The 57,671-nt window shown below is 43.7% G+C and carries 51 protein-coding genes and 1 other RNA gene (2 of these 52 only partly in view); 6 read left to right on the top strand and 46 right to left on the bottom strand.

What is annotated here, in order from left to right:
* The 10 genes from KP625_RS06050 to KP625_RS06095 form a co-directional block, all read right to left on the bottom strand.
* Positions 1 to 245, bottom strand: partial view of a sugar transferase gene (locus KP625_RS06050; RefSeq protein WP_238299774.1) — the 5' end (the start) only. 439 nt of this gene lie to the left of the window's left edge; 245 of the gene's 684 nt are visible here — the first part of the coding sequence; its start codon is at positions 243 to 245; its stop codon lies beyond the left edge, outside the window.
* A gap of 13 nt (positions 246 to 258) precedes the next feature.
* Complete coding sequence (locus KP625_RS06055; RefSeq protein ID WP_238299775.1) at positions 259 to 1,464, bottom strand: pyridoxal-dependent decarboxylase; 1,206 nt, start codon at positions 1,462 to 1,464, stop codon at positions 259 to 261.
* Positions 1,461 to 2,294 carry an aldolase/citrate lyase family protein gene (locus KP625_RS06060; RefSeq protein WP_238299776.1) on the bottom strand — a complete coding sequence of 278 codons (834 nt, stop codon included), beginning with the start codon at positions 2,292 to 2,294 and terminating at the stop codon, positions 1,461 to 1,463. The genes KP625_RS06055 and KP625_RS06060 overlap by 4 nt, the downstream gene beginning before the upstream one ends.
* Positions 2,295 to 2,310: 16 nt before the next feature.
* Positions 2,311 to 2,820: an antiterminator LoaP gene (loaP, locus tag KP625_RS06065; RefSeq protein ID WP_238299777.1), complete on the bottom strand. Its 510-nt coding sequence runs from the start codon at positions 2,818 to 2,820 to the stop codon at positions 2,311 to 2,313.
* Positions 2,821 to 3,100: 280 nt separating this feature from the next.
* A complete protein-coding gene (locus KP625_RS06070) occupies positions 3,101 to 3,256 on the bottom strand; it encodes a hypothetical protein (protein WP_238299778.1) in 156 nt (51 codons plus the stop codon).
* A 176-nt stretch (positions 3,257 to 3,432) separates the two neighbouring features.
* Positions 3,433 to 4,323, bottom strand: a complete 891-nt coding sequence (locus tag KP625_RS06075; RefSeq protein WP_238299779.1) for a tyrosine-type recombinase/integrase — start codon at positions 4,321 to 4,323, stop codon at positions 3,433 to 3,435.
* Positions 4,324 to 4,515: 192 nt separating this feature from the next.
* A complete protein-coding gene (gene holA / locus KP625_RS06080; protein ID WP_238299780.1) occupies positions 4,516 to 5,541 on the bottom strand; it encodes a DNA polymerase III subunit delta in 1,026 nt (341 codons plus the stop codon).
* Between the two features lie 210 nt (positions 5,542 to 5,751).
* Entirely contained in the window at positions 5,752 to 8,307 is a 2,556-nt protein-coding gene (locus KP625_RS06085) for a DNA internalization-related competence protein ComEC/Rec2 (protein WP_238299781.1), read from the bottom strand.
* Positions 8,308 to 8,319: 12 nt separating this feature from the next.
* Positions 8,320 to 9,198 (bottom strand): GerMN domain-containing protein, encoded by an 879-nt coding sequence (locus KP625_RS06090; protein WP_238299782.1) that lies wholly within the window; start codon positions 9,196 to 9,198, stop codon positions 8,320 to 8,322.
* Complete coding sequence (locus tag KP625_RS06095; RefSeq protein WP_238299783.1) at positions 9,195 to 10,730, bottom strand: sensor histidine kinase; 1,536 nt, start codon at positions 10,728 to 10,730, stop codon at positions 9,195 to 9,197. Before KP625_RS06095 ends, KP625_RS06090 begins: the two co-directional genes overlap by 4 nt.
* A 140-nt stretch (positions 10,731 to 10,870) precedes the next feature.
* Between KP625_RS06095 and add the strand changes: the two genes are divergently transcribed.
* The gene (gene add, locus KP625_RS06100) at positions 10,871 to 11,842 is read left to right on the top strand and encodes an adenosine deaminase (RefSeq protein ID WP_238299784.1); all 972 of its coding nucleotides are present in this window, start codon (positions 10,871 to 10,873) and stop codon (positions 11,840 to 11,842) included.
* 21 nt (positions 11,843 to 11,863) lie between these two features.
* Here add and KP625_RS06105 read toward each other — a convergent pair whose 3' ends face one another.
* The 6 genes from KP625_RS06105 to argC all read right to left on the bottom strand — a co-directional run bounded on the left by KP625_RS06105 (position 11,864) and on the right by argC (position 17,422).
* Positions 11,864 to 12,550: a response regulator transcription factor gene (locus tag KP625_RS06105; RefSeq protein ID WP_177969578.1), complete on the bottom strand. Its 687-nt coding sequence runs from the start codon at positions 12,548 to 12,550 to the stop codon at positions 11,864 to 11,866.
* A 10-nt stretch (positions 12,551 to 12,560) separates the two neighbouring features.
* The gene (locus KP625_RS06110; protein WP_238299785.1) at positions 12,561 to 13,241 is read right to left on the bottom strand and encodes a helix-hairpin-helix domain-containing protein; all 681 of its coding nucleotides are present in this window, start codon (positions 13,239 to 13,241) and stop codon (positions 12,561 to 12,563) included.
* A 112-nt stretch (positions 13,242 to 13,353) separates the two neighbouring features.
* The gene (locus KP625_RS06115; protein WP_238299786.1) at positions 13,354 to 13,794 is read right to left on the bottom strand and encodes a DMT family transporter; all 441 of its coding nucleotides are present in this window, start codon (positions 13,792 to 13,794) and stop codon (positions 13,354 to 13,356) included.
* A gap of 73 nt (positions 13,795 to 13,867) precedes the next feature.
* On the bottom strand, positions 13,868 to 14,758 hold the full coding sequence (gene argB / locus KP625_RS06120) for an acetylglutamate kinase (protein WP_021985683.1): 891 nt from the start codon (positions 14,756 to 14,758) through the stop codon (positions 13,868 to 13,870).
* A 25-nt stretch (positions 14,759 to 14,783) separates the two neighbouring features.
* The gene (gene argJ, locus KP625_RS06125) at positions 14,784 to 16,007 is read right to left on the bottom strand and encodes a bifunctional ornithine acetyltransferase/N-acetylglutamate synthase (protein ID WP_238299787.1); all 1,224 of its coding nucleotides are present in this window, start codon (positions 16,005 to 16,007) and stop codon (positions 14,784 to 14,786) included.
* A 371-nt stretch (positions 16,008 to 16,378) separates the two neighbouring features.
* Positions 16,379 to 17,422, bottom strand: coding sequence for an N-acetyl-gamma-glutamyl-phosphate reductase (gene argC, locus KP625_RS06130; RefSeq protein WP_118545890.1), 1,044 nt, complete (start codon positions 17,420 to 17,422; stop codon positions 16,379 to 16,381).
* A 258-nt stretch (positions 17,423 to 17,680) separates the two neighbouring features.
* Here argC and KP625_RS06135 point away from each other — a divergent pair, with 258 nt between their 5' ends.
* Entirely contained in the window at positions 17,681 to 18,919 is a 1,239-nt protein-coding gene (locus tag KP625_RS06135; RefSeq protein WP_021985686.1) for an argininosuccinate synthase, read from the top strand.
* A 51-nt stretch (positions 18,920 to 18,970) separates the two neighbouring features.
* Here KP625_RS06135 and KP625_RS06140 read toward each other — a convergent pair whose 3' ends face one another.
* The 9 genes from KP625_RS06140 to KP625_RS06180 all read right to left on the bottom strand — a co-directional run bounded on the left by KP625_RS06140 (position 18,971) and on the right by KP625_RS06180 (position 29,034).
* Complete coding sequence (locus tag KP625_RS06140) at positions 18,971 to 19,906, bottom strand: glycosyltransferase family 2 protein (RefSeq protein ID WP_238299788.1); 936 nt, start codon at positions 19,904 to 19,906, stop codon at positions 18,971 to 18,973.
* 27 nt (positions 19,907 to 19,933) lie between these two features.
* Positions 19,934 to 20,857 carry a glycosyltransferase family 2 protein gene (locus KP625_RS06145; RefSeq protein ID WP_238299789.1) on the bottom strand — a complete coding sequence of 308 codons (924 nt, stop codon included), beginning with the start codon at positions 20,855 to 20,857 and terminating at the stop codon, positions 19,934 to 19,936.
* Positions 20,854 to 21,759, bottom strand: a complete 906-nt coding sequence (locus KP625_RS06150) for a glycosyltransferase family 2 protein (protein WP_177971241.1) — start codon at positions 21,757 to 21,759, stop codon at positions 20,854 to 20,856. The genes KP625_RS06145 and KP625_RS06150 overlap by 4 nt, the downstream gene beginning before the upstream one ends.
* 3 nt (positions 21,760 to 21,762) lie before the next feature.
* Positions 21,763 to 22,932 carry a glycosyltransferase family 4 protein gene (locus KP625_RS06155; protein WP_238299790.1) on the bottom strand — a complete coding sequence of 390 codons (1,170 nt, stop codon included), beginning with the start codon at positions 22,930 to 22,932 and terminating at the stop codon, positions 21,763 to 21,765.
* 143 nt (positions 22,933 to 23,075) lie between these two features.
* Positions 23,076 to 24,499, bottom strand: a protein-coding gene (locus tag KP625_RS06160) for an IS3 family transposase (RefSeq protein ID WP_238297613.1) whose coding sequence is annotated in 2 segments (ribosomal slippage) — positions 23,076 to 24,010 and positions 24,010 to 24,499 — 1,425 coding nt in all. Because the reading frame shifts where the segments join, the coding sequence is not laid out codon by codon here.
* Positions 24,500 to 24,600: 101 nt separating this feature from the next.
* Positions 24,601 to 25,941 (bottom strand): cell wall hydrolase, encoded by a 1,341-nt coding sequence (locus KP625_RS06165; RefSeq protein WP_177970622.1) that lies wholly within the window; start codon positions 25,939 to 25,941, stop codon positions 24,601 to 24,603.
* A gap of 103 nt (positions 25,942 to 26,044) precedes the next feature.
* Positions 26,045 to 26,917, bottom strand: a complete 873-nt coding sequence (locus KP625_RS06170; RefSeq protein ID WP_177970623.1) for a DegV family protein — start codon at positions 26,915 to 26,917, stop codon at positions 26,045 to 26,047.
* 17 nt (positions 26,918 to 26,934) lie between these two features.
* Positions 26,935 to 28,014, bottom strand: a complete 1,080-nt coding sequence (locus tag KP625_RS06175) for an N-acetylmuramoyl-L-alanine amidase (RefSeq protein ID WP_238299791.1) — start codon at positions 28,012 to 28,014, stop codon at positions 26,935 to 26,937.
* 189 nt (positions 28,015 to 28,203) lie between these two features.
* Positions 28,204 to 29,034, bottom strand: a complete 831-nt coding sequence (locus tag KP625_RS06180) for a DegV family protein (protein ID WP_177970626.1) — start codon at positions 29,032 to 29,034, stop codon at positions 28,204 to 28,206.
* Positions 29,035 to 29,269: 235 nt separating this feature from the next.
* On the opposite strand from KP625_RS06180, the gene KP625_RS06185 reads away from it, so the two are divergent.
* A complete protein-coding gene (locus KP625_RS06185) occupies positions 29,270 to 30,184 on the top strand; it encodes a DUF368 domain-containing protein (RefSeq protein ID WP_238299792.1) in 915 nt (304 codons plus the stop codon).
* On the opposite strand, the gene KP625_RS06190 is transcribed toward KP625_RS06185, so the two are convergent.
* On the bottom strand, positions 30,165 to 31,064 hold the full coding sequence (locus tag KP625_RS06190) for a DUF2156 domain-containing protein (RefSeq protein ID WP_238299793.1): 900 nt from the start codon (positions 31,062 to 31,064) through the stop codon (positions 30,165 to 30,167). The two genes, KP625_RS06185 and KP625_RS06190, sit on opposite strands and share 20 nt — an antisense overlap.
* Positions 31,065 to 31,069: 5 nt before the next feature.
* Positions 31,070 to 32,614 (bottom strand): hypothetical protein, encoded by a 1,545-nt coding sequence (locus tag KP625_RS06195; protein ID WP_177970631.1) that lies wholly within the window; start codon positions 32,612 to 32,614, stop codon positions 31,070 to 31,072.
* A gap of 168 nt (positions 32,615 to 32,782) precedes the next feature.
* On the opposite strand from KP625_RS06195, the gene gltX reads away from it, so the two are divergent.
* Positions 32,783 to 34,237, top strand: coding sequence for a glutamate--tRNA ligase (gene gltX, locus KP625_RS06200; RefSeq protein WP_238299794.1), 1,455 nt, complete (start codon positions 32,783 to 32,785; stop codon positions 34,235 to 34,237).
* 169 nt (positions 34,238 to 34,406) lie between these two features.
* Here gltX and yfbR read toward each other — a convergent pair whose 3' ends face one another.
* From yfbR to KP625_RS06295, 19 genes are all read right to left on the bottom strand, one after another.
* On the bottom strand, positions 34,407 to 35,006 hold the full coding sequence (gene yfbR, locus KP625_RS06205; protein ID WP_238299795.1) for a 5'-deoxynucleotidase: 600 nt from the start codon (positions 35,004 to 35,006) through the stop codon (positions 34,407 to 34,409).
* Positions 35,007 to 35,326: 320 nt separating this feature from the next.
* A complete protein-coding gene (ftsH, locus tag KP625_RS06210; RefSeq protein ID WP_238299796.1) occupies positions 35,327 to 37,228 on the bottom strand; it encodes an ATP-dependent zinc metalloprotease FtsH in 1,902 nt (633 codons plus the stop codon).
* Between the two features lie 176 nt (positions 37,229 to 37,404).
* Entirely contained in the window at positions 37,405 to 38,640 is a 1,236-nt protein-coding gene (gene glyA, locus KP625_RS06215; RefSeq protein ID WP_118373735.1) for a serine hydroxymethyltransferase, read from the bottom strand.
* Positions 38,641 to 38,715: 75 nt separating this feature from the next.
* A complete protein-coding gene (locus KP625_RS06220; protein WP_177970856.1) occupies positions 38,716 to 39,636 on the bottom strand; it encodes a YihY/virulence factor BrkB family protein in 921 nt (306 codons plus the stop codon).
* Between the two features lie 39 nt (positions 39,637 to 39,675).
* Positions 39,676 to 39,857, bottom strand: a non-coding RNA gene (ssrS, locus tag KP625_RS06225) — 6S RNA.
* Positions 39,858 to 39,993: 136 nt separating this feature from the next.
* Positions 39,994 to 42,057 (bottom strand): FtsX-like permease family protein, encoded by a 2,064-nt coding sequence (locus tag KP625_RS06230; protein ID WP_238299797.1) that lies wholly within the window; start codon positions 42,055 to 42,057, stop codon positions 39,994 to 39,996.
* The gene (locus KP625_RS06235) at positions 42,044 to 42,811 is read right to left on the bottom strand and encodes an ABC transporter ATP-binding protein (RefSeq protein WP_177969449.1); all 768 of its coding nucleotides are present in this window, start codon (positions 42,809 to 42,811) and stop codon (positions 42,044 to 42,046) included. The genes KP625_RS06230 and KP625_RS06235 overlap by 14 nt, the downstream gene beginning before the upstream one ends.
* A gap of 622 nt (positions 42,812 to 43,433) precedes the next feature.
* Positions 43,434 to 44,414, bottom strand: a complete 981-nt coding sequence (locus tag KP625_RS06240; RefSeq protein WP_238299798.1) for a hypothetical protein — start codon at positions 44,412 to 44,414, stop codon at positions 43,434 to 43,436.
* A gap of 70 nt (positions 44,415 to 44,484) precedes the next feature.
* Complete coding sequence (locus KP625_RS06245; protein ID WP_238299799.1) at positions 44,485 to 45,978, bottom strand: MBOAT family O-acyltransferase; 1,494 nt, start codon at positions 45,976 to 45,978, stop codon at positions 44,485 to 44,487.
* A gap of 230 nt (positions 45,979 to 46,208) precedes the next feature.
* Complete coding sequence (locus KP625_RS06250; protein WP_177969446.1) at positions 46,209 to 46,436, bottom strand: acyl carrier protein; 228 nt, start codon at positions 46,434 to 46,436, stop codon at positions 46,209 to 46,211.
* A 165-nt stretch (positions 46,437 to 46,601) separates the two neighbouring features.
* The gene (locus KP625_RS06255) at positions 46,602 to 47,876 is read right to left on the bottom strand and encodes an alanine racemase (RefSeq protein WP_238299800.1); all 1,275 of its coding nucleotides are present in this window, start codon (positions 47,874 to 47,876) and stop codon (positions 46,602 to 46,604) included.
* Positions 47,873 to 49,558, bottom strand: coding sequence for an amino acid adenylation domain-containing protein (locus tag KP625_RS06260; protein WP_238299801.1), 1,686 nt, complete (start codon positions 49,556 to 49,558; stop codon positions 47,873 to 47,875). Before KP625_RS06260 ends, KP625_RS06255 begins: the two co-directional genes overlap by 4 nt.
* Before the next feature lie 171 nt (positions 49,559 to 49,729).
* Complete coding sequence (locus KP625_RS06265; RefSeq protein WP_238299802.1) at positions 49,730 to 50,761, bottom strand: SGNH/GDSL hydrolase family protein; 1,032 nt, start codon at positions 50,759 to 50,761, stop codon at positions 49,730 to 49,732.
* Positions 50,748 to 52,271: an MBOAT family O-acyltransferase gene (locus KP625_RS06270; protein WP_238299803.1), complete on the bottom strand. Its 1,524-nt coding sequence runs from the start codon at positions 52,269 to 52,271 to the stop codon at positions 50,748 to 50,750. Before KP625_RS06270 ends, KP625_RS06265 begins: the two co-directional genes overlap by 14 nt.
* A 147-nt stretch (positions 52,272 to 52,418) precedes the next feature.
* Positions 52,419 to 53,432, bottom strand: coding sequence for a sensor histidine kinase (locus KP625_RS06275; protein ID WP_238299804.1), 1,014 nt, complete (start codon positions 53,430 to 53,432; stop codon positions 52,419 to 52,421).
* Positions 53,429 to 54,097, bottom strand: coding sequence for a response regulator transcription factor (locus tag KP625_RS06280; RefSeq protein ID WP_238299805.1), 669 nt, complete (start codon positions 54,095 to 54,097; stop codon positions 53,429 to 53,431). The genes KP625_RS06275 and KP625_RS06280 overlap by 4 nt, the downstream gene beginning before the upstream one ends.
* 90 nt (positions 54,098 to 54,187) lie before the next feature.
* Positions 54,188 to 55,099: a quinolinate synthase NadA gene (nadA, locus tag KP625_RS06285; RefSeq protein ID WP_238299806.1), complete on the bottom strand. Its 912-nt coding sequence runs from the start codon at positions 55,097 to 55,099 to the stop codon at positions 54,188 to 54,190.
* Between the two features lie 89 nt (positions 55,100 to 55,188).
* The gene (locus tag KP625_RS06290) at positions 55,189 to 55,716 is read right to left on the bottom strand and encodes a DUF3877 family protein (protein ID WP_238299807.1); all 528 of its coding nucleotides are present in this window, start codon (positions 55,714 to 55,716) and stop codon (positions 55,189 to 55,191) included.
* Positions 55,717 to 55,798: 82 nt separating this feature from the next.
* On the bottom strand, positions 55,799 to 56,578 hold the full coding sequence (locus tag KP625_RS06295) for a tRNA threonylcarbamoyladenosine dehydratase (RefSeq protein ID WP_238299808.1): 780 nt from the start codon (positions 56,576 to 56,578) through the stop codon (positions 55,799 to 55,801).
* Between the two features lie 331 nt (positions 56,579 to 56,909).
* On the opposite strand from KP625_RS06295, the gene KP625_RS06300 reads away from it, so the two are divergent.
* Positions 56,910 to 57,368, top strand: a complete 459-nt coding sequence (locus tag KP625_RS06300) for a MarR family winged helix-turn-helix transcriptional regulator (RefSeq protein WP_177969896.1) — start codon at positions 56,910 to 56,912, stop codon at positions 57,366 to 57,368.
* 21 nt (positions 57,369 to 57,389) lie between these two features.
* Positions 57,390 to 57,671, top strand: the 5' portion of a protein-coding gene (locus KP625_RS06305; protein WP_238299809.1) for an MATE family efflux transporter. 1,050 nt of this gene lie beyond the right edge of the window; 282 of the gene's 1,332 nt are visible here — the first part of the coding sequence; the start codon lies at positions 57,390 to 57,392; the stop codon falls past the right edge of the window.

Below are 57,671 nucleotides of genomic sequence, written 5' to 3' on the forward strand. Positions count from 1 at the left end.
TCATTCTTATAATTAAAAAGTCCGGTTCCCATCTTCTCTGCATCTACCACCATGGAACGAAACTTCAACATCCGGAACACTTTACCATCCTTCGTTCGTCTTTCCTGTTTGAAGAAAACAGGTCCTTTGGAATCCTTTTTTATTGCAAGCGCCGTTCCTATCCAGACGGGAATCAATAAAATGATTGCCACTCCGGATGATACGACATCGAATATTCTTTTTATTGCTCCATTTACCTTCTGCATAGCTACCTCTGTTTTATATGTTAAAAGTGTTAAATATATCCTCAAATGTTTCAGCACGTTTAATCACTTCTGTTTGTGCTCCACATATGTCTAACACAGGGAAATTCGGAAGGATGAACGGCGGCTTCATCACAAGGGAATAAGAGCCACAATTGCTAATCACTATTGCATCCCCTTTTGCAAGATGCCCATTATAATTTTTATATAGAACATCCCCTTCTATGCAGGTAAATCCAACCATGTCCAGCTCTCTATAGTCTTTTCCTTCACTCATGTGTAAGACCTCTATTGGTGGATTCACGCCTGTCATACTGATATTTTTCTGGCTTCCAAGCACGGATGCTATATATTTACCCCGGATATTTTTAATCGTTTTCACTGTACCTACAAATTTCATGCAGTCACCAACCAGCGCAGACCCAGGTTCTATCACAAGTTCCGGCATGGAACTGCGATCTTTAAAATAGTCAGCAAATACACACGCCGCCACTGTAGCGTACGCAGAATAATTCGGAATCTCATCAGAAAACTGTTCCCGCAGGCTGTCAGCCATTTTCCCATACAAGCCACCACCAATATCTACGCGTTCAGGAACGATTCCGGTTTTTTCTATTAAATCAATCATTCCTTTTGCACGAGCAGGCCAAAACTCTATCTGACGTTTTGCAAAATGACATTGGTAATTAATAAGATGAATTTTCGGATTATGAGTGACCATTTCCAAAACCGATTGAAAGTCCTCTCCGAAAACATCTAACCCAAACCGCGACAGCACGCCATCCTGAACATCAAAATTACAGCGTATCCCAACATTCAATACGCATTCTGTTTTTTGTGCCAGACTTTCTATATATTCTGCTTCATCGATGGAATCTATGTTCACAGTTCCACCGGACAACAGAAAATTTTCCAGCTTGTCCGGGTTCTTGATTGGTCCATTCCAAATGATGTTTTGTGGTTTTACTCCACATCGATACGCCAATTCCAGTTCCATCTCTGAAACAACCTCTGCATAACCTCCAAGCTCATTTACGATTCTACATAATTTCGGTATATAGTTTGTCTTGTAGGAATATGCAATGTTGAAATTTGGGTATATCTTCGCAAACTCAGCCTTTAATTCCCAAAAATTGTGTGTAAACTGTTCCGAATCAAGCAAGTAAAACGAATCACCGTAGACCTCTCTTAATTCATTAATCTTTTCTGACGTTATCCTCATGCTATCCCCTTCCGGCGATTCAAAATATTAGCAACGCAATCTTGAACCTCGTCTCGATTGCTTTCATAATCTTTTTTCGTCGCAGTTTGAATTATCTCCTTCTCATACTCTCGAAGTTTCTCCATATTTTCACGGAATATATCTTCCACTTCCTGTAAATCTGTTGTCAGCTCCATATTACAAAAGCTTCTTGATAAAATTGCTCTTGTTGAGCCCAACCTGTAATGCTCCATAATAATTTTTTCCGCCGGGAGATCTCCAAATCCAAGTCGTGCTATACCGCCAAACCCATATGGTATGCCAAACGCCTCTATTTTTTTGCAGATAGACTCCACAATTCCATTTGCCAAAAGCTCAAACATGAAAGAATATCCATAAGACAAATGCAAATCATTTAGGCCAATATGAATTTCATCAAAACGTCCGTATTGCAATACAGCTTCCAGACAAGCTTCTGCTTCTTTTGTTTCCAATAATAAGACAGTCTTACACCTTCCCTTTACAGCCCTAACAAATTTTTCAACTTCTGATAGTGTTTTCCACATCGGAAGCATAATTATATCTGCACCTGCAGCTATTACTTTCTCAATTTCCCGTACAGATTCCTCATCCCAAGGATTGATTCGCACTAATAATTCTGATTTTGATAACAAGGGTTTTATTTTTTGGATATCTTCGATGGTATGATGTGATTTGACTGTGTTCATACCCTTTTGTCTTTTCTCTTTCCCCTTTGTTTCCAAATCAATCCATATTCGCTGTACGCCATATTTTTCTGCTATCAAAGCCACAGACGGTTTATTTGTAATGTACATCAATGTTAAAGGCATTCCCCATATCTCCCATTCAATTCTTACTCGTCACTTCCAGCCCAACACGGATTCTCCGCACAACCTGCCACAGCAGGATTTCAAGTTCAGCAACGCGCTTGTGACGATCGATCTTCTTCACCCACGCAGTTTTGCCATCGAGTGGTCCCTGATCAATCAACAGATTTCCTTCCACGATATGTCCGGTAGACAGACAGATACATCCCTTTTCATCCATCAAAGATCGCAGGAACAATTCCTCATCCTCGCGAATCGGATAGAATCCGCCACCGATCTGAACCGGCATGACAACACTCGGAATATGTGCCAATTCATCCAGCAGGCTATCAGCAGAAGCATCACTTTCGATGAACACATATCCGCGAAATAAAACCTCGGTTACAATCTGCCATTCGCCTGCATATTTTTTCATTTTTTCGCATGTTGGAGTAAAAATATGAGTTGCCAGATTCCGGCTAATCGCGTGTCTGCATTTTTCGATTGCTGCAGCTTCTGTTCCATTCATCACCTGTACTACGTACCACATGTTTTATCCCTCTTATTCATGCGTAAAACTTTGTGAACCATATCTACAACATAATTAATATTATGTTGTAGATATCTTCTAAAACCATCTGTCATGATAACACAGAAAATGGCTTTTTTCAACAGCTAATAATGGCGGATTCCATGATGTTTATGCATACTCTTCCGTAAAATACAAAAAGTATCCTATCACGTGATCGGATGATCAGATATGGATACTTTTCGTGTTTTTCACAATCTAATATGCTGCAATTTACCTCGGAATAAACTGCTGCGTTATGCTAATTTTCCTTTTTCTTTAGTAAATCAATTATGGATTCAACTTCTTTTTGTGGAATTTTTGTCTCTGCGACGATTTTGTTAATATCCCGGTCAAGCTTTACATAAGCTTTTATTTCTCCACGCGCCTCTGCCTGATCAAGAAATCTCTCACCCATACTTGTTACATCTCCTTCGGTATAAACGCTTTGCGCATCCTCAAAACGAGTGTCTCCTGGCAAAAAGGACATTAATTTCAATACTGCATCAATTCTATTTTATCTGAAGCAAAATAGCAACCATATCTACAACATAATATTAATTATGTCGTCACCGCTGCCTTCCGGCAGTTTTTTTACCCTACATCCCACCCAAGCATATCCGGATATACAAGCCGCATCTGGTCAAGCAGCTTTTTATGCTCCCGTCCTGTCGACTTGATATAGATTCGGGTTGTCTCAATACTGCTGTGTCCGAGCATGTCCGCCAGCTTCGCGATATCCTGATTGATTTCATAGAAACGTCTCGCGAACAAATGGCGTAGATTGTGAGGATATACCTTTTCCGGCGACACTTCGGCATATTCACAGAGCCGCTTCATGTCCCGCCAGATATTGCATCGGTCAAGCGGTTTCCCTGTATATGTACGGAATATGCAGCCATGCCGGATATGATGCCTGCCCGCATAGCACGTAAGCAGTTCGATCAGTTCACTCGGGTATAAAATTCTTCTGGTTTTCCCTTTATTATAGATTTCCGTCATTCCCTCTTCCAGTGACTCCACTGTGACATTCGGCAGCTCGCTGATGCGGATTCCTGTGCTTCCGATTGTCTGTATCAGCATCGCCAGCCGCTCCTCGCCCCTCTGCATGGCTGTGCCGATCAACCTTTGATATTCCTGCACCGATAACTCCCGTTTTTCCGGAAGAAAGGCATCCTGTTGTATCCGAAATAACTTGACATGCAATTCGGTCCATTGCATGCAGGTGCAGAAATAATTGGCGGCCGCCAGAAATGAGTTGATGCTTGCCACGTGGTATCTGCCGCTTTTGTATAACGCGTCCTTGTACTGTAACAACAATTCCTTAGTCAGCTCCCGCTCCCCTGCAAACACATGCAGTTTCTGAACATCCCGCATATATTTTTCGATTGTACTTTTTCGTTTTTCCGCCTGAATCATATAGATTTCAAACTGTTCCAGTCTCCGTTTTGTTACTTTTCTATCCGTCATCCTTCTATTCGTCATTCTTCTTTCCTCCATCCGACTTTTATTTATTGTGTTCTCCCGCCTATGTACCGATAAGCATCTGTTGTCATATGAAAGCCGTATCGGCACAGCTTCTGTATAACCCAACTTACACAAAAAACAGACAGCGGATATGTTTACTCTTAAACATTTCCACTGCCTGCGCATCTTTTTTGTTCTCTTATATGATTTTTATTCCTGCTTCACCCCGCGGTGCAGCAATAATTCAAATATCGCCATCTCTGTTGCGAGCTTGTCCCGCATCTTCCCTGTCTTGATATTCGTATCTGCTTCCTGACAGATACGTACGCTGGCAAGCAGCTGCTCCTTCGTGAATGACCGTGCCTGTGAGATATACTTCTTCACGAAATACGGCCGGATTCCAAAAGTCGATGCAATCTGTCCTTCCGGTGTTCCGGTATCTAGTGCAAACCGGATTTTAAGTAACTGTACAAAATTCCGCGTGATCAAAACAAGAATCTTCATCGGTGGTTCCTGCAGATACAACAGATCATCGTAAAGCTCCATCGTCTTTTCTTTTTTCTTCTCCGATATCGCATCAATCATATCAAAGATTTTATCCTCTACCTGATTCACACACAGAAGATCAATATCATCCTTCGACACACTGCCTTTCTCTACAGCATATGACCGAAGTTTCTCTGACTCATTTTTGAGCAGGTTCATATTATTTCCAACACGGTCAATCAGATAGCGAAGTGTTGCTCCGCTTATGGAAATCTTGTCTTCTGCAAACATGCTGTTTAACCAGACCGCAAGCATATCGCTGTCCGGCGCATCAAACATCGCAACTGTGCCCAGCTCCGCAATCTGTTTTGAAAGTTTTTTACGATTGTCAATATTCTTCTCAACAAAGATGATGACCGTTGTCTCCGGAAGGCTTCCTAATACTTTTTCCATCTTCTCGCAGCCATTCTTGAAGTAATTGCTGTTCTCCACAAGTACAACTCTCCGCTCTGCAAAGAAAGGCATCGTATCCGCAAATTCGATGATATCTTCCGGCTTCGTGTTGTCACCCTTGAACGTAATAAAATTCATCGTATCATTTGGATCTGTCAATGCCGCAATCAGCTTATCGCGATACTGATAGATCAGATACGGTTCTGTTCCGCCAAGCAGATACACGCGGCTGAATTCTTTCTTATTGATTTGTTCATTCAGGATAGCCATGCCATTGCCTTTTTCTTTTTTTGCCATGTTGTCTCCGATTTTATTTACTCACTTCCGCAGATTCACATTTCATATCCATATCTGCCTGGTTCTTATTTGTCACTATTGTTTTCACGGTGCCGTGTTGACCTGCTATGTATTTTAGCACATTTTAATTGTTCTCTCAACGCCATCCTGCTGTTTGGTTTATCTCCGCAACCATTCTTTCGTTTATTTTCATAGACACTCTCGGCAGATTCACCGGCTCCGAAATATGACCGCTCCCATCTCATCAGTCCGTAGTACCTGCACACCTGCCTGCTCCAGGCCCTCAAGTACCTCTGCATGCGGGTGTCCGTATCGGTTTTTCTTTCCACAGGATATCACTGCATATTTCGTCCGCGCATATAGATTCTCCGAATACGAATATTTCGATCCGTGGTGCGGCAGCTTCACACAGTTATATTCCAATCCATCTGTACTCTGCCACGACACCTGCCTGCCGCTTCCATCCATTCCTGCACCATCCACAGCTCTCCAATCATCTATTCCTAACATATCTTCAACTGCATCCATGTCCATATCCCCGGTAAACAGCATGTCAAATACATTTGAATGATATGCAAGCGCCAGACTTGCTGCATTCTTATCCGCCGGTTGGTATGACCGGGTCGGATGCAGACAGGTAAAAGTAAATGTACCATCACCAATATACTCTCCCGCTTTCATATAATGGATTGCCACCCCATTTTTCCGAAGCAGCGTCTCCAGCTCATAATACGCCTCATCCCGTACCATATATGCTGAGAATACAACTGCACATACCTTGATCTGCGATAGTTTTCCCAACTCAACAATCTCCCTTAGTCCACTAATATGATCCTCATCTGTATGAGTCACAAACCAACAGTCAATCTGCGCTATCCCCTGTGACCGGATAGCCGGAAGTATCGTGTATATTCCACACTTCGGTTGCGTTGTAGATCCGCCATCGATTACAATATTTTTTCCCTTCGGGGTTCGGAGCAATATACCATCTCCCTGCCCAACATCAAGAAAATATACAGATTCTGTTCTTTGACTTCCGGTAAAAAACGCCTGACTGCCAAAGATGAGAAAAATCATTACCGTACATACAATAACGTTATAACGGATTACCTGTTTTTTTCGCCAAAATTGACCGGTTCGCCGATACCATTTATCCCGGATTTTATTTCTTGTCCCTGTATGTAAAAGTGCAAATAAAACCACAATCATTCCATACCACATGACCATCTGCACCGGCATTATCTCCCCTGTATGAATCGTATTTCCCGGGATCATCAGCGTCCATCTGCACAGACATGTATAAAATTGTAAAATCCAACGCGCAGGCAGTACCAAAAAACTTCCCCATACAAGTGATATCCAGGACAACAACACCCCTATCCATGCACTTACCACAACGACCGTCATAAGCGGTATTACAATCAGATTTAATAACCACGCATATACAGAAATCACATAATAGGTTTTCGCCAGAATCGGAAGCATCATCGCGTTCAACGTTATAGAGTAAATCAGGCTTTGTACAATACGATAACGCAGCCGGCACCGTTTCTGAAATCTCCGGAATGCTGTCTTTCTATGTAGTCTGCGCACCACATAATTTCCAAGCAGAACACCAGCGATTGCCATATAACTAAGCTGCATCCCCGAATCCAGGATTCGGACAGGATTCACCAACAACATAAAAAGAAGTGCAATTCCCATGGATGTCGGCATATCATATGGCTTTCCAAGAATCTGTGCCACAAGCTGTATGATAAGCATCCAGACTGCCCGTATCGTTGCAAGACTCATTCCTGTTAATATCCCATATGTAAATACAAGAATCATCGCCGTAATGCCCGCAGCACCGATTGGTACGCGAAATTTCCGAAGCAGCCAGAACAAGCAGCCTCCAAGCAGAGAGATATGTAATCCCGATATCGCAAGTATATGCGCAATCCCCCCGATCTGATACAAACGTTTCGTCTCCGGATCTATCTCCGATTTATCTCCAAGCAATATTCCCGATACAATTGATGCAATCTCACTCGGAAGAATATGATAGAACTGCGCATTCATCTTCTCCCGCACCATATATAACTGTGACTTCCATATGTAATACATACGATATGGTTGTTTCAACAAATTCTGATCTTTCAGCAGACATGCTGTCTGCGGCGCATAATAATAACCTGTAATATTTCTTGCAAGATAGTATGTTTTAGCCGGAAATGCGCCAGGATTTGCCGGATTATCGAATACATGATAAACACCCGTGATACGAATTACATCTGAAATCTTATACAGATTCATACCATGGCTATCTTCCTCTTCCATCCCGCGCAACAATATATACTTAGTCATACCTGCATACTTAAATACCGCTTCCTTCTGCCCATCCTCCGTTTTCTCCGTCAACACACGCACTGTCCAAGTATCTCCATGTATATCCGCAAGCACTCCTGTACAGCTTTGTTCCTGCCCCTGTTGTTCCTTCTGCGCAGCATACGTTTCAACGGCATAAGCATCCTCCACACTTACAATCCGCTCGTATTCCCTGTTATCCCTCACCTCTGCCGGAATACACAAAAAGGCACACAGCATCCCGGTGCAGATACCTGCCACCAAAAGCCATACGCCTTTTTGTTTTCTCTTTAATCCTATCATCCCAGCAAAAATAAGCACAACGATTGCTATGCTTATTTCGCCTGCCGTTCTCGTGTAAAGGGCTGTCACCTCTCCAAGTGCATACGCCAAAGCTACACAAAAGAATGGTCGTTTCATTTATCTCCTATTTTATTTTGTCTCCACCACATCTGATTGAAAAGACAATGGTTTATCCAGAGCAACTGTATTTCGGTATGCCGGAATAATCTTCCCATCAATCAAAATCTGCACACTCTCAACACCGGTCTGTGCAATTACCGAATTAACAACCGCATATATCGTAAGTTCCGGTGACAATGTGCCTACACCGCTTGCAATTTCTGTCGACAAATCAAGATAACACACAGTTCCATGCACAGACACCTGATTTACTTTCGTATCCTGAGGAAGTACATTCTTCTGTACCAATTCCCGGATAATCAGTTCCTGATCCGATGTCTGTGGTTCTGCCTGCACTTTGATGCCATAAGACTGTAATGCAGTTTCCTGTTCATTTGGCACATACATAGTTATATCATGTTCCATCAGGCTCGGTTCATCACAATCATAATAATATATCGTATCTCTTGTAAATAATTCCTGTTTCATGATATTCGCAGCAACATCCTGAACAGATAACGAAATGCTGGCGATATCATTCAACTGGAACAATGTTTTCGTAACCGCCGCCATCTCCAACAAAATGTCTTCCTGTTCATAGGTTCCATCCATCATCGTTATAGTCATCTGTAAACTATTATCTTCTCCAAACATATATGTGTAGGAATCCAACTTTGATGTATCCAGAGCAGTCATTGCCGTCATAATATCTTCCACACAAGTTGTTACAACATCCGGTGTTTTCAACTGGTAGTCATCTGGTGCACACTCAATCGTATTCTCCTCGACCACATAAAGATGGATCATATTGTCCGCAAGAGAAACCCGTTCCGAAGACAACCTATCTTTTCCACAGGCTGTCAGACATAACATTGCAAAAATCATACCGATCAGCTTGCATCGTTTCATTCTGCACCACCGTCCTTCCGCGTGATTTCTTCACTGACATCCAACTTCATCGGTATCCGGATTGTAAAGGTTGTTCCTTCTCCCGATTCACTGTATAGCTTAATCGAACCTTTATGCATCTGTATCACACTCTTGGTGATTGCAAGCCCTAATCCGGTACCTCCCGTATCCCGGCTTCGCGCCTTATCCACACGATAAAAACGTTCAAATACATGTTCCTTACAATCATCCGGAATTCCAACACCCGAATCCGCAACTTTCACATAGAAATTCCGGTGATCCGCATTCAAGGTCACCTTCACCCAGCCATTATCAACATTATACTTCACCGCATTCTCAATAATATTCGTAAGTGCCAGACTCAGTTTTACCTCATCCACAATTGCAGTCACATCCCGATAGCTTTCATAGGTGATCTGTATACCCCGGCTCTTTGCAATCGGAGTTACACGTTTCAAGATCACTTCCAACAGATCATTGATTGAGATTTCTTCCAGATTCAACGCTGCCGATTTCTTATCCATCTTAACCAATGTCAGTAGATCTGTAATAATCTTGCTTTCCCTGTCAATCTCATCTACGATATCTGTCATGAACTCCTTATACATCGTAAGATCTGCATTATCATTTTGAATCAGGGAATCCGCCAACACCTTCATCGAAGTAATCGGTGTTTTAAGTTCATGAGAGACATTCGATACAAATTCCTGCCTTGTAGAATCTATAACCTTCAGTTTTGATATCGTTGCATTATAACGTTCTGTAAGCTGCTTAAACTCCTTAAATCCACGCACCGGAATCTGCTGTGTCTCAAGCTGTCCTTCTCCTGCAATCTCCATCTGCTGATTGATTCGTTTAATTCCGCGAGAGCTCGCATTTCCAATCGCCCATGCCGCACCTATACAGATCACCATGATTAATGCAAATGTCATTCCATTTCTGCGTTCTACCCGTTGTTCAATCACCTTCAGGCTTTCCGTAGAGGCCTGAAGCAAAAGAACGCCCTGAATATTTAATCCATCCTTTACAGCAGTAATATATTCCAGATAACCATCCTTTTTGTTCATGAAATCAGACTTCTGTCCACGCATCACAGCAATAATATCCGGATTCACAACCAGATCCTGTTCATGATTGCCATAAGTATCTTTTATGATACGATAAGTATTATCTACAACCATAACTCTGCCATAAAAGGTTGTTGCCACCCCTTCAATCCGCAGATTCAGATCTGCCGGCTGCGTAAGCGACATCTGATTTTCCACCAGATTATTCTTGATATATTCTGCCTGTGATATCACATTTTTTTCAAGCTGTTCCTGATAGCGTTGCACATACAAATGACTGGAAAGCACAGAATACACAAGCATAATCCCGGCACAAAGAGCAATAACAAGAATTGTGACAAACCATCGCAGACTGATACCAACATGGTGATGCTCCCGTTTTTCTGCCCGTTCCCGATTTTTTAATTTTTTTCGTTCGACCTTTTCTTTGTTAATCGAAGATTTATCTTTCTTTTCCTTTTCCACGTCTGCTTATTCCGTCCTTTTCAGAATCCCTATTAAACGTGCTTCATTATATCACACTGCCTGTTGCACATCAAGGCACTTGTATAATCCCCCTGAAATTGCTATGATACAAATAACCAATTCGAAAGGAGTTGTCCGCTATGAACTACGATTATATTTCCATGCCAAAAATCGATCTGCATTGCCATCTGGATGGTTCGCTGAGTCTGTCTTTTCTGGCAGATACATTAAATCTTAAGGATCTTGATATACACAAAATCCAAGCTCCCACAGACTGTCAGTCCCTGGCAGAATACCTTACGTGCTTTGATCTCCCGGTCTCTGCTTTACAAGAGAAGGAACACATCCGGGATGCCGTCGTAGATGTGGTGCGGCAGGCAGCTGGAGAAAATGTCCGTTATATGGAGATCCGCTTTGCCCCTGCGCTCAGTGTAAATGGACATCTGGATCTGCAGGATGTTGTGCAATCTGCCATCTATGGATGTCAAAAGGCATTTGACAAATACGGCGTTTTTACCAATCTGATTCTGTGCGCTATGCGGCATCATTCCCTTGCACAAAACTTATTAGTTGCCCGATGTGCCCGAGAATTTCTGGGCTATGGCGTCTGTGCTCTGGATCTCGCCGGTGATGAAGCAGGACACCCAAACGAAGAATTTGCATCCTTGTTTGAAGAGGCCAGACGGCTTTCGCTTCCATTTACCATCCATTCCGGAGAATGCGGAAGCGAAAGAAATATTGCGCTTGCACTTGCCTACGGTGCAAAGCGGATCGGCCACGGAATTGCTGCGATCAAAGACCACTCGTTACTAACTGCCTGCCGCAAAGCAAACATTGGATTCGAGCTTTGTCCGACGTCAAATTTCCAGACAAAAGCGGTCACAGATACCACTTCTTATCCGCTGCGCGCCTTTCTGGATGCCGGTGTACTTGCAACGGTCAACACCGATAACCGGACTGTCAGCGATACGACACTGACAAAGGAATACGAATTTGCACTTGAACATCTGCAGATAAAAAAAGAAGATCTCCGGACACTTTATCAAAACAGTGTGGAAATCTCCTTTGCTGATGATTCTGTAAAACATCAATTATTGTATCTCATGCCATAGCCATAACCGGCTATGTGCCCGTTAGTCGTGGAAATAATATCCTACGCCCCATTTTGTATGAATGTATTTTGGCTCGGCAGGTGTTGCCTCAATCTTCTCGCGAAGACGACGCACATGTACATCCACCGTTCTGGCATCACCCGGATATGCAGCGCCCCAGATTGTCTTCAGAAGCTGCTCTCTGGAATATACCTTGTTCGGGTTTGATACCAGCAGATATACCAGTTCGAATTCCTTTGCCGTCAGATTCACTTCTTTATCATCAATATAGACACGCCGGCTGTCCACATCAATCTTAAGTCCCTTTGTCTCAATAATCTTCTGATTTTCCTGCTCCGGCACATTTCTGCCATTACGACGGAAAATCGCCTTGATTCTCGCCTTTACTTCCAAAATATTGAACGGCTTTGTTATGTAGTCGTCAGCGCCATACTCCAGGCCAAGTATCTTATCCATATCCTCCCCCTTCGCTGTCAGCATAATAATCGGCACATCCGAAAATTCACGTATCATCTGACAGACTTCCAGGCCACTAAATCCCGGCAGCATGATATCAAGCAGGATCATATCATAGTGATTTGCCTTTGCAAGTTCCAGTGCAGTCTCTCCGTCATAAGCAACTTCCACCTTCATGTCATCTTGTTCCAGACTGAACTTAATTCCCTTTACGATTGATTTTTCATCATCTACCACCAAAATTTTCTTCATTCTATACACCTCATCCCACAATAATTAAGTCCTTAATTTTATTATATACGCCCTCTTTGATTCCCTGAATGTTCATAAGTTCATCCGTACTCTGGAACCTCCCCTGAGCCTCTCGATATGCGATAATCGCATCTGCCTTGCTTTCGCCGATTCCCGGCAACGTCATCAGTTGTTCTTTTTCTGCTGTATTGATGTTAATCTTCGCATCAGCTTCTTCCGATGCATCTGTCTTCTGACTATCGACCGATTCCCGTGACGAAAGTGAAAGTCCCACTGTCTCATCCCGGGTTGGAATATAAATCTGCTCTCCTCCGGTCACTGTCTGTGCCAGATTCACATAGTTCTCATCCGCTTCATCCAAAAATCCACCAGCCATCCGGACAACAGTCTCTTTAATTGCAGTTGCCGATACATAATACACACCGGGATTTCTCACAGCGCCACACACATAGATTGCAACCATCTCCGGTTCACTCATCTGTGTTCCGTCCGCAGCTTCCGTCGTCGAAGCCACATCCACCTCTGCCTCCGGATTCTGCCCGTCATTTTCGGTTAATCCATACTCCATATCTGCTGTAGTTGCCGTATATTCTTCCACATCTCCCGTCGTCAGAAGCAATGCTTTATCTCCACAGCCACATAGCAAGAGTACCAGTACACAACTGCCTATTAACTTTTTAATATTGTGCAAAATGAAATAACTTCCTTTCTTTTAAGTCTGGTATTCCATATTGCATAATCAAGACATAATCATTGTACAAAACTTACCTTATAAATACAATAGGCGTTTTCACGAAAAAAAGTTATTTCTCCCACTGAAAAATGATAAATCCCACTACAGACACAAGAATGCCAACCAGCTTCGTCCACTGAAAATCTGCTTTTTCCACACTAAACAAACCAAACAGTTCTATCAGATACGCAATCAAAAGCTGCGAAATCACAATCAGCAATACAGCTTTCGCAGGTCCCAAACCTGCCATCGCCGTGATAACGGTCCATGTAATAAATGCGCCGATTACACCACCAAGCAGCATATATTTATGATCAACCTGTGCAAGTGAAAAAATCCCTGCCTGATTGCGTTCGAAGATTGCCCACAATGCGATTGCAACGATAAATCCGGAGAATGCCACCCACGCAGATGCAAGCCACGTAGACGTCTGTTTTGTCACTCCTGTATTAAATACACCCTGCACACTCATCAACGCACCGGATATCAATGCAACTATAATTCCCCACATAAAAAACTACCTCCATAGACAAAATGTATATAGAGGTAGTTTGTGTTCATTCTTTCATTTTCATTCAGGCAAATTAGAATAATGGTTCCTTCAAAATCGCTGTACCAATACCCTTTTCTGTAAAGAACTCCAGGAGCAGGCAATGCTCTACACGGCCATCGAGCATATGGACGCGGGCAACACCGTTCTTCATTGCCTCGATACAGTTCGTAAGCTTCGGAAGCATACCGCCTCCGACAACACCGCTGTCGATAAATTCCTGTGCCTCATTGATATCCATTTCGGAGATCAAAGTAGACTTGTCGGTTGGATCTACAAATACACCTTCGATATCTGTCAGGAATACAAGCTTCTCTGCATTGATAGCCGTTGCGATTGCACAAGCGGCATCATCTGCATTGATGTTATAACCATGGTAATCATCGATGCCGATACCGATTGGAGCTATAACCGGGATAAAATCATTTGCAATTAATGTATCAATAATCGTAGGATCTGCCGATACAACCTCACCGACGTATCCGATGTCCTTACCTCCGGAAAGTTTCTTCTGCACCTTCAGAAGTCCGGAATCCTTACCGCTGATACCGACCGCCTTCAGTCCCAGCTTCTGCATCATAGACACAAGACTCTTGTTGACCTTGGAGAGTACCATCTCTGCAACATCGAGCGTCTCCTCGTCTGTCACACGCAGGCCATTCACGAACTCGGATTCTTTGCCGATCTTCTTTAACCATGCACTGATTTCCTTACCACCGCCATGCACGATGATCGGCTCCATACCAATCAGCTTCAGAAGGGCTACATCCTTGATAACATTGTATTTTAAGTTCTCATCCACCATTGCACTTCCGCCGTATTTGACAACGACACGCTTTCCATTGAATTTCTGTATGTATGGAAGCGCCTCAATCAACGTCTGCGCTTTCGCAAGTATCATATCCATCGAATCATTATTTACCATCTTATTTTCCTCCGTTATTATTCTATTACGAACGATAATCTGCATTGATTTTCACATAATCATAGGTGAGGTCACAGCCCCACGCGGTCGCCTGGGCATCACCATCACGGACATCGACCTTCGCGATTACAACATCCGGCGATAAAATCTTGGCCGCCTTCTCCTCATCAAAAGCAGTTGCCACACCATTTTCAACCAATGTAATCTCGCCCTTTTCAGATGCCATCACGATATCGACCTTGAGCGGATCAAACTGTGCGCCCGAATATCCCATTGCACAGAGGATTCTTCCCCAGTTTGCATCCCTTCCGAAGATCGCACACTTCGTCAGATTCGAGGTAATGATTGACTTTGCAAGTACCTTGGCAGTCTGCTTATCCTTTGCATGTTTTACCTGCACCTCAAACAGACGGCTTGCACCCTCACCGTCACCGGCAATCTGCTTTGCCAGGTAGGTATTCACTGCAAGCAGTGCCTCCTTGAACACCTCGTAATCGTCGTTTTCCTCAGTAATCTCCGGGTTGCCCGCCATACCATTTGCCATCACTAACACGGTATCATTCGTTGATGTATCACCGTCCACCGATACCATGTTAAATGTGTCTTCGATGGAACCCTTCAGCGCCTTGTCCAGCAATTCTTTCGAGATTGCCGCATCTGTCATGATGAATCCAAGCATCGTTCCCATGTTCGGATGAATCATGCCGGAGCCCTTACACATCGCACCGAATGTAACAGTCTTTCCACCAATCGTTGTCTCATAGGCGATCTGCTTCGGATGCGTATCGGTTGTAAGAATTGCTTCTGCGGCATCCTGCGCAGACTGTACATCGCTTTTCAGCATACCGGAAAGCTTCTTCACACCACCCGCGATCACATCCATCGGCAATGTAAATCCGATGACACCGGTTGATGCTACTAACACCGTATCAGATGAAATATTCAAAGCCTCACCAGCCATTTTCGCTGTCTCGACAGCATTCTCATATCCTGCCTGTCCGGTACATGCATTTGCAATACCGGTATTTATTACGACTGCCTGTGCCACACCTGCATCTGTCACCTTCTTATCCCAGAGCACCGGAGCTGCCTTAACAAGGTTCTTCGTGAAGGTTCCTGCGGTTACCGCCGGCTTCTCGGAGAATATCATCGCCATATCCTTGTTTGTCTTTCCTTTTTTGATTCCGGCTCTTGTGCCGGCCGTTGTATATCCCTTTGCAGCGGTTACGCCGCCCTCGATTTGTTTCATCTCGATTTCCTCCTATCTGTATTACATCGGTAATTGCGAATCAACTATATCGAATATATTTCAATAACGATTCATTCTATATACAATGTATTGAAACCAAGATATTCTAAATATTCTGCTCTAAGCTTTTCAAAAATACGCCACCACCGCCAATTCGCCATCCATGGCTCAATGGCGTTTTGTTTGAACATCGTGTTCAAACATGGCTTGTCATCTTACAGAATATTAAGAATATCTAAGTTTCAAACATATCGTATATTAGAACGAATCATTATCAAAATATATGCTATACTCTTATTGTTGATTCGCAATTACCATTTACTCTTTTCATCTAAGTAACATACAAATTGATGTTACTAAACCTTACCTTGTTATGGGAACATTGGAGGCATCAGAAGTCCTTCTTCTTCCGGTAAGCCCATGATCAGATTCATGTTCTGGACCGCCTGTCCGGCAGCCCCCTTCACCAGATTGTCCATTGCTCCCATCACAACCACACGTTTCGTACGTGGATCAATCACAAAGTTCACATCCACGTAGTTACTGCCTTCTACCCAGCGTGTCTCCGGGCAGACACCCTTTTCAAGCACACGCACGAAGCGCTCCTTACCATAATATTTATCATACACTGCCTTGATATCCTCATAAGAGACATCCTTCACAAGCTTTGCATATGCTGTTACTAAAATGCCACGGTTCATCGGCACGAGATGTGGTGTAAAGTTGATCGTGAGCGGTGTGCCATCGTAAGCATAGCCAAGCTGTTCCTCGATCTCCGGTGTATGCCGGTGTGTCGTCACGCCGTATGCCTTGATGCTTTCATTTACTTCGCAGTAGAGGTTTGCGACCTTGGCACCACGTCCGGCACCGGATGTTCCGGATTTCGCATCCACAATAATCGTATCTACATCAACCAGACGCTCCTTAACAAGTGGATACAACGAAAGAATTGAACAGGTTGTATAGCAGCCCGGATTCGCGATCAGACGCGCCTTCTTGATATCCTCACGGTTGATCTCGCACAGACCATACACTGCCTCATCAATGAACTGTGGACTCTTGTGCTCTAAATTGTACCATTTCTCATACGTCGCTACATCCTTAATACGGAAATCTGCAGACAGATCCACAATCTTCGTATTCGATAAGATCTGCTCATTTACAAGCGATGCACAAAGTCCCTGCGGTGTTGCAGTAAAGATTACATCCGCCTGCTTACTGAGTTCATCCATATTGTCATCCATACATTTTGCATCCACTAACTGAAACATGTTTCGATATACAGATGCGTATTCCTGATCGATATAACTTCTGGAACCATACCAGACGATCTCCGCGTCCTTATGTCCCAGCAAAATACGTACTAATTCCTGACCGGCATATCCGGTTGCCCCTATAATTCCGACTTTTACCATCTTTCTGCCTCTTTTCTGTCTTCCGTTTTTCACAAATTTGTCTCATTATACAACCGCAGTTTTATTTATGCAACCCTATTTCTATTTTTTATGTATATTTTTACAATTATTTATTGTTTTATGCATATTTTTATACATTTATGCAGTTTTTATACATATTTTTATAGATTTTTAGGTTGCATATTGACACAAAAAGAAGTATACTAGACAAAACGTGTCGTAACGCGGATTATTACATATTTTATGGAGGAAACTTTAATGGGCAAAGAGAAAGTAATTCTTGCGTATTCCGGTGGTCTGGACACCACTGCAATTATCCCTTGGTTAAAGGAAACTTACAATTTCGACGTTGTATGTGTATGTATTGATGTCGGACAGGAAAGCGAGTTAGAGGGACTCGATGAGAGAGCAAAATATTCAGGAGCTGAAAAACTCTACATCCTGGATGTTGTCGATGAATTCTGTGATGAGTACATCCTTCCGGGTGTAAAGGCAAATGCAACTTACGAGTATGAGTATCTGCTTGGTACTTCTTTTGCAAGACCTTTGATTGCAAAGAAGCTGGTAGAGATCGCACGTAAGGAAGGTGCTACAACGATCTGCCACGGTGCTACCGGTAAGGGAAATGATCAGGTTCGTTTCGAGATCAATATCAAGGCACTTGCACCAGACTTAAATGTCATCGCAACATGGAGACAGCCGGAGTGGACGATGCAGTCCCGCGAAGATGAAATTGCATTCTGCAAAAAGCACGGTATCGATCTTCCATTTGATGTGACAACATCTTACAGCCGTGACCGTAATATCTGGCATATCAGCCACGAAGGTCTGGAACTTGAAGACCCATCCTTAGAGCCAAACTGGGATCACCTCCTTGTACTTGGTACTTATCCTGAGAAGGCACCGGATGAGGCTGAATATGTAACTGTAAACTTCGAGAAGGGAGTTCCTACCGCAGTCAACGGCAAACAGATGAAGATGTCTGACGTAGTCCGTGAACTGAACCGTCTCGGCGGCAAGCATGGTGTTGGTATCGTAGATATCGTAGAAAACCGTGTCGTAGGTATGAAATCCCGTGGTGTCTATGAGACCCCTGGTGGAACAATCCTGTTAGCAGCTCACAAGCAGTTGGAAGAGCTGATTCTCGACAGAGACACTCTTGCATTTAAGAAGACAGTTTCTGATAAGTATGCAGATCTTGTATACGAAGGAAAATGGTTCTGCCCACTCCGTGAAGCATTGCAGGCATTCATCGAGAGCACACAGGATCGTATCACAGGCGAAGTAAAGTTCAAGCTTTACAAGGGCAACATCATTAAGGCTGGTACAACTTCTCCTTATACACTTTACTCCGAGTCACTTGCAAGCTTTACAACCGGCGATTTGTACGATCATCACGATGCAGAAGGCTTCATCCATCTGTTCGGTCTTTCTATGAAGGTTCGTGCAATGCTCGACCAGAAGCGTGAGGAAAAGGATAAGAATAACGACAAATAAATTTACAAACAACAAAAATGCGGTGTCAAAGCACCGCATTTTTTATTGCATTTATTTCTTTAAGTCTTTCCGTTTCTCATCCACATATTCAATCTGCGGACGGAAGAACAGTCCTTTTACAAATCCCTTTGTAAGAACCCACATACGCTTGCATTTATAACCATTTCCCTTTTCACAGAGAATCTTCTTGTACATATATGCAACAAGTTCAAAATAACTGAGAATGTACATAATTCCATTTCGATATGCCGTACAGCCATCATTCCGAAACGCCAGCTCATAACGATCAATACGCTCATAATCATCCACACTGATATCCGATCCCTTATTGTTCTTCATCTTATGAATCACTTTACTGTCTGTGACGAAATAGGATGGAATCCGTCTGGATATACGAAGTGTATATTCCTGATCATCCCCCCAGATAAAGTACTCTTTCAGCGGAAGTCCTACCCGCTCGATTGTCTTACGTTTGAAGAACAATGATACAAATGTCGCCTTACATACACGAACGATGCCCTGTCCCATCATCTCGAATTCATCTACAGATTCTTTCTGATCGATAATTGGTTTGTTCATATTGCAATAGCTTCCATCTGTCCACAATACGCAGCTTGCCAGAAATCCGTACTTGCCTTTCAGCTTCCGGTCTGCAACAAGTAGATTTTTGAGTGCATCCGGTGTCGCAATCGTATCATCGTCCATAATCCACATATACTCATATCCACGATTATATGCCTCTTTCAAACCATAATGGAATCCACCTGCACCTCCAAGATTGCTTCCTGTATTGATATAGCTGATTGTATCATTAGCCTCAATGATATCTTCTACAAATTCATGCGTGCCATCCGTGCTTGCATTGTCAATCAGCAAAATATCTAACTGATTCATGCTCTGTGCAAGTAACGCCTGCAGGCACTCCCGCAAAAGTTCTTTCCGGTTATATGTCACAACCACCGCTGCAATTCGATTAATCTGTCTCATAATATCCTCCATCGTCTCTTCTTTTCCTTAGTTTGGACTATATTTCTCATTTTTACCAAGCACACCGTGATAGCCGTCTTTCAAAGCATCACGAAGCATCCGCACGATATATCTGCCCTGTTTCCGCTTGGACGGAATCAACTGCATTCCATATCCACATGCAATAAATACCAAAAACTCCGCAATAATCACAGCCGTTGTGACCGGCTTGCAATGTGCCTTCACCGCATCCAATCGATTCCGGTGTCCATAATATGTTCTCCAGCTCATACGGGCAAAAAAACCTGCCTGCTTTCCTGTCGGCAATACAGTTTTATGGTTCAGATGTGCCGCATTGATATTCACGATACCTCCATATTGGCGCAGCCGCATCGAATATTCCGTGTCATCGTACCAGATAAAATATTCTGATTTCGGAAGACCAATCTTCCGCAGGATATCGCCTCGAACCATCAATCCGCAGAACGTTGCCAGATCATAATGGAAGCTTTTTTGCTCATATGCAGATAACGGTACATTTTTCTCCAGACATAGCAACTGGTTTACGATTACACGCCGATGACTCGTTTGAATCTTTCCTTGTGTATATACCGTACCCGAACATGCAACCATGTTCGGACGGCGCCGGATTATCTTATCACATTGCCTGATATAATCAGATGCAATCATCGCATCATCGTCAATAATCAAAATCCAATCCAGATCTTCTTGCTGTGCAAGCGCAAGTCCTACCCGGAATCCTCCTGCACCACCAAGATTCTCTGTCTGGTTCGAAATCACAAATTCCGGATTTTCATTGTACTGTTCCAGATATTCCTTCGTTCCATCCGTACTGCAGTTATTGACTATCACAATCCGCTCAAACGGAACCGTCTGATTCAGACACTGTTCCACGCACTCCTTCAACAGTTCAAGCCGGTTATAGGTTACAATTACGACTCCGTATTTCATTTTATTTCCTCCAATAATATCTGCAGAGAATCTATCTGACACTTCCATTTAAACGCTTCTCTTTTATTATTTTTCTTGAAAGTCGCGTTCGTTGACATATCCTCCAAATGCAGAATATCAATGGATGGTTCATAGACTGTTTCCACCTGATTTCTTCTACACCGCAAATATAACAGTTCTTCCTCCCGGAACATAAATGTCCGGTCATCAAACGCATCTTCAAATTTCCGAATATATACAGGGGTTAGAATCAGACAGCATCCATGTAATACAATGTTTCTATGACGCTGCTTGCTTGCTACAGCCATGTCTATCCTGTCATCCAGGCTATCCTCCTGCATTTTGCGTTTCTTATGTTTCAATACTGTCTGATCAAGCACCTGATTGATTATGTTTCGAATCGGAAAAAGCTTGGACATATAATATCGATACATTCTTTTTGATTTTTCCAATTCCTTCTCGAAATACGTTCTGGAATGGATCTTTAAATACATGTAATTTGTATATCCATTTAACAACGTTATATGTGGTCCTATAATCCCACAGCCTGATGCTTTATATTCCGCTTTCACTCGTTGCAGAAAATCCGGCTGCAACAGCAAGACATCATTGTTCATCACGCAGATATAATCCGCTTTCAGAACATCCCTTGCATATTTATACCCAAGATTGTTTCCTTTGGCAAAACCTAGATTGCTTTGTGCACATAATACTTTGATGTGACTATTCTCTTTGTACTCCGCCGCTAACAACTTGCCAGAACCATCCGGGGAACAATTGTCAACTATGACTATTTCGACTGTGTCATTTTCTGTATTATTCAAGATAGACTCCACACTCATCTCTGTGACGTGTGGTTCATTATAGTGAAGTAACACAAATGCAAATATCTCATCACGCATTTCCTATTCTCCTAATATTCTCCGGTATTCCCGATAGATATTCTCCGCATTTTTCCTTGCAGACATATGTTCCCGCATATAGGTACGCGCAACATCTGCCTTGTCTGTCAGGCTATCACAATTCTCGATAATAAAAATAACCTGCTCCTTAATACTTTCCGGATTGCCACATTCATACAAAACTCCAAGCTTTCCGTCCTGCAAAAGTTCTTTTGTACCTGCCGAATCCGCGCCTAATACAAGATTTCCTGTTAACATAGCCTCTACCGTCACTCGTCCAAACGCTTCACAACGGGACGTTACAATCGACACATCCGCCTGTTCCATCACTTGCGGCACATCCGTCCGAAAACCAAGCATCTCTATGTTATCCAGCTCATATTGATTTATTCTATCTCTTAACTGTGCTTCGTAAGCTTCATTACCTCTTCCCGCAATCAATAGACGATAGGAATCCTTGTATCCCCGGGCATTCAACAGTCTGCACGCTTCAATCAGATCATCTGTTCCCTTTAATTCGGATAATCCACCTACATAGCACAACGTGATTCGCGAATCTTTAAAAATATGCCTTCCCGGCATGTAAAACTGCTCCGTATCAATACCATTATAAATTACTTTTATTTTTTCTTTTGTAATTACTTTGCTATACTTCTCGTAGATACTGTTTGAGATTGCTATAACCAGACTCGCACGGCTCATCAATCGATGTGAATAACGTGGAAAATAAAAACGGTTTCCCTGATCCTCCTCCAAAAACTCGCGAATATGCCATACATATGGTATTCCTGCCCGTTTTGCCGCAAATGCCCCAAAGCAACTATAAGATGTATTGATATGCACCAGATCTACATGTTCCGCTTTCAATATCTTCGTCAATTCACGCGCATATACCTTGTTTTTCAGTATATGTTTTACCTGACCAAGCGAAACCAGCATTGACGATGGATACCACCCTGGTACAACCCAGGAAATAGATGGAACAACATAATACCGCAATCCCTTTTCCTTCAAAATTGCTTCTCCATCTCCCGGTCCGACAAATGGTCCATCCGGAGGAATTACAATAATTGTTTCCACACCCAGTTGATTTAATTGTAATGCCAGATTTGTCATGCTCAGAAATGCACCCGATGTTGCATTGTTATCTGAGGCAATCAATGCTATCTTCATATTGTTTCCTTTTATCATTTTTATTCTATATTTTACCTAATTCTGTATAAGAAAGCAAGGAAAAAGCAACATCTTAACAAATGAGGTGACCCCCAAAAGTTAGACTTTATTGCGAAGTGGATTTTCCACTTCGCATTTTTCATTTATGCAGCCAAGAGGCGTTTCCTGTATTGTACAGGGCTGAGCCATCCTAGTTTCTCTTTGATACGTTTTTCATTGTAATACTTGATATATTTTTCAATCGCCAATTTAAGTTCATCAAAGCTATAGTATACAACACCATAGTATATTTCCTGTTTTAATAATCCAAAGAAGTTCTCCATAACAGAATTATCATAGCAGTTCCCTTTCCGTGACATACTTTGAAAAATACGATTTTCTCTTAATCTATGAGAGTAAGTCTTCATCTGATATGCCCACCCTTGATCCGAGTGAAATGTTCTCCTAAACCGACAATCAGAAGTGATTGTGATTGCTTCTTCCAGAGCAGTCATTACACTTTGTGCAGATGGTCGTTTATCAATACCAAAGCTTATGATTTCTCCATTATACATATCCATAAATGGGTCAAGATATAACTTCTGCATCACCATTCGTCCTTTTTCATCTATCTCGTAATACTTAAACTCTGTTGTATCTGTTGTAATCTTCTGATGCGGTATATTGGTGTGAAATCGTCGTCTAATTCTATTCGGAGCAACTGTTCCCACTTTTCCACGATAAGAGCTATACTTACGAGATTTTCTAGTGAAAGATGTCACTTGAAGATTTAGTCGTTGCATTAACTTCTGTACTTTCTTTTTATTCACCACGTAGCCTTGATTGCATAATTCTGCCTTCATTCTTCGATAGCCGTAGTCTTTGTGCTCTGCGTGTAGTTCTAGCATTTTAGCCTCTAATTCAGCATCCGGATTTTCTCTATCAAATCGCTTTTGCCAGTACATGTAGGTTGCTTTCGGCATACCTGTATATGAGAGAAGATCTTTTAGTTTGAATTCTCTTCGGAGGCTGTGGATGACTCTTGCACATCTCTCATTTTTGCTTCGTCCTCTAAACGCAGTCTCCTCAGTTCTTTTAAAAAGGCGTTCTCTATCCTTAACTTTAATAACTCATCTTCAAGTTCTTTGACATGTTCTGCGCTGGTATCCACTGCACGCTCTTCAAACGAAGAGGTTTTAGTTTTATGATTGTCTTTTTGATTCAATGTTTTCTTACGACCTTTCTTCTTAGGTCTCAATGCGTCAGGACCAGCAATCCGAAAGCCTTGAACCCATTGAGCAATCATTGCTGCATTATTTATTCCTTGAGACAATGCTAACTCCTGATATGAAACCTCACTTGATAAATATAACTCTACCACATGAAGCTTAAATTCAAAAGAATAATTCTTTTTTTCTCTTGATCGCATCAAACCAGCATCGCCGAATTTATTATAATAGTCCACCCAATTTAACACTTGTCTTTTGTTTTTTACATTGTACTTTTGTGCTAGATAGTTGTACCCTCCTTCGCCGTTCAAATAAGCAATTACTACTTTTTTCTTAAATTCAAAACTATATTTTGCCATAAAAATACCGACCTCCCAATCGTTAGATTTTTGGTCTAACTTTTGGGGGTCGGTACAAAATCGTTAAAATGTTGCTTGTTTTTATTCTCTATTTATATTTCCTAGAAGAATACATGATTTCCAATCTGCTTGTAAGTACCAAGTGTACTTGTATCTACATTTCTTGCAGGTCGGAATGATTTAAGATCTCCAATATTATTGTTTCCCGCACACGCCTCTCTGGCTGCCTGAATACAGCTTGCCTGTGCGCCATTCTGAATCAATCCCTGCAATCTTGAATCTGATACAACGCTGAACTGATTCGTAGCATATACAACACTGCTGATTGTACTGCCCCATGCACCTGACTGTAAACGGTTTAAAATAACATTTGCTACCGCAAGCTGTCCTTCGTATGATTCGTTTCCACATTCCAATGTCATAATAGATGCCATCAGATTGATATCCGCATCGCTCAACGATACCGGCGTTCTGGACGAAGAACCAATATTGGAACTGTTGCTTGTCTGTGTTGTAGCTTCTGTTGTTGTCTGCTGTGTTGTAGGAGCCTTTTCTGTTGTACTCTTATTTTCTTCTACACTTCCAGTTACTTTCTTCTGTTCTGTTGTAGTTTCTTCCGAAGCTGCAGCCTCTGCTTCTTCCTGTGTACCATCCACCTTTTCTGCCACCCGGTAGCCTTCGGTTACTTCCATGTAATCTGTGCTGGCATATCCTTCAGCGCCAGTTGCTACCTGAAGACACACCCATGCATCCGTTGATTTCTCCGGTGTAACAGTATATGTTACATTCTCATAAACCGCTCCGATTACGTCTGCATTCTTATCTGCTGCCGCACGAAGATTTACACCATCTTCCTTTGCCACTGCAGTTGCTGAATAATACTGTTTAGCCAGCGCATATGCTTCTTCGCCAAGCGTTACATATTCTGCTTTGACATATCCATTTACTTCACCGGATGATATCTGAACCCAGCCATCTGCCTGCGAAACGATATCTCCGCAAGCGCCGATGTTCATATGTCCTACAAGCTCTGCATCAGTAGATGCCTCTGCACGAATATTGACATCATCACGATTGGCTGCAAACTTGTTTGCAAACTCAGACGCAGCCGCAGCAACCACTTCTTTTTCTTTTGCTTCTTTTCCCGCTGTCATTACGGATTCCAGATCCGCACGAAGCATATTCGTTCCGGATGGGTTCATCGCTACAACGGAGCCATCCAGAGTTACAACCTCTTCCACGTAACCGGTAGCAACTGCTGTCTCAGACTTCTTCGCTGCCTTTTTATCACCGATCACAAGTGCTGCACCTACACAGGAAGCAACCACTGTCACCATAATGGTAAATGCTAAAATATTTCTAACTATGTAACGACTGTTAAATACATTCTTTGCTAAGAATAACCGCATATTTCGTACTTTTAACTTCGTTCTTCTACTCATTTTCTTTCACCCTGTAAAATAATTTTGTAACTTTTTAAGCACAATGTTACATTTTTATTACAGATGTATCTTAACATTATCTTACAAAGGTGTCAATACTTTGTTACATATTTGTTACAAACGCAATTGCCAGCATACCGGAACCAACATGTGTACCGATGATTGGTCCAATCGGCGCAATCATCAGGTTTTCCGGCTTCATACCTGCGTCCACTGCCATTTGCTTTAATTTCTCTGCTTTTTCCATGCAATCCGCATGTCCGATTACCGCACGCAGCTGCCCAAGGTCTCCGCCTTCTTCCACCGTCTTCGCAATCAGATATTCCATCGCCTTATTTGTGCCACGCGCCTTTGACCGAATCACAAGTTTTCCTTCTTCATCGACACTCAGGATCGGCTTGATCTTTAAAGCGCTGCCGACCATCGCCTCAACCGTTGATACGCGGCCACCTCGTTTTAAATGGAACAAATCCTCAACCATAAACCAGTGATGCACATGTCCACGTGTGTTTTCAACCCACTGTGCAAGCGCATCCATATCCATACCTTCTTTTTTCTTTCTTGCGATTTCATACAAAAAGGCACCCTCACCGACTGCCGCAGAGCGGGAATCAATGCATACAATCTTTGCATCCGGATACTTGTCCATTACCATATCTGCGCCAAGCAGCGATGACTGGTATGATCCGCTCAGCCCGGAAGAAAAACTGATATACAAGACATCCTTTCCCTCTTTTACAATCGATGCAAAAAAATCCTGATACATCGCCGGATTAATCTGTGAAGTGACAGGCATTGCGCCCTTCCGGAGTCTCTCATAAAAAGTTCCGATGTCTCCATCTCTCTCATCCAGATAATAATTATATACTTCTTCCTCAACCGAATATGAAAACGGTATAATCGGAACCGTCAGTTCTTTCACAATCTCTATTGGCAGATCCGCAGTGGAATCACTTACAACCACATATTCCCGCATTCTTTATTTCCTCCAATCTAATAGCCATAATACGCATCCAGTCCGTCAGCAAGTCCTTTTATTATTTCCTGCTGATAGGATGTATCTACCAGCTTTGCCTCTTCATCTGCATTGCTTAAGTACCCCAGCTTAATCAACGCTACCGGTTTCTCACTCCAGTTAATCGCTGTCATCTGATCTGTTTCATAGATTCCCTGATTTGTGCATGCCGTATTATTCAGGACTCCCTCAATCAATCTTGTAGTAAGTCGATAACTGTCCTTGTATAGACCACTATTAAATGCACTATCCTCCGGCATACACACACCCATTACTCCGGTCAGAGAACTGTTCTCACTGAAATTCATCTGAATTCTGACATATACCGTTGCCTCTGAATCATTTGCAAGCAATGCCCGGTCTTTATTTGACAGATTAATCTGATCTGTATCTCGTGTTAAAAGTACCTGATATCCACGGCTTTCCAATTCTGTTTTGAGCAGATTCGCATATGTCAGATTCAATTCGCTCTCTTTTGTTCCCAGTGTCGTTCCAACATTTCCGGTAGAAGCACCCTGTTTTGTTACCTCTGTATTCGGTCCGATCTCCACCTGTTCTGCATTCACAACTGCCTGATTTGCCGGATCAATCATTACAATTTTCTTTATTTTCTGTGCATCTCCATCCGTTGCAGTCTCTGTTGTTGTCTCCTCAGTTGCATCCGGCAGAGTTCCGGTCGGCGGTTCTGTCTGGATTACAAAATCAGAATGTATGTAAAATGCACTTCCATCCATCAATACCTTTGTCCATTCCTCATTGTATCCGATTCGATTCAAGACCTCCCCATCCGGAAGCATACGATAAATATCCGCATCTGTAGTTGGCGACACCCGGACATTCACTGTCTCTCCCACTGTCTTAACATAGTCGTTTGTAATAATAAAACCATCCGCATCCATTGGAAGATCCGGCTCCTGCACGGCATCTCCGTCTGTAGAAATCACTTCTGTAGTTGTTGCCGTCGTTGGATCTGCCTGTTTATTCCCACATCCGGCAAGTAAACCCATACATAACGCACCAATTATAAATCCTGATATTTTGTATGTATATTTTTTCATACCTTTTCTCCATGTTATATTTAATTTGTTACTACATAACCACGTGTCAATCCACTCACGCTTTTGCATACTTTATTATACTCTGATTTTGTATAAAAACGTATTTATAAATAGTATCATCCCACACAAAAAAAGACAAGATATTTTCTAATATCTTGTCTTTGTGTTATATTTTTCCAGGATACATGGCTAGAAGCAAACAATTACACCGCCACGGCTCTCATACGTAGAGCTGACCCCCTTTGCTTCAAGAATCTTTACATCCATAAAGCCAAATTGCTCCATCAGAATTTTTCGCACATTTCTGCAACGTTCCATACTTCCACACTGTGTGATCCGAACCGGTCTGGTGTTGTCATATCCTTCTTTCTCAATATGAGACAACAACTTATTGAGCGCCTTATTCATACCGCGAGCCTGATCAAGCTGCTGTATCTCTCCATCCACACCATGCAACACCGGTTTTATGTTAAGCATATTTGCGGCCAGTGCCTTCACCTTTGTAATTCTTCCGTTCTTACGCATTGTGTCCAGGCTATCCAGCACGAAAAGTGTTCGAATTTCTCCAACATATGCCTCTGTTTTTTCCACGATAGTCTTAAAATCCAAATCCTGCTCTATATAGTTCTCCAATCTCTCACAAATCAAATGCTGCGCTGCCGCCGCAGACTTCGAATCAAACACGTGAATTTTCACATCCGGATGATCCTCCTGATAGATCTGCTTTGCAAGCATTGCACTGTTATAGGAACCGCTTAATTTAGAAGAGAGTGTCACGACAAATATATTCTCAGCTCCATCAAAATTCTGCATATAATTCTCTGGCGAAGGGCAGGAAGAACGCGGACATTCCGGGCAACGCTCTACCAAATCCAGATATTTCTCCTGAACAAACGTATCATCATCTACCACATCGGTATTCCCTACTGTAAGAATCAGTGGTACCCGGCTGATATATTCCTTTTTCAAATCCTCAGTTGTAAAATCACAACAACTGTCTCCAACAATCTTATATTTCATAATTTTCGCCTTTCAACTCTTCCATAACTATTACACGTGGTTTTTAATACTACATATGATAGCATGTTAAAACATGAATTGCAACCTATTCTTATATGATTTCATAAGTTTTTCACCATATAAAAATAATTTATCTTTTATTTATCTTTTTCAAATTGTTTTTTTTTACCTTTCATAGTATAATTTCAAAGGTTTGTATTATACATTCAATATAATGGTGAAGGAGTAAGAAAACGTGAATTTTTTAGTTGATCTGATCAAAGGTGTATTTGTCGGTATCGCAAATGTTATTCCAGGTGTCAGCGGAGGTACAATGGCCGTTTCATTTGGCATCTATGATAAGCTGCTGAATGCAATCTCAAGTCTTTTGAAAAGCTTCAAGAAAAGCTTTTTCACATTACTTCCGATTATACTCGGAATGGGGATTGGCATTGTTGGTTTTACCTATATCATCCCTTGGCTGCTTGCAAACTTTCCATTTGCAACATCCTGTGCATTCACAGGACTGATCATTGGCGGTATCCCTGCAATTTTGCGTTCCCTGAAAGACAACTGGCAAAGTGAAGAGAAGAAATCTCTGCTTGTGAACATTCTTGTATTTTTGATTCTGCTTGCCGTTGCGATGGCGATGGTATTTTTAAACGGAGACAGCGAAAGTGGTATTGCACTCACTCCAAGTATTGGTATGGTCGTGAAGATCTTCTTCATGGGAATCATCGCGAGTGCAACTATGGTAATTCCAGGTGTCAGCGGCTCTCTGGTACTTATGATTCTCGGATATTACTTTGGTGTTATCAATTCTGTAAAACAGTTTGTAGAAGCACTCCGCGCACTGGATCTACACGGTATGCTAAATCAGCTTTACATCCTGATTCCTTTTGCAATCGGCTGTGTACTTGGAATCTTCTTCATCTCCAAGCTCATAAGCTATTTGCTGAAACATTTTGCATCTGCGACGTTCAGCGGAATCTTCGCACTTGTAGCATCTTCCCCGATTTCAATCTTTTATAAGGTAAATCAGGAATACAGCATGAAGGGAACTTCCATCGTATCAATCATCATCGGTGTAATTCTGCTTGCCGCCTGTGTGGCATTAACCCTGTTCATGGAAAAACTCGGAACACCGGAATCTATGGCGTCCGAGTCTTAGTTACGATTCCTTTTTCAACAAGGCTTTCCGGATGATAGGAAAGCTTTGCCTTACGAAGGCCCGGGATGCCCATATCTTCCTCCCGGTTTATATAAGTGAATGCAGACAATTCCCGTCTGGCAAATTCACGGTTGATTATGGCATACGCACCTTGTATATCTGCGTATGCCTTTTCAAAATGTACATCAAATGTATCTTCCGTCAACGGTTCTCCCAGTGTAAATGCAACGACTTTTCCTTCTACCCGGATCAATCCGCCAACCATTCCCAGACTCTTTCTATGTTCCAATGCATAAGCGATAATCCGTTTTTCGTTTTCCTTATCCCCATCATGTTCCAAGTTGTTCTCCTGCTCCCAAATCTCTTCTAATTCCAGACATTCGCGCCAGTTTTTTCCATTGATTCGTTCATACTGATAATCCGGGAAATTTTCCAGAAAACGATTGATATGGTTCCGTTTCGCATGAAGCTTCTTGCCTGCAAGCGTTGCAAGCGCATCCTGTCTGTATAGATAATCCGCACTATCTCTGTCATATTCAATCTGATACTGTCCCGGATACCAAAGTTCAATCATGGCGTACATCTCGGGTTCTACCATATACATAGCAAATGGCAGATTACTCTCTTCAAAGTAATCTACCACTCTGTCAAATGCATCTTTGGGATTGTGTTTTCCAATCGGGAACGTAAATGAAGTTGGAACACCTTTCTCCACTCGGCAGAACACCAGCATGTCCTCCAGGATAGTGAACTTCGTCTGATAAAAATCACACCAGAACAGGCTGTTTGCCGAGGAAAACTCGCACCCTCTGTAATGATTATACTGTAAATAATAATCTAATACTTCTTTGGTCTCCATACTTGGTCTGATAATATCCATATTACTTATTTTCCTTCCAACAATATATCGACGTCGTTTCGTCCGTACGCACATAATTGTTTACGGATTTCCTGAATTGTATACTCATCTGCATGAATTTCTACCTTATCCAACAGATGATCCACATAACCACACCACTTCTCATAGATACGAACCAGATCCTGCTCCGTTGGTTCTTTCTTCTTATGATCATTCAAAGAAACGGTTCCGGACATGATTTCTTTCATCGAAAGTGTCCGTGGCTCAATTCCATATGCAATATACCGGATTTCTTCCGTACGAACCAACGCACAGTCATACATCTCTACAAGTAAATCCTCAATGCAGTCATCTGCAATATTAAAATGATGATAATACACCTCAATCGGCCGTCTCGCCGGGCGCTCTGCCGCATCTTCTTTGTTATACCAATAAAAGTCCTCGTCACTTGCGACCTTGGATTTTGCCCGCATATTCTTCTTGGAACCGTAGGAAGAAAGTTCCTCGTTGATTCCAAACATCGTCTCAACCGGCACTTTAGCTGCTTTCAAATCTCCCATAATGGCAGCCCCCATCGCCTCGGCTTCCCGAACAGATGCGGCAAGTGCTTCGTTACTAATATTAATCTCCGGGATATCCGGTCCAAATGCGGAATCTGAAAGATCCTCTTTTTCCGGCACAACAACCGCTTCCGGCTGCTTCTTCTGTTTGCGGATATGTTTCTTTTTCTGCTTCTTAGGTACTTCCGGTTCTGGCTCTGCTACTTCTGTTGTATCTGATTCCGGCTCTGCCACTTCTGTTGCCTTTGATGCATCCACATTCTCATCGATGTTTTCTTCTGGTGCAGCATCTGGTACCGTCTGCGCCTCTACGCTCTTCAAATTGTTCTCTACCGTCTGATTCGTCTTTTCCTGATCTGCTTCCGCCGGAGTTTCTTCTGAAATATCATCCTGTGTGTCTCCTTGTGACATATCTGATTCCGGCTCCGTTGTAATCTCCGGAATTTCTTCTTCTGACTGTAAAACATCTCCCGCATCCTGCGCAGAAGCATTTCTCTCTTCCTTTACTGCCTTTGTATCAATCTCCTGTGTCGGTGCATTTGCCTGAAGCGGATCGATCTTCATAGAACCAGGAATGTCAAATGCACTGTCAAGCTCTGCATCATAAGAATCCACTTCTACATCGTCGTATTCGTCATAGGATTCATCTTCCATATCCGATGCATCTACCTCATCATAATATTGCTCTCCATCGGCATATTCATCTTCATAGTCATCTTCGTAATCGCTCTGGGTGTCCGGTGCAAATGCAGAATCCTGTCCCGGCATATCCAGATTATCGACATAAAAATCATCCGTCAGCATATCATCCGCATCATCAAAGACCGTTTGTCCCTGAGCATCTTCTGAAACAGAATCTTCATATTCCGTTCCCTCTTCAAACTCATCGTCATCTTCCTCATAACGTCGTCTGGACTTGCTTGCGATCACTGCAATCGTTGCTATGATCATAATCAGAAACAATGCAAGCAATGCGACAAAATATATCATTGAAATCATTGATCGATCCATATTATTTCCCAGCTTTCTTATAAAAATAACTACTCCCAAAAATGAGAACAATCCTTTTGTAGTATACTAAAAAAAATTTCAATAATCAACAATATGTTGTAAAATGATTTTTCCTTTGTTATAATTTTCTAAGAATTTATCTGTTATACAGGAGGCTATCATATTAAAATGGCAAAGATTAGAACAAGATTTGCACCAAGCCCAACCGGCCGGATGCATGTAGGAAATTTGAGAACTGCTTTATACGCATACTTGATTGCAAAACATGAGGGTGGCGATTTTATTTTGCGTATCGAGGATACGGACCAGGAGCGTGAGGTAGAAGGTGCTGTCGACATCATCTACCGTACCCTGAAGGAAACAGGACTTGAGCACGACGAAGGTCCGGACAAGGACGGCGGCGTTGGTCCTTATATCCAGAGTGAGCGTCAGAAGAAAGGCATCTACTTAGAATATGCAAAGAAACTGATTGATAAGGGCGAAGCATACTACTGCTTCTGCGATGAGTGCCGTCTGAAGACACTTGTCACAGAATTCGAGGGAAAAACAATCTCCCGTTACGACAAACATTGCTTACACCTTTCTAAAGAAGAAGTCGAGGCAAATCTTGCTGCAGGCAAGCCATATGTCATCCGTCAGAATAATCCGGAAGAAGGCACAACGACATTCTCCGACGAGCTGTATGGTGACATCACGGTTCCGAACATCGAGCTTGACGATATGATCCTGATCAAGTCCGACGGTTTCCCAACCTACAACTTTGCAAATGTTGTGGACGACCATCTGATGAACATCACACATGTTGTCCGTGGAAATGAATACTTATCTTCCTCTCCAAAATACAACCGTCTCTATGATGCATTTGGCTGGGAAGTTCCAACTTATATCCACTGTCCTCTGATTACAAACGAAGATCACCAGAAGCTTTCCAAGCGTAGTGGTCACTCTTCCTTTGAGGATCTGTTGGAACAGGGATTCCTGACCGAGGCGATCATTAACTTCGTTGCATTGCTCGGCTGGAGCCCGGAAGATAACCGCGAGATCTTCTCTTTGCAGGAGCTGGTAGAAGCATTTGACTACCACAATATCTCCAAATCTCCGGCAGTTTTAGATATGACAAAGCTCAAATGGATGAACGGCGAGTACATCAAGGCAATGGACGATGAGAAGTTCTATGAGATGGCTCTTCCATATATCAAGGAAGTCGTTGGCGATAAGATGGATGCGAAGAAGATCGCCGCTATGGTAAAGACAAGAATCGAAGTATTCCCGGACATCAAGGATCAGATTGATTTCCTGGCTGCTGTACCGGAATACGATATCGCAATGTATTCTCACAAGAAGATGAAGACAAACGCAGAAAATTCATTGCAGTTATTAAAAGAAGTTCTTCCGGTCCTTGAGGCACAGGAAGCCTTCGACAATGACAGCTTATTCGCAGCTCTTTCATCATTCGGCAAAGAGCACGAGTACAAGACCGGCTTTGTAATGTGGCCGCTTCGTACCGCAGTTTCCGGTAAGCAGGCAACACCAGGCGGTGCAACCGAGCTTATGAGCATCCTCGGCAAGGATGAGACACTGGCAAGAATTGAGGCTGCGATTACGAAGCTGGAGAACGCATAATATCTCAGCGCAAGCATATATGCTATGATAAATCAAACGGCATGATATAATCTCACGCAGATGCACTCCCGCTTGGAGAAAGCATATAGCAGATACTAAAAAATAGGGACTACCCGAAAGGGCAGGCCCTATTTTAAGTACCGATATCACTTCTGTTTCCTTCTTTATCTTAATTCAACTCATCCAGCGTCTTCGCATAGGCTGGCAGGAATTCCTTCACGAAGTCCTTTACTTCCGGGTAACTCTTTGATAACTCCTGCACCATCTGCTCCGTGCTTTCCTTCGCCTTGACGAATTCGCGGTTACCGGTTTTTTCTTCCTCCATACACTTGATCAATGCAGAGAGTTTATCTGCCGCTTTTACGAGCTTCCACAGATACTTCGTCTCTTCCGTATCATCATCCTGCTTGAAGAAGTAGTCCCGGTAATATGCCTGCAGATCTTCCGGAAGCTGTCCGATCAGCTTCTCGCATGCTTCATCCTCGATGGAATGAAACAGATCCTTCATCCGGTTATTGTAATATTTGATCGGTGTCGGCATATCGCCGGTGATGATCTCGGATGCATCGTGATACAGTCCGATCACTGCCGCCTTGTCTGCATCTAAATGCTTGCCATACCGCACATTTCCGATCACGCAGAGCGCATGCGCAAGCATGCTCACCTCCAGACTGTGTTCAGACAATGTCTCCGGATATGTGTTCCGCATGAGCGCCCAACGCTCAATGTATTTCATGCGCGCCACTGTCGCAAAGAAATTGTATTCCATAATTAACTCCATCCTCTCTTGTAAGTATCATATTTATGAAACGCGTTTGTAATTGGGATATCTTTGTCAATATCAGCTTCCGCAAATATACATATGTTTGGAACAAAGAAGTACTTGATGTTCTGTAAATATCCAGCAATGTTTGAACACGATGTTCAAACAAGCCGCCGCTGAGCCATGGACGGCGAATCGGCGGCGGTTGCGTACGGTATCAGCATCTATATCAGGACATCTAGTACTTCTTAGTTTCAATACATCGTATATTTGTGGAAGCCGATATGACATATATCCCAATCACATCGCGTTTCAAAATCATATTCCTACTGTACCTTGCTCTCTTCGTTCAATTTTACATTCTGGTACTTCTCATATAATTCCATGAATTCCTTACCGCTCAGGTTCTCCTTCTCATAGAGCACCTGTGCGATTGCATCGAGGGTCGGCATATTCTTCTTAAGTAACTTATATGCTTTCTCATAACTTGCTTTCATCATATTCTTGACTTCGGTATCAACCTTCGTCTCCGTCTCGGAAGAACAGTTTAGCACCCGGCGGTTATCAAGGTATTGCCCGGTCACACCTTCAAGCTGCACCATGCCGAACTTCTCGGACATGCCGTACATCGTGATCATCGTCCGTGCCAGACTCGTCGCCTTCTCGATATCGTTGGAGGCACCATTCGTAACGGAATCAAACTTCAACTCCTCCGCTGCACGGCCAGCCAGAAATGTCACAATATCCTCTTCCATTTCCTTCTTTGTCTGCAGCTGCTTCTCTTCCTCCGGCACCTGCCATACATAACCAAGCGCACCGGATGTACGAGGTACGATCGTAATACGCTGAATTGGAAGTGTATTCTTCTGTAACGCCGCGACAAGTGCATGTCCGACTTCATGATATGCAACAATCTTCTTTTCTTTCGGAGAAAGCAGTTTTTCTTTCTTCTCTTTTCCGGCGAATACAACCTCCACCGAAGCGATCAGATCCTTCTGGGATACATAATCCCGCTTGTTACGGACAGCCATCAGCGCCGCCTCATTGATGATATTCGCAAGGTCTGCACCGACAGCACCGGATGTGGCAAGTGCAAGCTCCTTGAAATCCACCGTCTCATCCATCTTGACATTCTTTGAATGTACTTTCAGTGTATCAATTCGTCCCTGCATATCCGGCTTTGACACGATGATTCTCCGGTCAAATCGTCCCGGACGGAGCAATGCCTTATCGAGTACCTCCGGGCGGTTTGTCGCCGCAAGCACGATGATACCCTTCGAGCTGTCAAATCCATCCATCTCCGATAAAAGCTGGTTCAACGTCTGTTCCCGTTCGGAATCGCCACCACCATGCCGCGTGTCACGCTTTCCTCCGATCGCATCGATCTCATCGATAAATATGATACACGGTGCCATATTGTTAGCCTTGCGGAACAAGTCACGCACACGGCTCGCACCGACACCAACGAACATCTCCACGAACTCCGAACCGGACAGCGAAAAGAACGGAACATTCGCCTCGCCGGCAACTGCCTTCGCAAGCAGTGTCTTACCGGTTCCCGGAGGCCCTACAAGCAGGGCACCCTTCGGCAGCTTCGCACCGATCTTTAAATACCGCTCTGGTTGATCTAAGAAATCTACCATCTCACAGAGCGACTCCTTTGCTTCCTCCTGTCCTGCAACATCCGCAAATGTCACACCGGTTTTCTTCTCCACATACATCTTTGCATTGCTTTTTCCAATTCCTCCGGATTTGGACATATTTCGCATAAGAAGTGACATCAGAAGATAAAATGCACCAATCATCACCACATAAGAGAAGATCGTCGATACAACCGCATTTTTCCCCTCATCGATTTCTTCAAACTGCACGCCCGCCTTCTGCAAACGGTCTACGATTTTATAATCACTGATCCGGATTACATAATAGATCTTATCCATCTCCGCACCTGTCTCTTTCGAAATCGGTGTAAAGCTGATCCTGTCATTATAAAGTTTTACTTCTGTTACTAATTTATCATCAAGCATCTGCAGGAACGTATCATACGTAATTTTCTCCTGCTTTGATTGCTGTATCGCCGTAATTCCCTGCCAGATCATAAATGTCAATAAAATCGATACAACCCATATCACCACCGTCTTCGATGGCTTTTTTTTATTATTGTTATTGTTCGAATTCCGGTTATCTGAATTATTTTCCGGACCAGAATTTTTCTGCTGATTTTCCATCTATCTGTTCGTTCTCCATTTATTTTATAATCGTCACGGTTCACTCATGGTTCGAACACGTGAAAAAATAACAAAACCGGAAGCTATGTGACAAGGGAACGGATTCCCTCTCACGCAGCCCCCGGTTTCGCATTGGTATTATTTATTATACGGTTTCAAATTGTTCTTTATGCGTTTTATGCATACAACGGATACTTGTCTGTAATGCTCTTTACAAGTGCCATTGCCTTGTCATTATCCTTATCGATAACAGCAGCCTTGATAGCATCTGCAATCACGATCATATCGTCTTCCTTTGCACCACGTGTTGTAATCGCCGGTGTGCCAAGACGGATACCACTTGTAACAAATGGTGACTTTGGATCGTTCGGAACCGTGTTCTTGTTCGCTGTGATATGAACAGAATCGAGGAGCTTCTCCACTTCCTTACCGGTCAGGTCAAGATTCTGCAGATCAACAAGCATCAGGTGATTGTCTGTACCGCCGGATACGATCTTGAATCCACGCTCAGTCAATGCCTGTGCCAGACATGCTGCGTTCTTCACAACCTGTTTCTGATACTCTTTGTATTCGTCTGTCAAAGCTTCCTTCAGGCAGACTGCCTTACCTGCAATGACGTGCATCAATGGTCCACCCTGAATGCCAGGGAACACTGCCTTGTTGAAGTTATACTTCTCATTTACTTCGTTGCTGGAAAGAATCATACCACCACGCGGTCCACGCAGTGTCTTGTGTGTTGTGGTTGTTGTTACATGTGCGTATGGGATTGGGCTTTCATGAAGTCCGGCAGCAACCAGACCTGCAATGTGTGCCATATCTACCATAAGAACTGCACCAACCTCATCTGCGATCTCACGGAAACGCTTGAAATCGATTGCTCTCGCATATGCAGATGCACCGGCTACAATCATCTTCGGCTTGCATTCCTTCGCGATGCGAAGCACCTCATCATAATCGATAAACCCTTCATCATTCACACCGTAAGGTACAACGTTAAAATACTTACCTGACATATTAACCGGTGAACCGTGTGTCAGATGTCCGCCATGTGCCAGATTCATTCCCATAAATGTATCGCCCGGCTGCAAAATAGCGAAGAATACTGCCATATTTGCCTGTGCGCCGGAATGTGGCTGAACATTGACATATTCACATCCAAACAACTTCTTCGCACGCTCTCTTGCAAGGTCTTCCACTACATCGACATACTCACATCCGCCATAATAACGCTTTCCCGGATACCCTTCAGCGTACTTATTCGTAAGCGGACTTCCCATAGCTGCCATAACTGCCTTGGATACGATATTCTCTGATGCAATCAGCTCAATATTATGATCCTGTCTGTTAATCTCGTCCGTCATTGCCTGTGCAATCTCTGGATCGAAATTTGCTATTTCATCAAAACTATACATCTTTGTCCCTCCATCTTGTTGTAATTTATCGGTTTGATTATCGCACATCCGTTTTGGAGTGTCAACCGATTGACATTAAGATATATCTGCTTTTTCTTCCTGTTGATGTTCCTGTTGATTTTTTAATCTCTGTTTTTCTTCCCTTTTATGTTTTTTCTTTAACCGGTACTTCTCCCGGTATTTCCAGATCAGATCCGACAGATAATAATTGATTTCCGCGCCATACAAAACAATCTGCATGCCGATATACAGCCAGATAATAATCAATACGATGGATGTCATACTTCCATACATCTTCGAATTATCTGCGGAATACTTAATATAGACAGAAAATCCCCGTGTCATCAGCATCCATGCAACGGATGCCAGCACAGCGCCGGTAAACTCATGCCGCATATGTCCGCGGCGGTTTGGAAGCTGATAATAGATCAAAAGCAAAAATATAAAGATAACAAGGAATGTTACGACATTCTTCAGACTTAAAATCAAAAGTGTTGCATCTGCAAATGCCGGATAATGATCAATAATCTTATGGGCAATCTGTGAACCGAACGCCTGAATTGCAATCACAACCAGACAAAGCAGCATAAATATAAGTGTATACAGCGCACAGATCAGGCGTACAAGAAAATAATTCTTGTTCTGCTCCACACCATAGATCTTATTTAACCCTGTAGAAAGTGCCTGAATGCCCTTCGCCGCAGACCACAAGCTGACAAATACCGTAATGAGTGTAAATGACTGGACATTTGCATTGACCACATCATCCACAATATACGCCACATAAGATTCCAGACCACTCGGTACAACACGTAATATATATCCTAGTACATTTGTATTCATAACAGACAACTTTGACGCAATCATAACAAGCAGCATCATAAACGGAAAAAAGGAAAGCATCACAAAGAAAGCAACCTGTGCAGCATATGCCGGCACACTGTCTGCAGTTGCTTTGTTGACGAATTTAACAATAAACCGAACGACTTTTTTCATATATACCCCGTTTTGCGTCCTCTGTTTTCCCACGAAAAAAATATATCCGGGATGCCGGTTCCTGCCTTTTGACTCCTAGCTGACGCTAGGTGGGCAACCGCACGTGATCGTCTGTCTTCCACTGCAAAGGAGGCCTGACATAGTATCACAGATATAGGAATCCCGTTTAAAGTAAATGTAGGTTCAAAAATAACAGGAGTTATCGAACATTCCAGATATATTATATTTTTAATATGTGCTAATTATAGCCTAGTTATTCTGATTTTTCAAGATATTTATTCATGTATGATGGAAGCATTGCAGTTGTTATGAACATAGGGGCTGCCGCGTCCACAATCATCCCCTCTGCACAGCCGGCTATTCACTGATAATCTTGCGACTGCAGATATATGTGATTGCAAAATAAAAACCATATATCACAAGTATGATCGCTGCCGCAAGCAGAATCGAACCAAGTAGTCCGCCCCGTCCAAATACAGTCAGAATGAACATTGCTGTCTGCATTCCAAAGACGGAATGCACGATTGCGAGCAAAAGCGGCATGGCAAAGAACACGCCAGACTGTGCCAGGAGGGAATGACGGATTTTCTTCTCGTCCACGCCGATCCGGCGCAGTATCCTGTATTTCTCCTTGCTGTCGGCTGCCTCGGAAAGCTCCTTGAGTGACAGAATTGCGGCACCGGAGATCAGAAATACAACACCTAAGTAGATGCCGATGAATACGATCATCGCAGTAAGTCCCACGCTGTTATCACGGAGCCGCTTGCTTGTCTCGCAATTCATGGAATAATAGGAACCATCTTCGCTTAAGACTGCTTCTGTCTTCGCCTCCTGCAGTTTGTAGAAATTCGCATCACTATAGTACGCATTAAGTGCATCCACCTCTGTCTGGTCTGTCGTATTATAATTTGCTGAATAGATATCATACCAGAAATCACAGTCAGACATATCCACAGAATCCGGGACAAGCAGCACGCCTGCATTGCTCTCTGAATTGCTGATGTGCACGATTCCATCCACGCAGGTACTGTATTTCGGATGATAGGTCTTTCCTTTTATCGTAACCGTCTGTCCCTCCGCAAGTCCTTCGTTGTATCGTGGTTCCATCTCCCCGTAATTACAGAGTATCACATATTCATCCTCTGCAAGGTCGATTGTCGTTCCACCAAAGGATTTTACAAAATCATTGTATTCTCCAATGTGCATCGTCCCCATCGATGCTTCTTTGAAATAATCCTCCGATCCACTCTCTGCAAATGCCTTTCCGAAGAAATCTCCGACACGAATTTCCTCCGGTGCATACAAATGCATTTCCGTCACATCCGTAAGCTTTGATGTATCGATATCACAGGCTTTCAGGTTTTCTTCCACATTATGTCCGGTTATATCATAGTCCTCGGCTGCATCATAGGAATACAGCTTTGAAAACTGCACATCAACTGGTGTACATGTCTCTAACACATGGTTCATCGAGTTGCGGATTGCCACCGAGCTTGACAGAATACAGATGGTAAAAAAGAGCAGCAGGCAGATAATCCCACCGGAGAACACCGTCGTGTTGATCCGGCTTCCAAGTTCCTTCACACTGAATGAGTTGATGCCTCTATAATAAAACCGTCTGCACCGCTTCACAATTGCAAGCAGCATCCCGGATACCGACCAGAATATAAGGAAGGTTCCGATGATACCTTTCGCGATCTGGATACCAAGTCCCTGAAAGTCAGAGATTGTGCGGACACCGGCTGTCACTTTATAATATGCCGTTCCAAGCAGGATAGCCGCAGCAATAAATACAAGCACACAGACAACCGGATTTTTTGCGTGGTTTTTTTGTGCCTTTGCGCCTGCATAAAGCAGGTTTATTAGCTTGGCGCGGCTGACAATGATTACATCTAATGCCATAACAATCACATACATGATTGCAAAATAAATAATCGTTTTGATGATGGCTGATGTGCTGACCATAAACTGGAAGTTCGTCATATCCGCTTCGAAGAGGTTCGCCGTTACAACACTCATCCCCTGTGAGATACCGATACCGAGCAGTAATCCGATTACCAGAGAAATCACACCGATCAGCAGTGTCTCGATCACAAGGATCTTTGCTACCTGTGTTTTTCCCATACCGAGCGTTAAGTAGATACCGAATTCCTTCTTCCGTCGCTTCATCAGGAAGGTACTTGCGTACACGACGAGAAAACCAAGTACAATCGATACGAATACACTGACGACAGACATCGACTCATTCATAAGCTTGATGATTTCTTCTGTATTTGACGATACCTTCAGCATGACTGTCTGGCTTCCAAGTGCATTAAATACATAGAAGATTGCGACTCCTAAGATCAACGTTGCAAAATAAATCAGATAATTCTGCATACTTTTCCGGATGTTCCGGGTGGATAATTTAAAGAGCATCATTCAAACTCCCCCCTAACACTGTCACAACCTCAATAATGCGGTTAAAAAACTGTTTCCGGGTATCATCGCCTCTGCGGATTTCATTGAATATCTTACCATCCTTGATGAAGATTACGCGCGATGCATAGCTTGCTGTAAATGCATCGTGCGTAACCATCAGAATCGTTGCAGCAAGCCCTTCATTCATCTCCTTCATACTCTCTAACAGATAGCGGGAGGACTTAGAATCAAGAGCACCGGTTGGCTCGTCGGCTAAGATCAGCTTTGGATTCGTGATCAGGGCTCTGGCTGCCGCCACGCGCTGCTTCTGTCCACCACTCATCTGATAGCTGTATTTGTTCAGAACTTCTTCAATGCCAAGCCGCTTCGCAACCTCTTTGATCCGGCTGTCAATCTCCTTCGGTTTTACGTTCTGGATGGAGAGCGCCAGTGCAATATTCTCATATCCGGTCAGTGTATCCAGCAGATTAAAATCCTGGAAGATAAATCCCAGCTCTTCCCGGCGGAACTTATTTAATTCATTCCCGCGAATCGTCGTGATGTCCTTATCTCCGACATAGATATGTCCGGCCGTTACACGGTCGATCGTGGAAATACAGTTTAAGAGTGTTGTCTTTCCGGAACCGCTGGCTCCCATAATTCCGACAAACTCGCCTTTCTCTACAGAGAAAGAAATCTTATCTACCGCCTTTGTCAGATTCGCTTTGTTGCCATAGTATTTTTCTACATTGTCAAGCTTTAATATCTCATTCATAGATAGTCTCCCTTCGTTTGCTGACATTCTGATTGCAGGCAGTCATGTTGTGCTTCTGCCGCTTAGCAGTTTCTGGATTTCACCTGTTATTTTTCCTGCTCAAGCTCGCAGACATACTGTATTCCTTCCACGTACGCATTTTCCCTGATTCTCATGCCTTAATGGTTCTCTGATTTCCACAAGAATTGCACAAACCGTCGCCCGCATCAACTGTACTCAGTATATATGTTTTTTCAGCTGCCATCCATCGGTCTTGATTACAGGTTTCTTACGATTTTGTAATATAACGATTGTATTATATATTGATTTGGTGCAGATACCTATGCAAGAGAGTCGATTTTGGAGCAATCCTTATGATTATCTGATTTTTCTCCAATCCACTCTTTGTGCAATTCTTCCAGCTTGGAGCATTCCTCTGTTTTCCGGGTGTTTTACTCCAACTCACTCTTCATGTAATTCTTCCGGCTTGGAGCATTCCCCTATTTTTCTGCTGTTTTACTCCAATCCGCTTGCTTCCTGTACCAGCTCCATTGGAGGATTTCCCCATATTTCATGTTTTTGCTCCAATTAAAGAAAAAAGGAGGCATCCCTGCCTCCAAAAAACCATGGTATATATCAACAATCACTTCTTAACTGATGCATACTCCACACTATCTTCCTCCCAGTGTTTGTAATCCGGATTGTTTCTTTTGTCTTTCAACCCATAAGTTTCCGACAGCCAGCTACCCACATACGCACTCACTTTCTTTGCACCGTCAAAATTCAGATGATCACCGCCATCCTTCGTATCGGACGCCCAGTCAATGCCAAGCGCATCATTCAGATTCAGATCTTCATAAGTAACCGCGTTTGCCTGCGCCCAGTCAGCTACACTGTTATGCTTTGCATATGTCCAGTTCTTCGGGGATGGGGAACTGACCAGAACAAGATCCGCGCCATGATTTTCACAATATTCTTTCATAAGGAGCAGGTATTTTTCTGCATCGGTATCTATCATCCTTCGTTCCTCGCTTGCATGCATGTAAGCTCCGCCCTCATAAGGCTTAACCGTACTTCTCTTGATAAATCCACGGTTCTTCTCATCCTTTTTCTTTGTTAAGGAATTTGTACTTACGAACGCATCCTTCCACCGGGAATGATTTCTAAAGACTTCCACATGATCAGACAGACGGTCTAAGACATAATCTTTCGAATCGCCTTTTGATTTCACACTGCGGAACAGGCAGTTCGTCTCTAAAACAACAACCTCCGGTGTCTGCGTCTCAAATGCCGCCTGTAAAATTGCATATGAATCGCACATGCGCTGTGCGGATGTCCCGCAGATAAACGAGGTGTAGCCATGCTCTGCGAACATTTGTAATGGATTGAAGCTCGAATAGCATTCGCTATCCCCTAAAAACAATACATCAATCGTATCCTTCACTTCGCTTTTTACTTCCGCATCCTTCGTCCGGACGGCAGTTGTGTCGTAGATATCTGCGTTATTTTTCGGGCGCAGGAATTTTCCTGCCAGTAACAATACAACACAAAGTCCGGCTAAAAATCCGACGCTGCCTGCTGCCATCCTGAAACTTTTTTTCCATTTTCCACTTGCTTTTTTCATATACATTCTTCTTTCGTAAATCTTACACCATCAATACGCCACATACGTGATTCACATATTCATTCATCTGTCAGTACGCCGCATATATCATATCCACAATCGTATATCCGCTGCCATATGCGCCAAATACAACGACAAGAAGTATAACCGCATACCAGAAACTCCACCGGACCGGCAGCCTGCATTCCGCCACCTTTCTCCGGATTGAAATCCCCTTCTCGTGAATAATATCCACCACGAATACGAGCAGGATACTTACAGATGCCAGAATGAGATCCGGCATATCTACACCAAAATTTGACTCCGCAAGTGCGGTGATATGGAAATCTGTTACGATTCCGTGCAGCATCCGGAATCCGGTTGCAACGGTATCGGCACGGAAGAACATCTCACCGATGTTCACAATTATAAACATTTTCAAAAACCGGAATATCCTGAATCCGACACTTTCTGTATCAATCCTGAAATGTTCCACAAGCTTCCTACATGGTTCCTCGGTCAGATTCTCAATCACGATCAGCACAAAATAATACATACCATAAAAGATATAATTCATATGCGGTCCGTGCCAGATGCCATTTGACAGCCAGACGAAGAATAACGCAATCGTCGGCGCCACGAATTTACTGATTGAAAATCCGGCTTTCTTCTTAATCTTCTTTGCAAGATTCTTGACCGGTTTTGCAAGCGAGATTGGATAAAACACATAATCCTTCAGCCATGTGCCAAGCGTAATATGCCATCTGCGCCAGAAATCCCCCGCATTCTTTGCGAAGAACGGCTGACGGAAATTCTCCGGCAATGATACACCGAAAATCTCGCCGCTTCCCATAATGATATCCATACATCCGGAAAATTCCATATAAAGCTGCATCGTATACGCAAGCACACCGACAAGGATTGCCGCACCGTCAAAATTATTGTAGCTGCTGAATACCTTTGATACAAGTGGTGCCAGCCGGTCTGCAATCACCATCTTCTTAAACAATCCCCAGATAATCCGCTGGTACCCAAAGACCAGATTCTCAAACTGAATGCTTCTTCCGCCATACAAGGCCTCTGCAGTCTCAGAAAAGCGGCTGATCGGGCCTTCCATAATCTGTGGGAAGAAGCTTAAGAATAGTGCCACCTTAAACGGATTCTTACAGGACTCCTGGGTGCCACGATAGACATCTGTCATATAGGAAATTGCCTGTAAACTGTAATAGGAAATACCAATCGGTGCTGCAAGTGTCACACCAAATATCCGCAGGTATTTGAGTGTCACAAGTGCCCCTAAGATCAGCACAATCCCGACTGCCAGCACGCCGCGTTTCTTCCGCGTAAGTGCTTTCCCACGCAAGTCACTATGCTTTACAGGAATTATCGCAAGCCATCTTCCGGTTCCGTATGTCACAAGCGTTGCCAGAAGCAGCCAGACAAGAAGCTTACCGCTTATCATACAGAAAAATGTATAATCCGCTGCCAGCAGCACCAAAAAGCGGAACCGTGCCGGACTTAATTGATACAATACAATCACAACCGGCAAAAATATTAAACTGTATGTAAGCAGATGATACGCCATATGTCCTGTCCCTTTCTCTTTCGTATGATTTTGTACCTGATTTTTTCATCCCGCATTCACACGCAGTCGTCACCCGTTCATTTGGATGATTTCCCGCATCCACACGCAGTCGTCACCCATTCATTTGGATATTTTCCCGCATCCACACGCAGTCGTCACCGTTCGTTCGGATAATTTCCCGCATCCACACGCACCCATTCGCTCGAATAATTTCCTGTGTGTATGGGATACTACGCCTCCTTCAATCTACAGATCATCTCCCACAGACTCTTTGCTGAATTAAAGTTCGCCGGAATCAGTTCTGCCGGTGATACCTCAACATCAAAAGTATCCTCAATCTCTGACACGAGTGATAAAATGGCAAAGGAATCTAAGATATGATCGTCAATTAATGTCGTACAGTTCTCAAAATCCTCTCCCGGTGCAATACCTTCCAAAATCTCTAATAATTCTTCCATGTTACAAATCCTCCTATTTTTGTTATTGTGAACCCATGCTTTCTCCTGTGTTATCGCATCCGGTTCCCTGTTTTCATGCATCCTGCGTTGCCGCATCCGGTTTCCAATTTTCATGCATCCTGTGTTGTCGCATTCCGTTTCCCAGTTTTCATGCATCCTGCATTGTCACATTCGGTTCCGGTTTCCGCAGCCATGAAACGGATACGTCTCCACCTGGTCACGCAGCTTTTCGATTTTTCCGTCTGTCCCGCAGATCAAAACCTGAGGCAGTTCCCGGCTCAAAAACATTGCCATACCCTCGGTCGCCGCATAAGCGCCACATCGTTTGAAGCAGAACACATCGCCCTTTTCGGGATTGTGCAAAGTGACATCCCGCGCCAGCACATCATTGACGGTGCAAAGCGACCCACACAGATGAAACATCTCTCCGGCATCGCTATTTTCCGGCAGGCTGCACTCACTCTTTCCGTCCGCTCCACCGTGCTCCGACAGGATACAGTCATCACCATCTTTTTCTGCAAGCACTTTAATCTCCGGCTGCTTCATTCCCATCATCCACCCATAGTAGTTGATCTGGTGGATTCCGCCATCTAAGATCACAAATCCCGGCTTTGCCGTCCGCTTGACATCCATCACACGCGTCAGGTAATAACCACTCATCGACACAAGGAACCGTCCAAGCTCGATTGTCTTTTTGCCGTAGGCGTCACATGTCCGAAGCTTCTCGGCAAGTGTCTGTATCTGCGGCTCCGGCTCGCTTTCCCGTTGATCCTTCTCGCTGTCATTTACGAAATAAGAAACCTTCATGCCTGCTCCGTATTCAAGCTCCGAAAGCTTCATTCCGGTCTCAGATTCGAACGTCTCTGCAAATACGGCTAAGGCATCCATCTCCTTCTCCAGTTTACTCTGCCTCTTCTGAGTCCCAGCATAATAATGAACGCCAGCCAGTGTCAGATATGGACTTTCCTGTACCTCCTTTGCCAGCCGGATAAATGTCTCCGCATCAACACCGAACTGATTGCCACTTGAAAGCCGGATAAGCACCGAGAGCGGCATCTGATTTTTCTCTGCGAGTGTCCGCAGGATCTTCGCATGTTCTTCCGATTCGATTGTGTAGATTCCGGCACCCTTGCTGTAAGACAAGATGCGTTTCATGGATTCATAGGTCTTGTTAACCCCGGATACCACAATCTTCTCCGGTGCGATCTGTTCCTGTATGCAGATCTCATATTCGCCCGGGGAGCAGACCTCCAGCCGGTCAACCATGTCTGCCACATACGGAATCAGAAATGGATTCGCTTTTACCGCAAAGCAAAGTCCGGTATCCTCCGGCAGCAGACTGCGAAGCAACCGGATTCGCGCTTCCACTTCCCGCACATCGAAGATATAGGTCGGCGTTCCATATGTCGATGCAGCAATTCTTAATTCTTCTGTATTCATGCAAACGCTCCTTCCTTATACTGTGCTTCCAACAGCTTCTTATCAGTCTTGCCGTTCTTATTAAGCGGCAGCATGTCCACCTTGCAAAATACATTCGGCACCATGTAATCCGGCACCTTCTTCTTCATCGCAGTAATCAGATATTTCTTATCATCAATTCCGATGTAGCAGGCAACAACCTTGTTCTTCTCCCGGTCGTAAAAACACGCGGCACCCTCGATCTCCGGGATTGCGGCAAGTGCATGTTCTATCTCTTCTAACTCGATCCGGTGTCCCATATGTTTGATCTGAAAATCTTTCCGACCCGCAAAATAAAGCAGTCCGTCCCCTCCATAGCTTGCCAGGTCTCCCGTCCGGTAGATCGTCTCCGGGTAATCGGGATTAAGCGGATTTGCCACAAATGCCTTCGCCGTTGCCGCTGCATTTCTGTAATATCCGAGGGCAAGTGTCGTACCTGCCACGCAAAGCTCTCCAATCTTGCCAACGCTTCCCGGTTCGATCAGTTGATCGTCCTCGTCAAGCAGAAATACTCGTTCGTTCGGAAATGGAATTCCGATCGGAAGCTTCTCCTCCTCGGTATATTCGCGTTCCAGAATATGATAGGTACAGTTACAGGTGATCTCCGTCGGTCCATAGAGATTCACAAACGTCGCATCCGGATAGCAACTTTGCCATGCGTGAAGCTGCCGGATCGGCATCGCCTCTCCGCTGAATAAAATCTTGTTGATATCTGCCGGCACCTTATGCTTTAGTCCATGCAGCCGGTTTAACAGGCAGAGTGCCGATACCGCCCAGATCAATGTTGTGACATGATTCTCATCAAGCATGTCCACAACCGAATTCGGAAACATAAAATATGCTTTCGGAATCACAACCAAGGTTGCACCCACCTTCATCGCACTGTAGATATCCTTGACCGATACGTCGAAATCAAACGGTGCCTGATTGCCGATCACATCGGCTTTGGTAATATCGAAAATCTCCGTAAACTGATCGATAAATTCAATCACCGACCGATGTGCCACAAGTACGCCTTTCGGCGTTCCGGTCGATCCGGAAGTAAAATTACAATAGAGCGGATCGGTATCAATCATGGATTCCCGGATTTCCTGCAGCCGGGCATTTTCTATTTCCGATAATTCCGCCTGCGGATCTGCATATCCGGTTTCACCGGAATCAATTTCATCTACCGCATACAATTCCTTCTGCTGATTCACACATCCTGTTATTCCATCTGCGCCGGTCTGCGCCACATTGTCTGTATCTTCTGAATTTGTACATTCAAATTTCAGCCCGTGTACCAGTGTCTCCATCCGGATCACCCGCTCCATACAGCCACATGCAGCAAGCTTCTCCGGTGCACTGCTTCCGTCCACAATTACATCCGGCTCTAACACCGAAAGCATCGATTGGATACGTGCTTCCGGGAACGATGGATCTATCAGCGTATAGAAGCAGCCCGCATAGACAATTCCGAAAAATACCGCCAGCGTATCCGCGCTCTTATCCGCAAATACACAGACCGGATGCTTCGGTATTGTATGCTTTGCCAGACGGCTGCCAATGTATCTTGCTTTCTTCTGTAATTGTTCATATGTATAGGCACAGGCTGTATCCTTCACTGCAATCTTGTCCGGATATTTCTGTGCACTTTGTTCCAGATACTCTAATACATTTTTCATAATATCCTCCATGCAGGCAGATTCGTGATGTATGAATGCGAAAATACTCCGATAAATTTTTACACATCGTATATATACTTCCATCTGCGTGTCTGCTGCATTTTCTTGTTCTGTATATTAGTATAGCAACTTAAATATTAAGATAAAACCAAGCAATCATTTAAGATTTGTTTAAGTTTGCGGAATGAGTTTTTCTAACTCTGACACCCGCTTGTTCCATGCCTCATACCGGGCATCTTTCCGACGATCCGGCAAAGTATAATGCGCCTGCAGATACTGCTGCAGATACACCGTTACCTTCCGGCATCCATTATAATTAATATGATCTCCGCCATCGAGCGTATCTAAGTTCCAGTCTATTCCGAGTTCTTCGGTATTCAGATTCAGATCAAGATATGGAACCCCCAGTTTATCCGCGAGTTCCTGCACCGCATTGTGCCGTTGCATCGTATGATTGACCGGAGATGGTGCCGTCACCAAAAGCATCTTCGATCCATGCGTATCGCACAGGTCTTTGATTGCCTCCAGATAATACCGCGTGATGAATGTCACCGGTGTTTTCTCAGCCGTCGCATGCATGTAGGCGCCGCCGGTATATGGTGCCACGGCTACCCGCAACTCAAATCCATTGAAAATCGTTGTCTGCAGTTTCGGATCGGCAGGTTCCATCTTCCAGAACCGATGGTATTTGAAGATTGGGAACATCTGCTGCGCAAGCTCCTGCGCGGATTTTGCCGCATCCCGTATCACACTTGCATCTCCTCGGGAGAAAAACTCATTTGTCTCTAAGATTACCACCTTCGGGGACTGCCGTTTCAAAATCTTCTTAAGCGAGAAATAACTTTCCCCGATCCATTGTCCGGACTGTCCGCCGATATAAGACGCAATCCCCTCATCCTTCCATAACTGATATGTGGACAGTAACGTATAGCTCTCGCTGTCACCAAGGATTGCCACATCGACCATATCTTCCGGTTCGGACAGCAGATGCAGCAGATACCGTTCCCGCTCGGAAACCGAATCCTGTAAACCAAGTCGGATCGGATCGCACAGCTTCCCGGCTGCTACAAGAAGCAGCAAAACCACCATTGCAAATGCGGCTGCCCGAAACCATATCTTATGTGTCCCGGATTTTTTTCTTTCAGGATCCGTATTTTCCGAAATATCTTTCTTTTGTATATCCATATCTTTAGAAGCCTGCATAGATCAGATCCACCTCCTGATATCCCGGTCCGTACGCACCGAATATAAGCACGACAAAGATGAGTGCAAGATATACGAGCCAGCGAACCGGCAGCCGTTTCTGTAAGATTACGCCACGCACATCCACCTGGGGCTCACGGAAATGGTTTACCACACCAACGAGCAGCAAAGACGCAAGAACAATTCCCATCTCCACTCTGCCAAGTCCAAGGGAAAGCAAGGTTCCGTCCCAGAGCCTGTGTATCTCAAAATCACGGAACAGCGATGCAAACATATTCATTCCGATGCTCAGTGTATCCGCCCGGAAAAACAGTTCTCCGGTGAAAATGATTACCCATGTTTTCAAAATTCGAAGTACATTCCACCATGTCGTAGCTTCGGTAATCTTCCATGCTTCGCCAAGCTTCTTCATCGCCGGTTCCAACATCAGTTCAATCATGATTACAACGAAATAATACATGCCGTAGAAAAGGTAACTCCAGTTCGCACCATGCCAGAGTCCGTTGCACACCCACACAGGGAATAACGCGATTGCGGAAGCAACCATCAGCTTCACATATTTACTCGTATGCTTCTTTGCAAAGCGGTTCCATTTCCTGGTGAGCTTCGACATGGAAACCGGATAGAAAATATATGTCTTGAACCATCTGCCAAGTGAAATATGCCATCTACGCCAGAATTCCGATGCATTCTTCGATACGAACGGCTGTGCAAAATTCTCCGGCAATGTCACGCCAAAGCATTCCGCACTTCCGATCACGATATCCATACAACCGGAAAACTCCATATAAAGCTGGACAGTATAGGATACTGCCGCGACCACGATCATCACTCCGTGATAAGACGCATACCCGTCAAACAACGTCTGCACCGCAACATACAGACGGTCTGCAATCACAACCTTCTTGATGAGTCCCCAGCCAATCCGCATATAGCCCCGGACGAGATTTTCACTCCGGATATCTTCCCCCTTCGTGAGTGCATCTGCTGTATCACTGTACATACAGATTGGTCCTTCCATGATGATTGGGAAGAAGCTTAAGAAGAGTGCAAGCTTCGCAATGTTTCGCTCCGGTTCAATCTTCTTCCAGTAGACATCTGCCATGTAACCGATTGCAGAAAGCGTGTAAAATGAGATACCAAGCGGCAGCAGGAAACGCCGCACCGGAAGACGCAACGACGACTGTGCCGCTCCAAAAAGCAAATTCAGATTCTCTGCAAAAAATCCGCTGTATTTCATCACCAGCAGCATACCAAGAAGCAGCCAGACCCCTATTGTCAGTATCGCTTTTCTGCGTTTTTTCTCACCGGTAGCAGCCAGTCTTCCAACTATGTAAGTGATTCCGGTTGCTCCAGCCAAAAATAGAATCAATCTGTGGCTGAACAAAAAATAGAAACAATAACTAAAAAAGAGCAACACGCCAAAACGAACCCGCTTTGGTGCAAGCTGATAACCGATGAGAACCACCGGCAAAAATACTAAAAAATACACGGATTCATGATAAGCCATGTTCCAAATCCTCGCCACAGTATCTGACTGTGTCTTTCTTCCATATTTGAGTCCCAGGCATCTGTCCTGCCTGTATCATACATTCTCCCATGCGTTCTATCCATCGTAGTTTATGACAACTCTCTTACATTTTTGTAAGATTACAAACTACTCTCTCGTCAGGAATGTCTCTTTGCCAAAGACAATCTCCACCTCGGTATACTCCCCATACACGGACGTAATCGCAATCGAATGTCCAAGCTTATTGCAAAGCTGTTTACATATATACAAACCCATTCCGGTAGAAGCATTTCCACGCCGTCCGTTCTCCCCGGTAAAGGTCTTGTCAAACACCCGGTCGATATCCTGTTGTGCTATACCGATGCCATTATCACGGATTCTAAGAACCGTCTTATCTGCCATATCCTCTGCCGCAAAAGAAATACACGATTGCTTTCCAGGATCCCGGTATTTGATACTGTTGTTCACGATCTGACCAAGCATAAATGCAAGCCACTTGGAATCCGTGACAACGGAATGGTTTGTATCGTTTTTCTCAATTCGTATTTTATTCCCGATCAGCAGATCCTTCTGCTGCTGTAACACCTGATTGATGGCAGCATCCAGATTGCACGCGGTGAGCAGATAATCCTTCTCTGCTGCATCTGCACGTGCATAAAATAGAATCTGCTCAACAAATCCGTTGATACGGGCAAGCTGCGCCTTCTGTTTCTTCAGATCCTGACTGCCATTATAATTCATGAGATTTAATGCCGCAATCGGAATCTTGATCTCGTGGATCCAAAGTTCTAAATATTCCTTGAAATCCCGTAGGGAATCCTCGGTGTCATTTAACTTATCCCGCATGGACTTCCCGGTGTCATACAGAACATCCATCCAGATTTTGCCTTCCTCGAAATCCGGTTGTACCATCATCTCTGTGATCAGATATTTCTGATCCAGACCGTCAAGGATTCCCTGCAGCTCCCGGTAGAAATGGCTCCGCTTCCGGTAATCCGCACCGAAGGCACACAGTGACGTTACAAAAATAATTCCCTCCATCACCCAGATAAAATCCATCCGTGCTTTGCAGGCAAACCCTAACAGCTTGAATACTACCATGATACATACCACCGCAGCAACAAAGCCGATTCTGTCTTTTAGATAACCTCGAACTGTCATTCCAAAATATACCCCTGTCCACGTTTTGTCCGGATTGCATCCGCCACACCAAGATCGGAGAGTTTTTTCCGCACACGGTTCATATTCACCGTCAGCGTGTTATCATCCACAAATGCTTCCGAATCCCACAGATAGCTGATCAGCTCATCCCGCGTCACAATCGTATTCTGATGTTTTAGCAGATAGGATAAAATCCCCGCCTCATTCTTCGTAAGCTCCACGTTGTTATCTCCGACACATAAGATGCCGCGAGCCATATCGAGTGTCAGATTCTTATAGGTGAGTCCTTTGTCCGTGTCCAGCTTTCCAAGGCGCTTGAATACCGCCTCGATATGAAGCAGCAGAATAGACGGATTGTATGGCTTCGCAATAAAATCATCCGCACCGAAGCTCATTGATATTACTTCGTCCATCTCTGTGTTTTTACTTGTCACCATAATAACCGGAATATCCGATGTCTTACGCAATTCCCGCAGCACGCTCTGTCCATCTATCCCCGGAAGGTTGATATCGAGCAATACCATATCCGCCTGCGAAGCAAGGATCTGTCCGGCAACATCGTTAAATTCTCCGACACACTGTGCATCATACTGATTCGAGATCAGAAGATACTGCAATTCCTGTGCCAGTGCCATATCATCTTCCACAATTAAAATACGTTTCATCTCATACTCCTCGCCCAGTGGTTTCCGTGCATCTGACGGCCATCGGATTTCTCCGGTGGTTTCCACGTTGCTGCCGGTTTAACGGATTTGCTACTGTGCCAGGCGGAGCATCTCATCAAGCGGTTTTTTCGCCTGTTCACACATCTCCTCCGGAAGAATCACTTCATCCTTCAGATCTTCAAGCTTCTCGAGCACCTTGTCCAGACTGACCTTCTTCATATTCGGGCAGAACTGTCTGTGTCCGACAGAGAAGAATTTCTTATCCGGATTTTTCTGCATCAGTTCATAGAACACGCCCATTTCTGTACAGATCAGGAATTTCTTACTGTCTGATGCAGTTGCATAATCAATAATCTGGGACGTACTTCCAATAAAATCTGCAAGTGCTAATGTATCACTTGTACATTCCGGGTGTGCCAATACCAGTGCATCCGGATGTAATTCCTTCGCCTTCTTCACATCCTCACTGTGAATACTCTTATGTACATGGCAGAACCCGTCGTTGAAGATAAAATGCTTCTCCGGTACCTGTTCCGCTATAAAATGCGCCAGATTGTAATCCGGTATAAAATAGATATCTTTATTCGGAAGCGCCTTGACAATCTTCAATGCATTCGACGATGTCACACAGACATCCGAGTGGGCTTTCAATTCTGCGGTCGAATTGACATAGCAGACAACCGCCACATCCGGATATTCTTTCCGCACTTCCTCGATCTTCTCGACTTCCGCCATATGCGCCATCGGGCAATCCGCTCCATCATCTGCCATATAGACATGCTTTTTCGCGTTCAAAAGCTTCGCGCTCTCCCCCATAAAGGAAACGCCACAAAATAAAATATTCTGTTGTTCTACTGTAGTTGCAACCTTTGCAAGATAATACGAATCTCCGACATAATCTGCGATTTCCTGCACCTCGCCATCCACATAATAATGTGCTAAGATTACGACATCCTTTTCTTTCTGTAATTCCTTGATTCTCTCTTTCATTTGTTCGTTCATGGGAAAACTCCTTTTCAATCTTAAATCATAGTTGTATCCAAATTGTATCTTTTTTCTTAAATTCCACAATCTTACTGTTTAATAATATTTTAAATTGTATCGAAATCATCCTTTGTGAATCGGTGATAGGTGATTCCAAACTGATCATCTGTCACACAGTACAGATAAGGCTCCACATTCTTATCCGCAAAAGAGAGTACCGTTCCCAGATCTTCCTCATCATCTTCTTCACAGACGGTCGTTCCGTGTGCTTTCGCAAATGCCTCAAAATACGCCCGTACCTGTTGCATATCCTGTGTCTTGAGTATCTTCAGAAATCCCTCTAAAAAATCAGAAACCGGAATCTCCCGGTTAATATAATCACAGCCCTCCGGACTGACAAACACGCAAAAACGATCTGCTTTTTCCGTTACTTCCACATGCCCAAGCTGCGGTACATTCTTTTCAAAATATGCCTCTGCCTCCCGGCAGATCTTCTCTGAATCCTCCTCTACCGGAAGTTTCAAATACCCACACACGGACACTTTCGGATAATAGAGGCGCACGCCCGCATCATCCGTGCCAATCTTCGTCTGCCATTCTTTCACTGTATCAATTACATGTTTCTCTAAGGTCATCGTTTCTGCCTCCTGTGCAATCCCATTCATACCAATGAAATTATACGATACACGAGTTTCTATATTTGTCCTGCATTAGTATTTATTTTTCCTCTCCGTTTTGAGGTATATTCTTAACCAGATCCTTCACAACTTCACCTGCAATAATAAGACCTGCCACAGATGGAACAAATGCAACACTACCCGGAATATCTCTCCGCTCGGTACATTTATGTTTCGCACCCGGGGGACACACACAATGTGTCTGGCAGCTAATCGACATATCTTCCATCGGACGGATTGACTGCTCCTCCGAATACACAACCTTAAGTTTCTTCACGCCACGCTTTTTTAGTTCGCGCCTCATCACCTTCGCAAGCGGACAAACCTTCGTCTTATAGATATCTGCAACCCGGAACTGACTGCCATCCAGTTTGTTTCCGGCACCCATACTGCTAATAATCGGAATATGTTTCTCCTGTGCTTTCATCACAAGGGCAATCTTCGCAGTCACTGTATCTACTGCATCTACCATGTAGTCGTAATCTTCATATGAAAACTCATCTGCATTTTCCGGCAGGAAGAAACAATTATGAATCCGCACATCTGCTTTCGGATTAATATCCAGAATCCGCTCTTTCATCACTTCCGTTTTATATTTTCCGATTGTCTTATGGGTTGCGATAATCTGACGGTTCAAATTTGTCAAACACACCTTATCATCATCGATCAGATCAAACGCTCCAACGCCGCTTCGTGCCAGTGCCTCACAGACATAACCACCCACTCCGCCGATTCCAAATACTGCGACACGAGAATTCTGTAACTTCTCCATCGCTTCTTTTCCAAGCAGAAGCTCGGTTCTCGAAAATTGTGTCAGCATCTTTTTACTCCTGTCCTGTTCTTCTTGATACGTTGTATATATTGTATATTCATTTTTGCCCCTAGTATACTTCAATCCCTTCAAAATAGCAACGTATCTTGCCATGTTTCCTAAATAATTACAAATAATTTACATACATTCTCCTCTTGACACAAGTCCGAAATCAGACTATACTAAGTATGATTTCGGACTTGTGTAGGTACGAAATCAGACATATTTTGTCGAATTACAGTGATATATATTGCAGCCGCTTCATAAATTACAAGACTACAAAAACTATATCCGGAACCTGCCGGCAGCTAAATCATAACATAAAGGAGAACTCATGAACATGAAAGAACACAATAAAGAAGAACAACCTTATATGAGTGAAAAACTGGTTATCTTCAACCGCATCTACAAAGAATATAATGAAATTTATCACGATGCAGCAACCAGACTGGGACTGTCAAACAGCGAGTTTGACACCCTGTATGCAATCTGCGAACTCGGCGATGGCTGCAAGCAGTCCGACATCTGCCGTACAACTTTTATCCCGAAACAAACCGTAAACTCAGCAATCCGTGTATTAGAGAAGAAAGATTATCTGACACTTGCATCCGGAAAGGGACGGAGCATGCACATCTATCTGACTGAACAGGGATTGCAGCTCGTGCGGCGCACGATTTTCCCGATGGTTGAAATTGAGAACGAAGCATTTCCGAAACTGACAGAAAAAGAATACAAATCAATCCTGCATTTCCATACGCAGTACCTCACAGCCCTACGCGAGGGAATCCAGAAGCTATAACAATGACGGAGGAATTACAACATGAAAATACAATTATCAGAGCATTTTACATATAAGAAGCTACTGCGCTTTGTCCTGCCATCCATTATCATGATGATCTTCACATCAATCTATGGTATCGTTGATGGACTGTTCGTATCGAACTTTGTCGGCAAAACGGCATTTGCCGCAGTCAATCTGGTTATGCCGCTTATGATGGGAGTGTCCGCGCTCGGCTTTATGGTCGGCACCGGCGGTAGTGCAATCGTTGCCAAAACTCTTGGTGAAGGTGAGCACAAGAAAGCAAACGAATATTTCTCGCTC

This window comes from Eubacterium sp. MSJ-33, assembly GCF_022174665.1.
Classification (GTDB): domain Bacteria; phylum Bacillota; class Clostridia; order Lachnospirales; family Lachnospiraceae; genus Coprococcus_C.

What these genes read in the sequence shown, in the direction of transcription:
- KP625_RS06220 (WP_177970856.1), bottom strand. Translation starts at nt 39,636, where the DNA reads ATGAAAAAAGTCGTTCGGTTTATTGTTAAATTCGTCAACAAAGCAACT.
- KP625_RS06180 (WP_177970626.1), bottom strand. Translation starts at nt 29,034, where the DNA reads ATGAAATATAAGATTGTTGGAGACAGTTGTTGTGATTTTACAACTGAG.
- KP625_RS06295 (WP_238299808.1), bottom strand. Translation starts at nt 56,578, where the DNA reads ATGCTGACACAATTTTCGAGAACCGAGCTTCTGCTTGGAAAAGAAGCG.
- argJ (WP_238299787.1), bottom strand. Translation starts at nt 16,007, where the DNA reads ATGAAACAAATCGAGGGCGGCGTAACCGCTGCAAAGGGATATACAACG.
- KP625_RS06170 (WP_177970623.1), bottom strand. Translation starts at nt 26,917, where the DNA reads ATGCGGGAATATGTGGTTGTAAGTGATTCCACTGCGGATCTGCCAATA.
- KP625_RS06280 (WP_238299805.1), bottom strand. Translation starts at nt 54,097, where the DNA reads ATGAAACGTATTTTAATTGTGGAAGATGATATGGCACTGGCACAGGAA.
- KP625_RS06245 (WP_238299799.1), bottom strand. Translation starts at nt 45,978, where the DNA reads ATGGCGTATCATCTGCTTACATACAGTTTAATATTTTTGCCGGTTGTG.
- KP625_RS06150 (WP_177971241.1), bottom strand. Translation starts at nt 21,759, where the DNA reads ATGCGTGATGAGATATTTGCATTTGTGTTACTTCACTATAATGAACCA.
- KP625_RS06055 (WP_238299775.1), bottom strand. Translation starts at nt 1,464, where the DNA reads ATGAGGATAACGTCAGAAAAGATTAATGAATTAAGAGAGGTCTACGGT.
- yfbR (WP_238299795.1), bottom strand. Translation starts at nt 35,006, where the DNA reads ATGGAATACAATTTCTTTGCGACAGTGGCGCGCATGAAATACATTGAG.
- ftsH (WP_238299796.1), bottom strand. Translation starts at nt 37,228, where the DNA reads ATGGAAAATCAGCAGAAAAATTCTGGTCCGGAAAATAATTCAGATAAC.
- KP625_RS06145 (WP_238299789.1), bottom strand. Translation starts at nt 20,857, where the DNA reads ATGAAATACGGAGTCGTAATTGTAACCTATAACCGGCTTGAACTGTTG.
- KP625_RS06300 (WP_177969896.1), top strand. Translation starts at nt 56,910, where the DNA reads ATGAAAGAACACAATAAAGAAGAACAACCTTATATGAGTGAAAAACTG.
- KP625_RS06115 (WP_238299786.1), bottom strand. Translation starts at nt 13,794, where the DNA reads ATGTGGGGAATTATAGTTGCATTGATATCCGGTGCGTTGATGAGTGTG.
- argC (WP_118545890.1), bottom strand. Translation starts at nt 17,422, where the DNA reads ATGGTAAAAGTCGGAATTATAGGGGCAACCGGATATGCCGGTCAGGAA.
- KP625_RS06075 (WP_238299779.1), bottom strand. Translation starts at nt 4,323, where the DNA reads ATGACGAATAGAAGGATGACGGATAGAAAAGTAACAAAACGGAGACTG.
- KP625_RS06070 (WP_238299778.1), bottom strand. Translation starts at nt 3,256, where the DNA reads ATGGGTGAGAGATTTCTTGATCAGGCAGAGGCGCGTGGAGAAATAAAA.
- KP625_RS06085 (WP_238299781.1), bottom strand. Translation starts at nt 8,307, where the DNA reads ATGAAACGACCATTCTTTTGTGTAGCTTTGGCGTATGCACTTGGAGAG.
- KP625_RS06235 (WP_177969449.1), bottom strand. Translation starts at nt 42,811, where the DNA reads ATGAATGAGATATTAAAGCTTGACAATGTAGAAAAATACTATGGCAAC.
- KP625_RS06250 (WP_177969446.1), bottom strand. Translation starts at nt 46,436, where the DNA reads ATGGAAGAATTATTAGAGATTTTGGAAGGTATTGCACCGGGAGAGGAT.
- KP625_RS06175 (WP_238299791.1), bottom strand. Translation starts at nt 28,014, where the DNA reads ATGAAAAAATATACATACAAAATATCAGGATTTATAATTGGTGCGTTA.
- KP625_RS06290 (WP_238299807.1), bottom strand. Translation starts at nt 55,716, where the DNA reads ATGACCTTAGAGAAACATGTAATTGATACAGTGAAAGAATGGCAGACG.
- KP625_RS06105 (WP_177969578.1), bottom strand. Translation starts at nt 12,550, where the DNA reads ATGAAGAAAATTTTGGTGGTAGATGATGAAAAATCAATCGTAAAGGGA.
- KP625_RS06255 (WP_238299800.1), bottom strand. Translation starts at nt 47,876, where the DNA reads ATGAATACAGAAGAATTAAGAATTGCTGCATCGACATATGGAACGCCG.
- KP625_RS06135 (WP_021985686.1), top strand. Translation starts at nt 17,681, where the DNA reads ATGGGCAAAGAGAAAGTAATTCTTGCGTATTCCGGTGGTCTGGACACC.
- KP625_RS06275 (WP_238299804.1), bottom strand. Translation starts at nt 53,432, where the DNA reads ATGACAGTTCGAGGTTATCTAAAAGACAGAATCGGCTTTGTTGCTGCG.
- nadA (WP_238299806.1), bottom strand. Translation starts at nt 55,099, where the DNA reads ATGAACGAACAAATGAAAGAGAGAATCAAGGAATTACAGAAAGAAAAG.
- KP625_RS06230 (WP_238299797.1), bottom strand. Translation starts at nt 42,057, where the DNA reads ATGATGCTCTTTAAATTATCCACCCGGAACATCCGGAAAAGTATGCAG.
- gltX (WP_238299794.1), top strand. Translation starts at nt 32,783, where the DNA reads ATGGCAAAGATTAGAACAAGATTTGCACCAAGCCCAACCGGCCGGATG.
- loaP (WP_238299777.1), bottom strand. Translation starts at nt 2,820, where the DNA reads ATGTGGTACGTAGTACAGGTGATGAATGGAACAGAAGCTGCAGCAATC.
- add (WP_238299784.1), top strand. Translation starts at nt 10,871, where the DNA reads ATGAACTACGATTATATTTCCATGCCAAAAATCGATCTGCATTGCCAT.
- KP625_RS06260 (WP_238299801.1), bottom strand. Translation starts at nt 49,558, where the DNA reads ATGAAAAATGTATTAGAGTATCTGGAACAAAGTGCACAGAAATATCCG.
- KP625_RS06240 (WP_238299798.1), bottom strand. Translation starts at nt 44,414, where the DNA reads ATGAAAAAAGCAAGTGGAAAATGGAAAAAAAGTTTCAGGATGGCAGCA.
- KP625_RS06165 (WP_177970622.1), bottom strand. Translation starts at nt 25,941, where the DNA reads ATGAGTAGAAGAACGAAGTTAAAAGTACGAAATATGCGGTTATTCTTA.
- KP625_RS06155 (WP_238299790.1), bottom strand. Translation starts at nt 22,932, where the DNA reads ATGAAGATAGCATTGATTGCCTCAGATAACAATGCAACATCGGGTGCA.
- holA (WP_238299780.1), bottom strand. Translation starts at nt 5,541, where the DNA reads ATGGCAAAAAAAGAAAAAGGCAATGGCATGGCTATCCTGAATGAACAA.
- KP625_RS06060 (WP_238299776.1), bottom strand. Translation starts at nt 2,294, where the DNA reads ATGCCTTTAACATTGATGTACATTACAAATAAACCGTCTGTGGCTTTG.
- KP625_RS06195 (WP_177970631.1), bottom strand. Translation starts at nt 32,614, where the DNA reads ATGGATCGATCAATGATTTCAATGATATATTTTGTCGCATTGCTTGCA.
- KP625_RS06265 (WP_238299802.1), bottom strand. Translation starts at nt 50,761, where the DNA reads ATGCAGGCTTCTAAAGATATGGATATACAAAAGAAAGATATTTCGGAA.
- KP625_RS06140 (WP_238299788.1), bottom strand. Translation starts at nt 19,906, where the DNA reads ATGAGACAGATTAATCGAATTGCAGCGGTGGTTGTGACATATAACCGG.
- KP625_RS06270 (WP_238299803.1), bottom strand. Translation starts at nt 52,271, where the DNA reads ATGGCTTATCATGAATCCGTGTATTTTTTAGTATTTTTGCCGGTGGTT.
- KP625_RS06090 (WP_238299782.1), bottom strand. Translation starts at nt 9,198, where the DNA reads ATGAAACGATGCAAGCTGATCGGTATGATTTTTGCAATGTTATGTCTG.
- argB (WP_021985683.1), bottom strand. Translation starts at nt 14,758, where the DNA reads ATGGTAAATAATGATTCGATGGATATGATACTTGCGAAAGCGCAGACG.
- KP625_RS06190 (WP_238299793.1), bottom strand. Translation starts at nt 31,064, where the DNA reads ATGGATATTATCAGACCAAGTATGGAGACCAAAGAAGTATTAGATTAT.
- glyA (WP_118373735.1), bottom strand. Translation starts at nt 38,640, where the DNA reads ATGTATAGTTTTGATGAAATAGCAAATTTCGATCCAGAGATTGCACAG.